Genomic DNA, 57,671 nt, shown 5'->3' with positions numbered 1-57,671 from the left:
GGGGAACCTCAACATGGGAGCTAAATCTTTTAATGTCAAAACAAGCGGAAAATACAAAGATGCAGAGGATGTTGCCAATACTGTTATATATAACACAGCGGGCCAGATCACCTATCTTAAAGACGTTGCTGAAATCAGCAGGAAAAACGAGGTCGAAAAGCATTACGTAAGACTTAACGGAGTTCGCGCAGTATTGGTAAACGCTGCAATGAAGGAAAATTTAAATATAGCAAGTGTAGAGAAAAAATACCTTCCGGTTATTGAGCAATTTGAAAAGACACTTCCTGCAAACATCAAACTGATAAAAAACTTTGATCAGGGAAAGATGGTATCAAACCGTCTGAATAAATTAGGTGAAGATTTTGCTATTGCAATTTTACTCGTGCTTATTACACTTCTTCCTCTGGGAACGCGCGCTTCGATAATTGTAATGATTACCATTCCAATCAGTCTGGCACTAGGTCTGGTAATACTGAATGCTTTTGGATATTCACTCAACCAATTAAGTATCGTCGGACTTGTAGTAGCATTGGGACTGCTGGTGGATGATAGTATTGTTGTTGTGGAGAATATTGAAAGATGGCTTCGCGAAGGATACTCTAAAAACGACGCTGTCTTGAAAGGTACCGCGCAGATTGGTGAGGCCGTACTGGGTTGTACCGCTACATTGATCATTGCTTTCCTTCCTCTTGCATTTCTGCCTGATAAGGCCGGTGAATTTGTTAGAAGCCTTCCTGTTGCCATCATGTCAAGCGTATTTGCCTCAATGATAGTTGCCCTTACACTTGTTCCTTTTTTAGCAAGCCGCATACTTTTAAAACCTAAAAATGATCACGGGAATATGTTTTTAAGAAACCTTCAGAAGTTTATTAACTTTTATGGAGGAATAATGACACATGCCCTTCATAAACCTCTTTTAACGCTGTTTATTGCCCTTGCCTTAAGCGGATCGGCGATAGCTCTGTTTCCGGCAGTAGGATTTAAACTTTTCCCGGCATCTGAAAAAGCAATGTTTCTGGTTAACCTGAATATGCCACTGCAGACCAATCTGACAGAGAGCGACAAAATAACCAAACAGGTTGAGGCTGTATTGAAAAAATATCCGGAAATTAAGTACTTTACCAGCAACGTTGGCAAGGGAAATCCACAAGTATATTATAATATCCGCCAGCAAAAAGAACAATCCGATTTTGCACAAATACTTGTGCAGATGGACAATGAGGCCAGACCTTCAGAGAAAATAGAACTTATCGAGAAACTGCGTAAAAGACTCGCTGACTTTCCTTATGCCAAAGTAGAGGTAAAAGATTTTGAACAGGGTCCTCCTATCGAGGCGCCTATCTCAATTCGAATATTTGGTGAGAATATGGATTCAATTCGTGCAATTTCATTTAAAGTTGAAAAAATCCTTCGCGCCGACAAGGGGACAGTTTATGTAAACAATGAACTTAATGTCTATAATACAGATGTAAGAGTGAATATCAACAGAGATAAAGCCAGAACTCTTGGTATCCAGACTGGCGATATTGATAAAACCGTAAGGCTTGCTGTAGCAGGTCTTGAAGTAGCGCAATATATTGATGAAAAAGGAGACAGCCGTAAGGTAGTTGTAAGCGCCCCTTTGCAAAAATTTGCGACACTTGATGCTTTTCATAACATGTTTGTCAATACTTCAAGCGGAAAGCCTGTAGCATTAAACCAGATTGCAGAAGTAAAATTCGAAACCTCTCCAACGGCGATCAATCACTTTAATAAAAGCAGATACGCCAAAGTCAATGCATATACAAAAGAGGGAATATTGGCCAATAATGTACTTAAGGAAGTAGTGCCAAAAATAGACGCTATTAAAATGCCCGAAGGATATTATTATAAATTATCGGGAGAAAAAGAGTCAGAAGGAGATTCTTTAGGAGGTAATTTCATCACCGTTATTATCATGAGCATCTTCTTGTTTGTTGCAGCACTGATCCTGCAGTTTAAGAATTTCAAAGGGATCATTATTGTGCTTTCGGTAATTCCCCTTGGTATTGTCGGAGGGATTGTACTGCTGTTTTTAAGTGGAAATCATATGGGTCTTGTAACGATCATCGGATTTATTGGACTCTCGGGAATTGAGGTCAAAAACTCACTTCTGCTGGTTGATTTCACAAACCAGCTCCGTCGTGAAGGTATGCCTCTTGAAGAAGCAATCGTACATGCAGGGGAAACTAGATTTCTGCCCGTTGTACTTACCTCGCTCACTGCAATTTTCGGACTTATTCCTATTGCGCTGAATCCTAATCCAAACATATCACCGCTGGCAATCGTCCTTATTGGAGGGCTGATTTCCTCAACATTATTATCAAGAATTCTCACACCGGTAATGTATAAACTGATCCCTCCAAGAATAGAGGTAAACCAGGATGTACAGCAGCCGAATTAATAACACAATAAATTAAAGAATACAATTATGAAAAATCAAGTTTTAGTTACCGGTGCTACCGGAAACATAGGCGGTCACACCGTACAGTATCTTTTAAAAAACAATATTCCTGTCAGAGCACTGGTTCATAAAATAGATGAGCGTTCTGAGGCTTTAGCCGCGCAGGGAGTAGAAATAATCGAAGGGGATTTATCAAGCCTTGAATCAGTTTCTACTGCATTAAAGGGGATTAAAAGCGCTTTTTTTGTTTATCCGATCAAAGCACCTGGAATTATAGAGGCAACAGCCTTCTTTGCTCAGGCAGCGTTAGAGAATGGAGTGGAACACGTTATAAACCTTTCTCAATTCGGCGCGCACCGCAACGTAAGAAGCCATGGTGCACAGAATCACTGGATCGCAGAACGTGTATTTGACCGTTCGGGAATTCCTGTTACACACCTGCGTCCCACATTATTCGCTGAATGGTTCATGTATCAGGCATTTATGATCAAAACACAAAGTAAGTTCTTCCTTCCATTTGGCGAAGCAAGGTTTGCTCCAATTGCAACGGAAGATATCGGACGTGTTGTAGCAACGTTGTTAGTGAGTCCTACTGCGCATCAAGGTAAAAGCTACGATCTTTTTGGTCCGAAAATCTTAAACATGACAGAAATCGCAGAAATCTTCACTGAATCATTGGGCAGAACAGTTACTTATGTTCCAATTGACACTGAAACATTTGTAGATATCGTTAAAAAATTCATGGATGCAGATGAATATTTCATTCAGCATGTATCTTCATTAGGTCTGGATCTTAAAGAAGGGCGTACTGCCGGAATGAATGACCTTGTTGAAACATTGACAGGACAGAAACCTATGGAAATAGCTGAATTTGTATCAAAAAACAAAGCTGCTTTTATTTAAAACAAAGCATGAGAAAGATGGAAAAGAAAAACAGTATAAACCGCTGCCTGCAATATTTACTGCGAGTACTTTTCCATTTTTATAAACCAGCCTGAAATTCTCTGATCCAGCAATGCATCAGATTATTCAACTCACATTTTCTTATCTAAACAAACCACTCATGAATCAGTATCTTGAAAAATTACAGCAAAGCCGCGATGCATTGCACGAAATGACCGATGGTCTCAGCGTTGAACAGTACAATTATATACCCGAGGGTTATCAAAACAATATTATTTGGAACATGGGTCATATTATCACTGTCAGCGAAAGAATTCTTTCGAAAAATTCAGATTTCATCGCCCCGGTACACAATTTTGACACTGAACTTTTTGGCAAAAACAAAAAGCCCGAGAAACCTTTAAGTAGAGAGGATATTGATTTAGTGAGAAACGCACTTCTTCAAACCGTCAGTGCTTTTCAGGAAAGTAAAGGTATTGAAGAGTCTAAAACCATGGAGATATCTGCTGGAAATCAAAAAATCACGGTGGGAGTACTACAGTTTGTTTTATTCCACGAGAATGTCCATTACAAGACAATTGAAAAAATGCTTCAGCTGGTAAAAATGAATAAATAATTTAAGGCAGCCCGCAGGGCAAAATCAGCGCAAGCGCTGCAGATTAATTATGCTGTTGCAACATATTTTAATGTTTAGGACAGCAAGAACATAAAATTTTAATACACAATAATCATGGAAAAAAAAGTTTTAATAACAGGAGCCACAGGAGTTACCGGCAGACATGCCATCGACAAATTAACTGAGCTGAACATACCAGTAAGAGCATTGGTTCATCGTGTAGATGACCGCTCAAAAGCATTGGAGGAAAAAGGGGTTGAAGTAGTTGTGGGGAATCTTTCCGATTTCAATCTAATCAGCGAAATTTTAAAAGATATCAGGGCCGCATATTACCTCTTCCCTATTCAAATACCAGGTATAATTGAATCTACGGCTTATTTTGCTCAGGCAGCTCTTGAAGAAGGAGTTGAGGCAATTGTAAATATGTCGCAGGTGCCTGCCAGACGTACCTCTATTAGCCACGGATCGCAGAACCATTGGGTTGCAGAAAGGGTCTTTGACAGATCGGGAGTTCCCGTAACACATCTTAAACCGACATTTTTTGCAGAGTGGCTGTTGTACTCCATCCGCTCGATCAAGACACAAAATGCTATTTCATATCCCTTTGCTGATGTTGCATATGCACCTATTACCGGTGAGGACCAAGGCCGCGTAATTGCATCAATACTAGCAAATCCCGCACCTCATGCCGGAAAAACATATCCACTTTACGGGCTTGAAGAAATGACACAATATCAAATTGCCGATATGGTTTCAGAGGTTCTTGGAAGAAAGATTACCTATGTCCCTGTTGATATTCCTGCATTTGAACCAACTCTTAGAAATGTTATGGGAGGAAACGATTACTTCACCCAGCATATATTGGCGGTAGCGCAGGACTGCCAGGACGGATATTTCTCTGGAACAAACAATAACGTAGAAGAAATCACTGGGCAGAAACCTATGAGTATGATGGATTTTATCGTTAAAAATAAGGCAGCATTGCTTTAATATCATCGCTTACAGTCTAAATAGTAATTAATGACATCAAGGCTGAAAACGAGCCTTGATGTCAATATATCTAACCCTCGTAGTCAGCAAATTCAACATTACACATACGATATTTTATCCTGATTCCAAATGAAAAATACACCTCTACTCTCTTATATTACTATAAAAAACAAAACTTTCAGCTTTGTTTATGGACATCTCTTTTTGATTTTATTTTTATTTACTTGTATAATTTCCTCAGCACAGCAAAAAATATCAAAAGACAACATGGACTATCATCTTTCATGGGATGGGAGTTCTTCAACATTAAAGGTAGATCTTAATTATTACGTTACCGCAGAGAAAGACAGTACTGTTTTTATATATGGTGATTTGGTTGGCGGCCAGAATGCTATTTTCAAGGTCTTGAGTAATATTTATGCACCAAAAGATGATCAGATTTCTATTGTAGAGGCGGATCGAAAAATAATTGTTCATCATCAGAAGTCTGGTTGGAAAAAACTGCATTATGAAATTGACGGCACTCTGGTTATCGATGCAAAAAGGGCACTGCCAAATGAGCTATTCCGCCCTGTTATATCCAAAGGCTCTTTTTATATAATCGGCTATAATTTATTTTTGGATGCAGCAAACAGATCTTATAAAAATGTTTCCATTGTATGGGACTCATTTCCTGTCGATATGCCCTATTTTATTTCAGTATCCCCTGAAGCTAAACCAAATAATGCACAGGTAATTGAATTTGGGAAAAGAAAAGATGTACTGATGGTAATGGAAAGCGATTTAATTATCAAAAAATACAATGTATATGGAAGTCCTTACTACGCCATTACCTCAAAAAGGGATACTCTACTAGATATGCAAAAGCAAATCAGACCTTACTTTGACAATTTTTTCCCTACAACAAGAAATTTCTGGAAGGATTATTCAAAAGAATATTATTATTTATGCATACTTCCTCTTTTTAACGATGTCGCTTCGACACGTACCGGTATGAATCTTGGAAACGGTTTTACAATGAAATACAGCGGATCTTTTGATCTGTTGAAAAAAGAAGTTATTGCCCATGAAACTTCCCATAGCTGGATAGGCCACGGTCTGAAATTTAAATCCTCAGCCATGGAAAATTTATGGTTCTCAGAAGGGTTTAACGATTACATTTCCATTTTTAACCTTGCAGGATCCACGATGATTGATAAAAACGAATTCTTGACCTATTTGAATCAAAACAATTTAAGGCCACATTACACCAGCCCTGTCAATACAGCACCGTCGGACTCCATTGCGAAATATTTCTGGAAAGATGGAAAATATGAGAAATTGTCTTACCAGAGAGGATTTATTTATGCCTTCTACCTGGACAATCAAATTCGTCTGAGTTCAAAAGGGAAATATAACATCAGGGCCTTTCTCCTTGATCTGTTCAATGAAAATAAAGGAAGCAAAAGACAGCTTCTGACCATTGATGATTTTGCATCGGCAGCAAGCCGTTATTTGCCCAAAGAGCAGGTAGAGACAGAAGTGAAATCTTATATGCTCGATGGAAAGCTGATCGACTTTTCAAAAGTGAGGTTAGTTAATGAGTTTACAATTAAAATAATAGATGGAATTCCCGTTTTGGAAATGTCTGAAGATTCAAACCTTCAAACTCTTTTCAAATGGCAGGATTAAATCTATAAAAAATCGTTAACAACAGCAGACTGTGATACCGATTGGTATATATTTGTAATATATATCATTACAATTATGAGTAAAGCAGAAAAAACAAAAGAATTTATTATAGAAAAGACTGCTCCTATTTTTAATATGAAGGGATACAGCGGGACCTCTATGAGTGATATGACCGATGCCACAGGACTTACCAAAGGTGCAATTTATGGGAATTTTGAAAACAAAGATGATGTAGCAATTGCAGCATTCAGGTATAATGTAAAAAAACTGCAGGATACATTTAATAATGAAATTGAAAAACAAGTTACTTTCAAAGCTAAGTTGCTTGTGTATCCGCGCCTGTATTCAAATTATTATGATCTGAAGGTAACACAGGGCGGCTGTCCAATTTTAAACACTGCATCAGAGGCGGATGATACCCATCCCGTCCTTAAAAAAATGGCAGAAAGGGTGCTTCTTATTTGGAAAGACAAGTTAGTGCAGCTTATAAAGCAGGGCATTCTTGCAGGAGAATTCAAAGCAGATTCGATTGATCCCGAAAGAACAGCCCTAACAATCATTGCAATAATTGAAGGTGCGATAATGATAGCCAAAGCAACGGGAGAAGTAAAAAACTTAAATATTGTAATGCTCTCGCTTAATAAAATTATTGAAGATCTGGAGTAAACTATATTCCAGCATCCTAAAAGTTTCCTTAGTCTTTAATTTATTAAGTTCTCTTTCATTCAGGCCCAAGACAGCTGCTAGTCTGCCCTTACAAATTAAAAGCTAATAAAAATTTATGAAGACAAAAGGTGAACAAACAAAACGATTTATAATAGAAAGTGCAGCGCCGATATTCAACAAAAAAGGTATTGCAGGAACTTCTATGAATGATATAATGCACGCTACTAAACTTGCTAAGGGAAGTCTTTACAATCATTTTGAAAGTAAGGAAGTTTTAGTCAATGCAGCAGTGGATCATAACATTGACGCCCTTAAAGAAATGATTTACAAATCCCTTGCACGATATAAATCAAATTACGAGAAGCTTACAGCATATGTGGATACATTTAGAGCCCCTGTCAATACTCATTTTGACGGAGGTTGTCCAATGATGAATTTCGGAAGCGAATCCGATGATACAAATCCTGTGGTAAAGCATAAAGTCAATCAGTGCGTCAACTATATTCAAAAAATAATTTCTGAACTGATCCAAAAAGGGATCAGGGAAAAAGAATTTCAGCCCGCATGGAATCATCAGGAGTTTGCGACCATTGCCTTTGCAATGATAGAAGGCGGTATAATGACCTGCAAATTAGCAGGCAATAATGATAAAATGCAGGTCATAAATACTTACTTAAAAAAAATCATAAACGAAAACACATTATGATCTTGGTCCTGTAAAACAAATTCTATTTTGGAAAATAGTTTCCTTTCAAAATAAGCTTTACCGATCCCGATGCTACCGCTAATACCAAAACATTGGTAAGACAAAATACCGCTAAAGCAAGTCCTGTTATTGCAGCGTCATCAGCTTTTAAAGCAAAAATTGACAACCCTTGAGACAAGGTGGCTATTCCAAAAGTATAAGCCCAGTAACCAGGTGCAAAAGCTTGTTCGCGAAGCCATTTTTGTGCAAAAACAATGGAGACGAAAATAAATAATGCATATCCCATAAGACCGTATGCAATAGGAACACTTAATGCACTTCCGGCCAGAACCTGATAAGCTACAAATAAAATTACTGGCGGAGCCATATAAATTCCCATGAAATTTCTGGTCTTGGCTCCAAGCCCCCCGACTGTCAACTGCTGGGTAATTACCGAATCCATAATCAGCCATGAAATAGTGCCGATGCCTAAAAGCATGAAACCGTAATACTGATATCCTAGTATCCCTGCTGCAAGCGCATTAACCATTATACTTGCAGTAAAAGTTAAAAATAAGGACGGAGTTGTCTGTTCGCTTTGACGTTCCTGTGTCCATAATTTTGAAAGCCGGTACGCACCGTACAAAAGGTTCAAGACTGAACCTGTCCAAAATAGGGAAAGAGCAATTGTTTCACTGTAGAAATGAAATGCCAAAGCCATCAGGATTATTGATTCAGGAATGAGGGCTATAAAAGAGGACTGGACAGGATCGTTTAACTCCGCAACAGCTGCATCCCTGTGCTGAAACCATTTATTGACATAAAGAACCAGCCACCATATAAATGAAATAAATGCCGCTGCTTCTAAGATCTCGCCAATATAAGACGGCAAATCCCAAAGAGAACCTGCGTTTCTCCATGCATTTCCTGTTTCCGCAAGACCTAATGTCATCGCAAAAAATGACGCAGGTGCTATAGGCAGTGTAAAACTTCGCGTTTTAAAATCGTTCTCGATTACTTTCTCAGCAATTTTATTCATAATTAAAATTTTTAATTTAACTTTGAGCAAAATTATACTGATTTAAAACATAAATATCAGTAATATTTTTCACTAATTTAGTAATATCATGTCATGGCAAAAAATAATTTATATCTGCCCTACGAAGTGATCTTTAAAGAAGTTGAAGAATCCCTTATAACAGAAGTAGGAAATAATTTCTTTGAACTTTTATATATTGTTGAAGGAAGCGGAGTGCAGACAATAAACGAAAACCGTTTAGCATATGAGCCCGGCCATCTTTTCCTGATTACTCCAGACGATATCCATAGTCTGGAAATTGCCAGTCCAACAAAAATTTTTCTTCTGCGTTTTACGGACATTTATATTAAAAATGCTGCCCTCACTTCGAATAATGTTTATAAACTAGAATATATATTACAGCATGCAAACCATCAGCCTGGATGTATTTTAAAAAGGAAAACTGATAAAAATCTTGTACATCCTATAATTGAAGCCATTCGTCACGAATATCATAATCCAACTCTCTACAATACAGAACTTATCCAGCTTCTCATTAATACTTTGATCGTTATAATCGCAAGAAATATCTCCGAGTATCTTCCTGATAACATAAACAAACAATCAGATGCCAAAACCCATATATTAGTCCAGTACATTCAGTCCCACATTTATGAGCCGGAAAAACTAAGTGTGGCAGTAATGAGTGAAAAATTTGGGATTTCCGAATCTTATCTGGGAAGATATTTTAAAAAACAGACTAATGAAACCCTGCAGGACTACATTGCGAAATACAGGATAAAACTGGTAGAGAACAGACTGCTTTACAGCGATCTGCGGGTTGGAGAAATTGCAGATGAACTCGGCTTTAATGACGAAAGCCATTTAAATAAAATTTTCAAAAAACATAAAGGCACAACTCCCTCCTTGTTTAGGAAGACGCCTATATTAAATTAGTGACCTTACTCAAGATAAGCGCTGTTCTAATTATGCAAAGATTTGTTTTTTTATCCTATGTATAACGATAAATTTCTTCTGTCTTAAAGTCATACTCGGCGGGCGAAAGGCATTAAAAGTGCTAAAAGAATATCCGCTGCAGATTTTCTCCTGCTGCCGCACTTCCTATTTTTAATAGTACCTATTAATCACCTTGCAAAAATTAAAAGAAGCACTTAAGTACCTGCAAGCATTTTAATTTCTTAACAAATGTGAATGCTTTTTGAATGATCCTGCCCGAACTTTGTGCTGTCATTTAATTTTAGTGTGATATAAAAATACAATCTTTATAAAATATAAAGCAGCCTTCACGCTTCATTTGAATCTTTAAAACCCAAAATATAAAGTGGCCTTTAGTTCGACCAATCATATTTTGTTGGTATGCCGGGCAGTTTACAGGCGTACATCACCTTGTTCTTTTCAAAATTACAAAACAAGGAGAACTTCAGGCAAAAGAAAAACTCGGCGCCCTTTATGATGACTAAAAGACAATATTAAATGAGATGACACCATAAAATTAGAAAACTTAAAAAACACAATACAATGCAATCAAAGATAAATATAGCAGTATTAGATGACTACCAAAATGTTTCACAACAGTTTGCTGATTGGTCAACAATAAAAATTCACGCAAACGTGACTGTTTTTAATGACACCATAACTGACTTTAAAAAACTTACCGAGCGTCTGCAGCCCTTCGAGGTAATTTGCGTTATGAGAGAAAGAACTCCATTACATAAAGACCTTTTAAAATCGCTTCCCAATCTTAAATTGATTGTTTCCACAGGAGGGCGTAATGCATCCATTGATACACAAACTGCCGAGTCTCTTGGAATTGAAATCAGAAATACCGGTTATTTGTGGAGCGGGGCTCCCGAAATGACATGGGCACTATTAATGGCGGCTGCAAGGCAGATTCCTCAGGAAAGCAATAATTTCTCTTCAGGAAAATGGCAGACTACCATCGGGACAGATCTTGCAGGAAAAACAATAGGGATAATAGGATTAGGTAATATCGGATTAAAAATTGCATCTTATGCCAAAGCATTCGACATGAATGTGATTGCTTGGAGTGAAAACCTTACTCAGGAAAAAGCAGCCGCCGGAGGGGCAAAACTTGTCACCAAAGAAGAATTATTCAGACAGTCCGATTTTATTTCAATCCATCTTGTATTGAGTGATCGATCAATCGGGACTATTAAAAGAGAAGATCTTTATCAGATGAAACCTACCGCTTACCTGATCAATACATCAAGAGGGCCCTTAATTGATCAGGATGCGCTTGTTGAAATCCTGCAAGAGAAAAAAATTGCTGGCGCAGCCATAGATGTATATAACCAGGAACCGCTGCCTGCTAATCATCCGCTTCGAAAATTAGACAATTTATTGGGAACTTCCCATGTCGGTTATGTGACAGAAAACACCTATAAGATATTTTACGAAGATACTGTGAGCGCTATTACAGATTGGATGATGCAAGATAATATTTAAGATGAAAACCATTCCCTGTTATGTTTTTATAAGCCATGACAGGGACTTTTAAATCTTCTGAAATGTACTGTTGAGTCATTTTCCAGAGAGTCAAACCTAATTGGAATGATTCTAATTTTTTTTTGCCCTGAATCAATTATTTAGATTCTCTGTAGCTGCATGTTTAAGCCCCCATTGTTTATTAACAAATGTGAATGTTTGTCTTTTTCATTTGTCGGAACTTTGTATCATAGTAATAGGGAAATACCATCTTCAGCCATTAAAAAGAATGCTCAACTTAATGGCTTTCATAATCTCCGTTATTAACAGCACATTAGATTTATGGTTTAAACAATAAGAAACTCAGATGAAAAGACTAGAAAATAAAACAGCTCTCATTACGGGGGGCAACAGCGGAATAGGGCTCGCTACAGCTAAACTTTTTTCAAAGCATGGCGCTAAAGTTATTATCACAGGACGTAATAAAGAGACACTTGATAAAGCGGTGTTAGAAATAAAAAATGATGCTGCTGCGCTGGTAAGTGATGTCTCTGATATAAATAATTTGACCGCATTATATGAATCGGTAAATAAGCAACATGGCAAAATTGATGTATTGGTAATCAATGCAGGGATTTCATTTAATGTTCCTATAGAAGATTTTACAGAAGAACAGTTTGATAAGATCTCAGACATAAATTATAAAGGTGTTTTTTTTACGCTTCAAAAAGCAATTCCTTTTCTTAAGGATGGCGCATCAGTAATCGTTACTGCTTCAACCTTAGCAGAAAAAGGGGTGCAAAATTCGATTGCCTACACTTCCTCTAAAGCGGCAGCAAGAGCATTAGTTAGAGGATTTGCCTCTGCATTGGCTCCGCGCAGTATTAGAGTAAATGCATTATCACCCGGACTTGTTGTTACGCCGTTATACAGCAGATCTGGAAATTCAGAAGAACAGATCAAAACAAGACTTGATGCAATTTCCAATAACACTCCACTCAAAAGAGCTGGAACTGTTGAAGAAATCGCTAATGGTTTTTTATTTTTAGCCTCAGACGAATCCAGTTATATGACTGGCGCGGAATTACTGATCGACGGCGGCTTTAGAAGTCTGTAACATAAAAATTTAATCAAATGAATGTCAAGGATTACTGGCTGTAATTGATGTTCAGTCAACTATACTGCTCATTTAATTTAATTGAATTTCAAAAAATGAAAGCCTTTAACCATACTTTATAAAGGCTTTCATTTTAATATTTCTGCAATCTCCAATTTGGTACTTACTCTCATTGTTTGAAGTTGCAATTAAGCGGATTTAACTTTTAGTTTTGCCTGCATTGCTTCTAAATTCATCTTTTTCCGATGAAGTAGAAACTGTCTTGGCCTTTCCTTTCACCATTGTTTCAGCTATGAAAACGATCTGCCCTTTTTTATTGGCAAAATAATCTGATTGAAATGATCTAAAATGGCCTTTTCTAAAATGCGGCATTTTTGATAACTGTGAATTTTCACTATCCTTAATCTTATCGGATACCTTGAAGGTAAAGTTCTTCACCGACATATCTTCGCTTCTTTCAAATAGATTTTTTGGCACTCCGTCAGTAACACAATCAGGAAAACAATTCATGTAGGCAATTGTATTAATTGCAAGCCGAAACATTTTAGAAGTAGTTAATGAAATTAGATCGTCTTTCTTGATGGTGTCTGCGTAGAATTTATCGGACATGCGGCCTCCATTTTCACCCAGTGAAAAATACAGCTCCACACTGCCATCAGCTTCAATACTAAGTGAAAAAGCATATCCGTCCGCTTCATACGGCAGATGCAGGGCAAATCGGTAAATTACATGTTTGCTCTGTTCATTCGAATACAAATGGAAAACATCGTTGCTTTGGCCATTTTCATATAAGAATTTTTTAATGCCTTCTAAATCGGATAATGGAGTATTCTCAAGAAACTCACGCAATTGTTTATCCAAAAAGAATATATGCTTAATTTCTCCTCTCGAGTCCTCTCTCCACATTTCTAGACCTGATATTATCAGGCCTCTCATCTCTGGAGTTTCGAAGGCCTTGGTGGGAGCAGCTAATATATTCTGACGCAGTATAGCAAATATCTGTTCATCGGAAAAATATGGCGTAAATTTTTTCTGAACCCCATAAAGGTCCTGCCAAAAATATTTTAATGGTTTGCTGTAATATACTTTCCTGGCCATGTCAGTGTCAGATGTTAAAAAAACTTATTATTAATATTGAAAGAATATCAACATCTTGCTTCTTGGCAATCAAACAAGCTCGTTCATATAATATAAATACTAAAATTTTCAGCTTATCTTTTAGTGGCAATTAGGATCACAAAATGTCATTATGGTAGTTTGACCATTTGGGAGCGTTACAACTTTTGTCATTTGACATTCTGGTGGACAATTCAAAAGATTGTTCGCTGAAAAATTTATTTGCGATGTAATCAAATTTAACTTTCCATCTTCGGGAAGAAGATTATATTTACTTAGCAAATCGCTCAACTCTTGATGAAATGCCACAACTTTCTTTTTTGTAGTAATTTTTGCCATTTTTTTATTTTTAATATGCTGTTATCGTTTGTGAAGCTGGAATTGTAGTTCCTGATGAGTTACTCTGTACGGTTGCCTTAAATGTAACCGTGCCAGTGTATGGGTTTGTCAAAGGAATCGAAAAATAGTTTGTACAAATTCCTGAAGTATCTGTCAGGGTATTAAAATTTCTAAAGCTGCCTACAGGATTTAAATTATTATCTAAAGCTGTCAAAACAATAGTTTGTCCTGGGGTTGGACTGCCATTTCCGGGCAGCCTATCTATTTTTACTGTCACGGTTACTTCCCCTTCCTTACTAATTTGATAATTCAATTTATCTACAGAAAGTTTTATTTGTTCTGCATAAGCATTTGTAAAAGAAACAGCAGCAGTTTTACTATAATTTTTAATTGTAGCTGTAACGTAAGCAGTCCCTGTATCATTTGAACTAATTAAATTTACTGAAGCTATTTTGTGCAAAGTGCCATTGTCAATAATATTTTGAGCTGTTACAGTAACTGTGTTCTTATTGACTATTTCAAAAAGTCCCTTAGTGGTGGTTAATGTAATTGAGTTATTTGCATCCGTAGCTGTTGATGGAATTTCTATTGTAATTAATTGCTTACTTGTTCCATCAGCGGCAATGGACGTATTATTACCTGTCATACTGATAATAATGTCATCTGCTGTTATTATGTCTTCTTTATAACATCCGAAAAATAGTATCAAACAAGTTAAGCTAAGTATGGTTTTTAATATTTTCATTTGCTGAATATTTTAGCGATGTCTCCAAGTGCATCTTTTATTAAAAGATTTATTGATATGCCGGCATATGGTGCAATACCTATTGATTTCGTAGCAACAAGAGGATTTGGGTTAATATTATTATATAAGAGCCCTCCAAAATTTAAATTAAGAACATGACTAACTTTATAACCTAAACCAATCATTACATTATTGTTTGAAAATAAATTAGCTCTATAATTGTCCTTTGCAATTGAATTAATTGTAATGCCAAGATTGGCCGTAAAGCGCTGATAAAATTTTATCCTATTGTATTTTACCAATGTTTTAAATGGTATATCTGTGTCCATTGGCCGTAAAGAAATATTTATTCCAAAATATGGTGTCACCGTATTAAAACCTTTTTGCCAGCCTGCATATATAATTCCACCATCAGCAACTATCCTTAATGCTGAACTGGTTTTCAACAAAAACTGCTGGGTGTTGAGTTTTGATAATTCTTTAACTTCCGTAAATAAATCTACTGTTACAGATTCTCCGCCTATTGTCATAGTAACTGACTTATTTGTTTCCATGTAACTGAATAATTTATTATTTCTTTCCGAAATATTATCCTTGTTATCAATGAAGATTTGGTCTATCGCTGATTTGTGAGCAATATAATATTCCTTTAAAGAATTACCAGTTGCAATTGCTTTATCATTGTTGTTGTTTTTCTTAAATTTTTGAGCTAGTGCTATCCCTTCATTTTCTTTACCCTCATAAAAAAGCTTAAATGCTTCTATATAAGATAAGCCGAATTTTATTGCTGAATTTGCATAAAATATTTTATAGTCACTATTCGGATCTAATGGAGGGATTACAACATCAATAGCATTAGGATAAACTTTTAAAAAAGTATCTGATGCATCATACGCAGCTGGATCTACAGAATTAATCATATAGGAAGTCAGAGGAATAGTTTTTCCATTTTCATTTACCAAATAAAATCCTTTGACATCTATATCTCTAAAATCTTCTTCTGCCTTAGGATCAAAATAGACTCTTAAAATAAAAACTCTGTCAAAAGGAATATTTCCGATTGGTAATCTTGTAATTGGATCTAACTTAATAACATTTCTAATTGGCCCAAAACCAATTTCCAAATCTTGAATATTTCCACGAGAAATAGGAATTGTGTCCTGTGCATTCATGGATATAAATGCAAAGAGAAAAAAAAGCAAGGGAAGGTAAAATTTCATATATTTAAGTTTATATATTTTAATACTTTATGAATTCACCGATAATTTTCTTTTTCTTAAAAAAATTGTGTTAGATATCTGATCAGCTAATACAATTAAAACCTACTTCCATTCTAAGATCGGCGTCTGTGATGCACCAGTCACAGACATTACACTTAATCCATACTGTCAAATGTTAACTCTTTCCAAGCACAAAAATCTTTCTAATTATTATATCAGAAACAGTTATTCTTCAATCTATTACTTTTGAAGGTCTACACGAAAATTTCTTCCGTTTTATATTTCAAAAGTAATTAAACAAAACCTCTATACAACAAGTATTTATACCTGATTTTCACTACTTTACATAAAAAAAATAAGTAAAATTCAAAGTGTGATTATCAAAAAAAGCAAAGAAATAAACTCAAAAAAATGATAACTTAATATCGTTTTTTATTAACTTCGCTTCTTAAATGAGTTATAGCACTCATATTAAATAAGTTATACATCAGATATCATTAAAAATAATGAGTTGAGATCTGTGGCAACATCGTGGCACTACCACTAAAAAAATTAGAAAAATGCAGCAAATATGCGGGTTACGAGCTTAAGGTTCGAATCCTGCTCTCCCCACAAAAAAAAGTCCTAATGAAAATTAGGACTTTTTTTATGGCTAAAATTTAATGTTTAAGATTCTTTTTTTGAACAATATTGAAACTGTTTTAAAATCTGCAGACCAAGAGCATGAACTCTAACAGTATTATTTTTGTTTTCCATATTTTCCAATGGGTTTATAAATGCTGGGTTCACGCTCAACATCCATATCTAATAGCAGCTGGTCCCATGCCTGTACATAAGGCTTTTTAAAATGCACATTAAGAAAATGCTCAACATTGTCGTTCCAGATTTCATAAACCAAAAATTCTTCCGGTTTTTGAATATTCTGATGTACTGTAGCATTGACTAAATTTTCTTCTTCGTTAATTATATCAAAGAGATTAAGAAGTTCCTGCTTAAATTTCTCATGATTTCCTGTCTTTGCAGTGAATTTGACCGTTAATGTAAATTGTTCCATTTTCTTTGTGTTTATTTTTCCAAGCAGACAACAGTTGAGCTGTAATTGCGAGGTTGTTAATTTTAAATTCGCACTGCAAAGTTAGAATACTATTGTTTACTTTTGTAACCAAGTATATAAAAGTAATGGTAACCTTTAGTAAACCAAGTAACTTATGTCAGAAGTAAAAGAATTGCAAAATGAATGTAATAAGCACGTGAGAGCCGTTAATGATGCCATGTATGTATTAAGCGGAAAATGGAAAATAACGATATTGACATCTCTCTGCTTTAACGATTCGAGAAGATTTACCGACCTTTTGAATGATGTGCAGGGAATTTCAAATAAAATGTTGAGCAAAGAGCTTAAGGAATTGGAAATAAATAAACTTGTGATCAGAACTGTTCTCAATACGCAACCTATTTCTGTAAAGTACCACTTGACAGACCATGGTAAAAAATTGACATCAGTTATACGGAATCTCTCAGATTGGGGAATCTTACATCGTAAAGAGATTATAGAACGATCATAATTCTTATTGTTTCAATTGATTTTATTGCTATAATTTTATAAAATGTTGAATAGCTTTAGATCTTTGACCGTTTATATATGTTATAGAGAAGTTCTTAAGTGCTCTTTTTGGGAGTTTGAAAGCTATCAGATACGCTACTTCAACAATATTGGTGCTCGCCTACTTGTTCATTAATAATATAAAAAAATTAGAGCTCAAAGTTTTGTGGCAAAATCGTGGCAGATGATGTTTGGAACTGCCTCCAATTTTGCCACTAAAAGCTATGGCGTTTTTTTAGAAATATTTATGCAAGGTTTGAGTTCGATAATTTACTCCAATCTGTATTGGAGATTACCCATTCATCTCAAAATATCTTTTTTAAAAAGCATGTACTATTTTGTTGCAAGCAATTCCATTATCTTATCATAAATGTCCGTATTTTGATACACTCCCATGAACTTATCATCTCCAGGTCCATAAGCAAAAACAGGAACAGGAATAGACGTATGATCATTTGTACTGAAACTTCCATGTACATATCCTTTCTCTATGCTTCCATCAATAAGAGATAACCCTCCGGTTTCGTGATCGGCAGTTACAATTAAAAGTGTTTCTGGATTTTTGTCTACAAATTCCATTGCCTGTCCAATCAACTTATCAAAATCCAGCATTTCGCGAACCACATATTCTACGTTATTCTGATGTCCGCCATAATCAATCTGCGCTCCTTCGGCCATGATGAAAAACGGATTTTTTGTTTTCGAAAAAGTGTTGGTCGCTTTCGCTAAAGACTTGGTCAAGAAATCTCCTCTTCCATTTTTTATTGAAACCACTGCTGCATCTTCCAAAACAACAAATCGGCTATTTTTGATGGTATCTAAACTGGAGAATTTATCTGAAAATGTATACCCTTTTTCGATCAATGCTTTAGACAAATCTTTACCATCTTTTCTAGAGATAAATTCTTTTTGCCCGCCTCCAATTAAAATATCAGAAGGGTTTGCCAGGAAATCATTTGCAATAGGTTCACTTAAACTTCTTTCTGGCTGATGGGCATAAAATGCTGCTGGAGTTGCATCTGTAATATTTCCAGCAGAAATAATAGCCGTTTTATAATTTTTAGCGGCCAATTGTTTTGTAATCAATTCCAAAGGCTTTCCATCCTCATCTACGCTGATAAAACGATTTTTGGTTTTGTGTCCAGTTGCCATTGCAGTCGCTCCTGCAGCCGAATCAGTAATGTAACTGTCCGAAGCTTTTGTAATAGAAAATCCTTGAGTTGGAATATTAAAAAGACTCAACTGACCTTTATTAGCTGTATATCCAGAATAAATCTGCGTTAATCCCATTCCGTCTCCAATTAAGAGAATTACGTTTTTTGGACGTTTGTTTTTGAATACATTTTTTGGAACGTAAGATTGATGAAATTCTGTATTCTGGTAAAATGTCGTTTTGATATTGTTGATAAACTGTGTCAACTCAGTTACTTTATCTGTTCCGATAAAATCGACTTTCAAGTTCATCAAAGTCATATACGTATTCACATTATCTTGTGTAGCCCAGAATCTTATTTTTTTATTTTGATCATGAACTTTCTTAATGATCGCTTGTATTTTTTCAGCATCTGGCTGCGTCAAAACGCCTTTTCCGTTCCAAACTGTAATTTCTTTTAAATCTTCGCTGATCATTTCAACTTTTGCCAATTGATCTGCGGTATAATTTTCATTCAGCCTTCCATCAAAATAAATAAAATCAGAATAATCTTTCCAAAGCGACGGCAAAGGTCTATTTCCAGAAATTACCACTTTTATATTTTTGTTCGAAATAATATCTGGATAAGTCTTTAACTGCTGCGCGATAACTTTTAAAGTCGAATCAGCATCTGATTTTATATCAATCATTAAAATTAATGGCTTATTACTTGGATACGCTTTTCCTTCCAAAGTTTTTAATTTAGAAGAAAGCGGTTCCAAATACATACTTTTTAATGTATTCTGAGAACTGATTTCTTTAGAAGTGTGCGCGACAAATAATTCGTTATTCACTAAAAAAACATCGGCTTCGATAACGCCAGTTTCATTTGAATAAGCGCCATAAAAAGGCAATTTACTTTCGTAATCGTTGTGTGAATGAATGTTGGAAGAAGTGTATTCCTGTGCTTGCGTGAAAAGGAAAAACTGAAGGCAAAAAAGGGTGATTATTTTTTTCATCGAAAATAAATTAAATAGCAAAAAGCTGTAGGTAATTTCTTGATATGTTTTAAAACAAAAAAAGGTTTTACTATTTTTTTACAACTGCAGTCTCCTGACAAAGACTGCAGCGTAAAAAACTAAAAAAACACAATGAAACTATTGATTACCAACCTTGGTTTTGAGTCAAGGCACCTTTGCTCACTGCAATTTCGTCTGGCGGTATTGGCCAAACATGGTGTATTGCAGGATTAAAATTACGAGCAGGATAAATTACGCTTCCATCATAATGGTGTAATGGTTTTGCATAAGTATCTTTTGCATCTCCCCAACGCACTAAATCGAAATGACGATCGGTCCATTCTCCTGCTAATTCGCATCTTCTTTCTCTTTTTAAATCGGTTAATGTTGCTCCAGAAAGATCGGTAAGACCTGCGCGGCGACGAATCATATTGATTTCTGTATCTGCATTTTGACCTTTCATTAATTTCGCTTCCGCTAACATCAAAATCACATCTGCATAACGCAAAAGCGGAACGTTTAAAGCTGTTGAAGGTTTATCTCCGTTTGCATTTACATAACGAATATCAACTCCACCAGATGTTGTTTTTGGATAACTGAATGGCTCCATATATTTCTTAAACTGATAACCTGTTCTGTTACTTGAACTTACAACATATTTTCCTTCATTAAAAGTTACTGTTTCTCCAAAATAAACAAATTTGTCTCCTTTTTGTAAAATTGTAGCGCTTCTTCTCTTATCGTTCGCAGCGTAAGTATCAAACAATTCTTTTGTTGGATAGAAATTTCCCCAGCCGTTGTAAACTCCCCAGCCTTTATCTTCTAAACAAACCCCAGGGAAAATAGATCCTAGCGACGTATTTTGTGCACTTGATGTTACCGCCCAAATGTATTCTGTCGACCAGTTATTACTGATTTTAAACACATCTTCAAAATTGTCCAACAGTTTGTGTTTACCGCTTGCCACAATCATGTTAGCATATTTTATAGCATTATCCCAATCTTTAGCATACAAATAAGTACGAACCAAATAAGCCCACGCAGCAGTTTTGTGCGCGCGTCCGTAATTGTCTGGTGTAAGCTGATCAAAGTATGGCAATAAATCGGCAGCTTTAATTAAATCGGCAGCGATATAAGCATAATTTTCGGCAACATTTTTAGCACGAGGAACATATACGTTTGATGGGTTTTCTCTATCCTGAATCGGAATTCCAGCACGATCATCTCCATAACGATAAGCCAATTCTAAATGCATTACAGCATGATTAAAATAAGCTTCACCCAACATTCCTTTTTTTGTACTTTCTTCTAAAGGCATATTTGGAATATTGCGAATTACATCATTACAACGTTTCATGATTTCGTAGTGAATTCTCCAGATATCTTTTGTATCAGATTCAGCTCCATCTACAATAAAATTCTTAATACGTTCTGCATTTTGTCTCGGTTTTGTTCCGATATCATCGCTGGCATTATTGAGCCAGAAGAAACCACGGCCATACATATTATCATCAGAATACAAAGCGTAAATTGCGTTTACTCCAGCTTTTGCATCTGCTGGTGTTTTCCAGAAATTTCCGCTTGAAGGAGCTCCCTGCGGAATCACATCAAGTTCACTTTCGCAAGACGAAACACCAGCTAAAAGCACCAAACTCATTAATAAAAGACTTATTTTTTTCATTTCAATTGTTTTTTATTTTTTAAAAAGTTGCGTTAACACCTGTCATGTAAATACGAGAAAGAGGATAACGTCCTAAATCCATACCGAAATTTTTAAGACCAACTTCAGGATCCATTCCAGAATAATTTGTAATTGTAAATAGGTTTTGTCCAGAAATAAAGAATCTCAATTTCGCTTTTCCATTCAACCAGCTTTCTCTTACTGTATAACCAATCGAAACGTTTTTCAATCTTAAGAAAGAAGCATCTTCAATATACAAATCAGAAATACGTCCGAAATTATTGTTATTGTCTGTTGACGAAAGAACTGGAACGTTTGTATTCGTATTTGTTGGCGACCAAGCATCTTTTGATTCAGCAAGTAAATTATAACCTGGAAAAGAAGCATTTAAACCTGTATATTTTACTGCATTGAAAACACTATTTCCTGCTGATCCGCTGAAAAAGATATTCATATCGAATTCTTTATATTTGAAATTAGCATTTAAACTATACGTTGTTTTCGGGAAAGGGCTTCCTAATACAACTCTGTCACTATTATTGATTACACCGTCACCGTTTTCATCTTTAAATTTAATATCTCCAGCAACTGCATTTGGCTGATACGCAACACCATTTGAGTTTACATACGCTTTTGCTTCAGCATTACTCTGAAATAATCCGTCTGTTGCATATCCGTAGAAAGCACCAACTGGACTTCCAACCTGATAAATATTAGCTAAAGGCAAACTACGAACTCTGCTTAAACCTAGCGGTTCTAGAGAACTTAAATCGTCTTTAATAGAAACAATTTTATTACCTAAGAATCCAGCGTTTGCTGTAACATCAAATTTAAAATCTCCACGTGTTTTTTGGTACGTTAAACTCACCTCAATACCTTTATTTTCAACATCTCCAGAATTCACAATTCTTCCTTGTGGAGTTCCAGAAACACCAGGCAATTGATCACGAACCAACATGTCTTTGTTCTTTTTTACATAAGCATCAACAGATCCGATTAAACTGTTATGCAACATTGTAAAATCTAAACCAATGTTTGTTTGCTCAGAGCTTTCCCATTTTAAGTTAGGATTTGATAATTCACTTTCAGCATATCCGTAATTGATTGTCGGAGTTGCTCCAATTAAAGCTTGAGTCTGTACCAAAGGCACACTAAACTGATATGGTCCAAGGTTTCCTAAGTTTCCAATTTGTCCCCAGCTTGCGCGAAGTTTTAAAGTGCTGATAATTGGCTCAAGACCTTTCATAAAACTTTCTTCAGAAATTAACCAGCCTGCAGAAACAGAAGGATATACTTTCCAACGATTTTCTTCTAATAATTTTGAAGTTCCATCGCGACGTACGATTCCTGATAATAAATACTTTTGATTGAAATCGTAGTTAATTCTTCCGACATAAGAAGAAATTATCTCATCTGATCTTCCTGCTCCTGTTTGCTGAATTAATTTGGCATTCAATAAATAACGTTGTGATGGATCTTCGTTGTCAAAACCAGTTCCTTCAATCGTATAAAAATCTCTTTTAGTTTCTTGGAAAGTATATCCAGCTAAAGCTTTCAAATTGTGTTTTCCAAATGATTTTTCGTAAGAAATAGTCTGCTCGCTCAATAAATCGGTAATTGTCATATTTTTCAATGTCAATCTATTGAAATCGAATATTTTTCCAGGTTCCGTAACTTTTACAGTAAAATCTGTTGCGTTATCTTGAATTCTAGTATACCCCCAGTTTGATTTAATTTTCAGTCCTTGAACAACTTCCCACTCTGCATAAGGATTGATCAAAATGGTAGAAATTGGATTTTTATTATCTAATCTTTTCAAATACGCTACCGGATTGATTACGTCTCCGTAAGAACCAATATATTTCTCAGGAACGCCACCAAATTGTCCAGAACCATCTTCTCTATAAATCGTTGCATTTGGCGGATACAAAATTGCTGCTTGAATTGCTCCTGTATATGAACTTGAAGTATTAGCCGTTTGACCATCTGTTAAAGAGTATGATAAATTTTCTCCAATCGTAAAATTATCAGCCAGTTTAAAAGATGAATTTGCTCTAACAGTGTAACGTTCTCCGTAAGTATTAAGCAAGATTCCTTCATTTTTTCTATAACCTCCCGAAAGAAAGAAATTTGATTTTTCTGTTTTTCCGTTTATAGAAAGAGATAAATCCTGAATTTCTCCTGTATGGAAAATTTCGTCCATCCAGTTTGTTTTTGTCGTTCTTGCTGTCGGTTCAAATGCAGGATCAAATGCAGGGATTCTTGGCAAACCTGCATTATCTCTTGCTAAATTCATAGCATCAGCATATTCTGCAGCGTTTAGAACCTCTAGTTTTTTTGCCACATTTTGAAAACCGCCTTGATAATTTACATTTACATTAATTCTATCAGAAACTCCTTTTTTAGACGTAATTAAAATTACACCTCCAGAAGCTCTCGCACCGTAAATGGCTGCAGAAGCCGCATCTTTCAAAACGCTGATCGAAGCAATATCATTTGGATTTAAAGTATTTAAAGATCCGCTGTAAATAATTCCATCTAAAACAATTAAAGGCGTTTCAGCATTTAAAGATCCGATACCACGAATATTGATTGTTGGCGAAGCAGTGGGATCACCACCATCGTTAATAACCGTAACTCCGGCAACAGTTCCTTGTAATAATTCGGCAGCATTGTTGTATGTTCTGCTCGCTGTTTCTTTCATCGAAACCGAACCTACAGCTCCTAAAACTTCATTTTTTTTCACACTTCCGTAACCCATCACAATTACTTCTTGAAGCTGTTTTACATCGGCAGCTAATTTCACCGTAATGTTTTGTGAACTGGTTACTTTTACTTCTTGATTTACATATCCAACATAAGAAAAAACAAGCGTCGCTTCTGAAGCATTGATTTCCATTTTGAATGTTCCGTCAAAATCAGTTGTAGCTGTCGCGTTAGAACCTTTATCTTTAATTCCAACACCTGGCAACGGCATATTATCGTCTCCGCCATAAACAGTTCCAGAAATAATAAGTTTGTTCTGTCCCACTTCTTTTTGATTTTTCTTAATGACAATATTATTGTTCACAATTTCATATCGAAGTGCAGCGCCACAGATTTTATCTAACGCCTGTTCCAGCGTTACATTATTTAGTTTTAAACTTAGTTTCTGATTTGCATTGACTTGGCTGCTTTCGTACATAAAATGCACATCAACCTGATTTTCAATTTTTTGAAATATATTTTTTATACTTTCGTTTTCAACTTTCAAAGTTACTCTTTGATTAATGTCAACATTCTTAGCGTTTGCTGTCAGCGTTGCAAAAAACAAAGCCATAAAAAGGAATAATTTCATTCCTATCGTCCTTATGCTCTGGCATTTTACGGCAGACCGCATTTGTTTTTCATTCATAATTTTTAGATTAAGTTTAATTGTTTTGTTTATTGGGTTTTCTACGTAGTTTATTTTCTAATTATTCTATTTTATAAATTCCTGAATCCATTTTATAATTGGCATTGATGATATTGCACACCAGTCCAATTACCTGATCAGCAGGCATTTCTTTAAAATATCCACTTATTTTTAAAGCGTTTAAATTTTTGTTTTTGATTTCAATTGCAACATTATAATTGCGATTTATTGTGGCAACAACTTCAGGAAGAGGTGTTTCTTCAAAAACCATAATGTTTTTTCGCCATAACGAAATTGTGTTTACCGGAATATCCTTAAAAGCTTGAAGTTTATTATCCTGAGATTTAAAAACCACTTTTTGCCCTGGCGTTACATATACATTTTCTTCTGTAACAGTCGATTTCACGTTTACTCTTCCCGTCATCACCGAAACTTCTTGAGTTCTTTGGTCTGGATATGCCTGAACATTAAAACTGGTTCCGAGCACTTTTGTATCCATTTTATTGGTGTGAATAATAAAAGGATGCTTTTTGTCTTTGGCTACATCAAAAAAAGCTTCTCCGCTTAAATAAACTTCTCTGTTATTACCTTTAAATTCTTTTGGATATTTAAGGACACTTCCTGCATTTAGCCATATTTGTGTTCCGTCGCTTAATTTTATTTTAGAATGTTCTCCTAATTTTACTGTTAATTGTGTATTTTCAACAGAATTGGATGCTTGATAAAAAAACACCGATAATCCAATTAAGAAAATTAAAGATGCGGCAACAGCCCAGTTTTTATATTGAAAGGAAATAACTTTACCCGTATTTTTGATTTGTCTTAATTCTTTTTTTAACTGTGAACGATCGGATTGAATCACCTCCATATTATCAAAAAAATCATCTGTACGGTCGTACCATTTATTCCACATTTCTTGCCCTTTCGGAGAATACTTTCCGTCTAAGAAGTTTTTTATTTCGTTGTTTTCGTTATTTGAATTTTGAGGCATTATAATTTCTTTATGTCTTTAATAGTATGTCTTGGAAATTGAATTTTTAGGTAGGCGCGTCAGGTTACGCTTCTGTTAAGAAAAAAATGGATTCTTAATCTGAATTTTACTTTTAGTTGAATTCACCTAAATAGGTACGCATGAATTTTAGCGCATACGTAATATGGTATTTTACCGTTTCGATGGAAACATTCAGTTCCTCGGCTATTTCTTTATTGGTGTAATGTTTCACACGACTTAGAATAAAGACTTCTTTTGATTTTTTAGGAAGCAACATGGCCGCTTCATCAACAGCTTTTTGCAATTCATCATAATAAATAGCATCTTCTGTTGCGTTTTGACTTGTGTAAGCCACCACGTTTTTATCTAAAACTTCCTGAATATACTGACTCGTAACTTCGTGAGATTTTATATAATCTAAAGTCAAGTAACGAACTGAAGTATAGATATAAGCCGCAAAACTTTTCTGGATTACAATGGTCTTGCGTCGTTCCCAAATAGAGGTAAAAACTTCCTGCACAATTTCTTCTGAGATTGCGATTGATTTCATTCTCAAATAAACAAATCGAACAAGTACATCGCGGTATCTAAAATAAAGTTCATCAAAAGCTTTATCCTTGCCCGATTTTAATAATTCGACAAGTTCCTCGTCTGTAAGCTTCTTATACATGATACATTATTTTGGTATGAATAATCAAAAGAAAAGCGCCGGCAGAAACACTTTTTCTGATTTGGTTCTGATAATGTTCGTGTTCTTTAAAAAATGACATATACAAAGTATTGAGTTCTTCTTATATGTCTCCAAAATTAAAACTTGGGGTAGGTCGATTAGGTTACGTTTACATTAATAAAACCATCGCAAAGCGAAACATATTATTAACATTTGAAGTCAAAAGTTAGCTGTAAGTATACTTGCCCTTTTGGAATTTCAGATTCCTCCAATTTTGCCGCAAAAAGCTAAATCAGTTTTTTAAAAAAAGAGGTGAAGGATTTATTTTTTTGATGATTCAATTCAAAAATAATTTTAAAAAAAAGACTGCCTATTCAGGGCAGTCTTAAATATGAATTTCATTTTTCTCTATCTGAAATTATTATTGTTTTTATATTTATAAGTGTAATCAGAAGATTTTTTGCCCCCTGGTAAATTATACTTCATAGCTATTTCGTAGTTACCATATCGCATAAATAGATAATTACTGTTTAAAAATTGTTTTGCTATAGCATCATTGTTTACATCGCCATTGACATAGTCATTTATAATCTGATTATTTAAATCAACCCAATCCTGTTTATACAATAAAGGCATATTGTATTTAAAAGGAAAATTACTTGTTGTCCAAGATTGATTTACATCGTTCTCAAGACTTGACATATAATAAGCACTAAGCGGAATTGCTTTTGCTGGAATTACACCCAATTCTGCTGTATCTCTGTTCGTTATTGCATAAACACCATTTAAAGGATAATCTCTGTAAAGCGAAGGAAAGATGTCAGTTGTATAATACTCATCATTAAGCTTCGATTGTGCTGCAATAAGCGGTACATTATCACTGTAAGTCGCACCTTGCAATTCTGTCAAATCAAAAGCTTCCTGACTCGTTATCGTATTGGTAAGATAGATTACATCTGAATATAATACTCCAAAATTGTAGCTTTTTGTGGTTATTGCATTCATCTTAGAAGCAAATGTTTTGTATTTGCTGGTCGTAAATGAATAAGAAAGTCTATCAATATCTCCTTCTGATTTAGATAAAGCATCCGCCTGATTTTCTCTTACTTCAATAGTATTTCCGCCGTCACTAATTGTATTTGTTTTTTCTGCTGAAACAACATTGGTTTGCTGTCCATCTTTAAGACTGCTGACAATTGAAAAATTATATTTCTTCGCCTGATTAATATTTGGCAAATCATAATTTACTTCATTTGAAGTGTTATTATAAATAAAAACTGCCGCGATTTCATTTGAAGATCCATCTTCATTAAATTTCACTTTTGTTTCCCATTTTCCATCTTCAAACAAATAATCCTGACCACGTTTGAGCTGAATATATCCTTTAGAAAATTCTTCCTCCAGGAAATATTTTTGTTCTACTACAGGATAAGAATATTTTATGTTGGTAAGAGGAATATGATTGGGGGCACCTCCAGTGGTAAAAACTCTTTCTTCAAGTTCTTTTGCTACTTTTCCATCAACCTTTATGGGCTGAAAAATACCATTTACCATTTTTTGAAAACTTACCTCAACTTCTGCTTTAAGCGTTTTATTTGGAGGCAAAATATCCGTTGACACAAAATTAGCTTTATCTTTCATAGAATTCCATTCCAACACTCCAGGAATCTCTACAGTGCCGTCTAAAACTTTAAATTTCTCCAATATCACTTTGTACGTAACATCTCCTTTGTCTTCTGGAATTACAAAAGCTTCATTTACCTTCATTGAAAACGCCGCTTGCGGTACAGCAAAAACATCTACATCTGTAGACTCTTTTTTAGGAGTGACATCCGTAATAAGTTTTAATCCTCCTAATGGCGAGGCATTTTCAAATTGACATACTTCTCCAATTTCCAATTTAAATCGGAACTTACCTTTAATTAAGCCTCCTAAAATATTCATATTTCCAGCCATATATCCTCGCATCCAAACAGGATTCGGCAATTTTGCCTGCAGCAACACAGCAGCTCCGCCAGAAATAAGCGGTACTTTAAATTTTAAGAACGAAAGTTCGACTGCAATTCCAAGTTCTCCTTGAAGATACGCATAAGATTGTCCGTTCGCATACCAGCCGTTCAAACCGACTGTTTTTCCTGTATTCGAGCATCTGGCTTCCTGATAATCTTTCAACATAATATCGAATCCCATTCCGGCTTGAAAACGAGCATAGAAAAGCAAGAAACTTAAATCTCCAGTATCAAAATTCAAACTTGCTCCAAAAGCCATTCCTCCTCCATTTGCCAATGCATTTTCGTCACGCATATAATCTAATTCTTTAGCATCAACTCCTAAAATATTAGCTACTTCTGGCGGTGGCGGCGGACTTCCAGGAAGTAAAGTTCCTGCCATAAAATAACTTGTCGTTTTCAGGAAAACACCTGCTACGCCAATTTTAATACCACAACGATCCTCTGGAGTTCCAATATACATATACCAATCTTTGGGATCTTTATGAAAAACGGCCCAGCCTGCTCTTCCTCCTTCTCCAATACCCGACAAAAAGTTGCCCGGAGTATTTATAAAAACATCAAGTGAGCCATGCAAAGAGTTATTTTGGAAATCAAATTCGATAGCCGAAGCTACTTTGATACCCACTTCTGCAGACAGATCGCCCGGCACCCCTTTTTTTGCTTTGGCAATATATTCACTTTCAAATGAGCCTTTTGGTTCAGGACTATCCGCTTCCATAAAGACTGCTTTTGAGACCGCATTCGAAACTACCTTATTCATTAAGCCACTGATACTTTTTGGCCCCGGAATCTTAGCAACAACATTTGCTTTTCCAAAAATGGCTAATTTATTAATACCTCCTTTAGAGTTAAAGGCAATTTCAAGACCAGCTTCACCATCGCAGATTGTTTCTGATCCGATATGAAAATAAATTAAAGCTTTAACTCCCAAATTTATTTTTTCATCTGGTGTATAACTCAATCCCGAAGGCGAAAAATCGGCAACTGCAACATCTGCATTTCTGTGCATTTTATAGTAAGCTCCTCCTCCAAAACCATTAATCATAAACGGAGCCGGTGTTGGCGGCCATTTTACAGAAGCATCAAAATACCAATATCTAAAAGTATTTTTTCCAAAAATAGCTTTGGCCTGCACATTTACAACTCCTGCAACATCAACTTCTAATTCTGCATTAAAGCCATTACCGTAGACGGGATCTTTTTCCATCATAATAAGGCTTCCCTTTATCGCCAGTCCGCTGAATTTACAGTCAACACTGATCGCCGATAAATCTAAACCATTGTATTTACTTTTTTGCCTATAGCCCTCTTCATACATTTTGCCCAAAATACCTATTCGGGCTGTGGCTCCTGCTCCAGAGGTTCCATCCATCAAATTGATTCCCAAATCAAAATCGATTCTGGAGTAATTCTCATTAATTGAAACGTTTATATTGCCAATAGAAACAGGGAAATTAGCAAAGCCAACTGTTCCTTTATACCCCATATTACGTACTGCAATAACTGGCGAAACGGTCTGTAATTGTAAATTTTCAAAGGAAATTCCTTTAAAATCAACCATACGTTTGCCTTTCACTTCCGTTTCATCAGTCGCATCTTTATTGGTACCAAAAGAAATGTTTCCGTTTAAATTAGCCTTGGGCAAAAATTTTCCATTTACCAATTTTAATTCGACGGAACTGTTTGGCAGTAATAAGGCCCGAGCTTTCCAGAGATCAAAAGAAATAGAATCTTTGGTGACAACCGTTAATCGCTGTTCTTCCATGGATATAAATCCACTGTAAGCTAAACCGGCTCTTTTGGTCTGAGGTGGTGCTTTTGGCGTTTTTTCAGTATTTCCATCCAGCTCATCAAAAGTAGTTGCTGCTTCTGTGACGGCAGCGGGAGTATTGTCACTTTCTTTTTCCTTAGGCAGTCCTTTAGTTATTGGAAGTAATATTTGGCCGTTTAAATTTGCTTTTACAAAAAGATTAGCTGCTATTGTTACATCAATATGATCTAGAGAATAGGCCCATGATTTTTCTTCACTCGTTATACCTCGATCCAGCGGAAAAACATTATTTGCGAAAAAAGTTCCCGAAACGCCAAATTTGTCAATGATCAGATTTTGAGCCCCTACAGTGATTCTCTCTTTTTTAGAGGCACTGTCTGTGGTTTGAAATTCTTTTGGCAGTCCCACCTTAAAGGATTGAATAAACACTCCTTTCCAAGATTGCTGGCTTGGCATTAAAAGATTATTCTTTACATAATAATCAGGAAAAACAACTTTCGGATCATTTTTTAAATCACTTAAATCTAATACTGCATTACTTACTAAAAACTGAAAATTGCCCTCATAATCTTTTCCGTTTCTTTTATCCGCCTGTACAAAAGGCTGCAAGGTTACGTTGACCAAAATATCATTCCAGCCTGTTGCGGTAAAATTAAAATCCCCTCGTACTCTATTGGGAATCTGAGCTACTTTTCCGTTATAATATTTTTTTTCTACGGTTGTTTTTGTTTCATCAACCGTTTTTGTTTTTGGATCAATAGGAAGTATAAGATCTCTAGAAAACTCCACTGCACCAGTGATTTTCATCTCTTTAAAACCATCGCAGTCGATCGTCACATACGTTAAATCGTCTACATTTCCGGTAGCCATATCAAAACCGCCCATTAGCGAAACCTGCCATTTGTTCTCACTAAAAGGAATATCGACATTGCCTAATAATACTAATTTGGCTTCGCCCATTATACCTCCCTGATGCGATAATTTCACATTATCTGCACCAAAAAACAATTGCATTGGCTGTCCATTTTTGTTCTTTTGCGGAATATCAACTCTGCAAAAAACGGTCAAAGTAGTATATTCTGGCGAAAAAACAGCTTTTGTAATTCCTATAGAATATTGAATATTGCTGACCGTATTTCGAATTCCGATTGGTAATTCTACCAAATCCTGATTCGAGAACTTATCCACCCAGCGTTCTGAAGCTTCAATCTTTTCGATAGAGCTTGCAGCAGCGGCTACTTCTTTGGAAGCGGTCACATCCTGGCCATACGAAAAAACAACCGAAAGGATTATAAACAGTACCGATAACTGTATTTTGTAAAACTTTTTCATAAGCAAATAATCATGTTTTTTTGTAAAACAAAGCATTGTAACTTTTTATATTGAGCAATAAAAATTGAGATCGATCTGTGAATTCTTAATCTAATCGCAAAGACCTCATTTTTATCCTTAATTAATCTTTAAATGTTTAAATTCAACTTCATCATCTTTTACATTTTTAAGTGCTAAATCGTGATAAAACGGAATTAGTTTGATTTTTAATTCCTCTATTACTTCAGCATCTGTTTTTTTATCTTTCATCATTTTGAAGAAAGGCATCAACTCTTCTTTATTAAAGACGGAAAGATTTTCGTTTAAATGGATTTCAGCAGGAGAAGTATTCGCAAGAGTTGTGATTTCTTTAAGCATCCATCTATGAACCAGTAATGGTTGGAGCTTTTTATCTTTTCGTTCTACTAATTTTAAATACGAATTATAACTCGTTTTGTTGGTTATATCTTTTGCATCTACTCCGTGCAACGGATGTTTATTGACTCTGCCCAGTGCCAAAACATACGCATTTTCAAAGCCTTCATCTTTACGAATCATTTCTGCTTCTAAACTTTTTACGGTTTCAAGCATGTACTGATTGTATTTGTCTAAAATGTCATTGTTTGAATCGTAAGCTTTTAAATAATTTAAAGCCTTTTCTTTGAAACTTTCATCATCAGGTGTCAAAGTCGCCAGAGTTAACAAATGTTCCAGTTCATCTGCATCTTCTTTTGGAATTGGACGAAGCGCAAGCTGAAGATCCTGCAATTGTTTCATGATTTGATTTCTTGTTCCTTCATAAGTTTTATCCTTATGACTTATTTTTAGAATAGGATCTGAAACAATTTTATCTTCTTTTTTAGCCTCTTTTTTGGCTGGCAATTTTATTTTATCTATTGTGTAAGAGTAATTTAATGTTGCATTTAAATCGTTGTATTTCTTGCTTGCAGTGCTGCTTCTAAACATTGAAATAATACTCATATTAAAATTATGCTTTTGGAGCAAGACATAACTGTTATTAAATTTAACTCCAAATACAGAACTCGAATTCATATCACCTTGGGAGTTATTATACAATACTCCTAAATTAGTATTTAGCTTATCTTTTAACAGCTTTTTAGAAGCCCCAACGGAGGCTCCCATTGAGGAATTACTGTTTCTCCCTACCTCATTGCTGGTATAATTCAAAGAGCTGTTCAAGGCCACTTTTATCCCAATAAAATTTACCGAATGTGCCAAATTATAATTTTGAACTGTACTTGCCTGACCTTTTCGTATAATGCCTCCCTGCTCATTGGCCTGGCCCGCGATACTATAGTTAAAATTTAAATTTTGATTTCTCTTTTTCCCAAAAGCATAGGACATATTGATATTGGCATTTTGTGATAATTGCCTGTAATCTAAAGTATCAGCTGCTACTACATTAGGATTATTTATAAGTTCAAACTGATCTAGTTTTTTATTGGTATAAGTTGAAAAATTAGAATAACTGCCCGTAAAATTTATTTGATCTGTAATGCGATAATTCAGATTAATCGAACCCACAACGCGCTTGGTATCTTGTTTTTTTGCTTTAGCTAAATCATCTCTCTGATATCCCAAACTTGCAGCAACCGTAATTTTATCCTGATAAAAAGGACGTGAAAAACGCAACGCAATATTTTCTAAATCATTATTAAAATATAAAGCCCCCAACGTATTATAATTAGGATCAATTCGCTCATATGTCAGTCCTATTATGCTCTTTTGAATATTGTAATCAAAATTTACATTTAAGGCATTTAAGAAAGTTGTACTTTCTTTGGCTGCAAATAATTTATCTCTAAAACTGCCGCCTGAAATGTTTTTTGCCCGAGTATCATTAGTTAAAGCAGATAAAGCATACTCTACATTCAAATTTAAATTTTTAATTACAGACGTACTGAAAAGCAAACTGTTTACAAAATTTTCTTTTGGCGTAACTCCTTTATCTATACCAGAGAAATTTAGCGAATTCACATCATCTTTGGCATAAAAACTAATCCATCCGATTTTATATTTTTCTTTTTCAAAACCTAATTTTGTTCCATATCCAAAACGCTGATAAACAGGGACACCACCTAAGCCGTCTTCTGCTTGGACAGCTTTAAAAATCTGCCCTCCCATTAAACTAATCTTAAAAGGACTTCTAGGCGTAAGCTCCAACCCGACTCCCTTAAATGGCAAACCACTTAAGGTATAGGGTGAAAAACTCATACTCACATTGCCTATATAGGCCTTTACCCATTTGTATTTGGGCATGATACTTAATCTATTAAAATCAAAAGGAGCTGTATATCCTAAATTTTTTCCCTGATTCGTAATGCTGTAAAACAATGGAACGCTAAAATTGAAGGCACTTATATTCAAGTTTCCTGAGAACAGATAAGTAAAAGGCTCTCGTGAGTTTGGCATCGTAGAATTATAGTACATCATATTTGCATTAATGTTACCTGTAACTTTAAAATTTGGTTTATAAAAATTCTCTAAGTCTACATCCTGAGCATATGCTTCCCTGCACATAAAACAGACAAAAACAATACACAACCAAAACAAGACTTTTTTATTCTTTATCTTCATGCTTTGATTATTGTTTTTGCACTTTGATGTCGCATAAAATATAAGAACTCGCTCCGTTTTTAACCATGTCTTTTATTTTAATTGCGCCTTTTCTTCCGTCCTGAGTTTTAAATAAAATGATTCTTGGATAAGTAAAACCAAATTCCTGTGCCCCAGCTGCGCTGTAACTTATATCTAGAGATTTTATTGGGCTGTCGTTTGTCATGGCATCAAATTGTGCTTCGGTGAAATTTAGACCACAGTTGCACAAGCTCTGAGAATTTATAAAAATGGTGCTCTGTGCATTCTTCAATGCTAAAAAACCATAATTGTTTGCCTGATCTGGAGATATAAATTTATTAGATGTTAGATTGCTGTTTAAACCTTGAAAAATAATATCGATTAAACTGCTGTTTTCATTTGTAATTTCATTGGCTTTATAAACCTGTCTTGTAACTGTCGAAAACATTGCGCCAATATTGTTATTGTTATGTGCCGCATTTATCCCTAATTTAATATTGGCCAAAGTGCGTAGATTAGTATCCGGCGCTACTGTAATAATGGTTTTAGAAACTTGACTGGTTTTATCATTAGAAGCTTCCAAAGTAACTTCATGAGTTCCTGCGCTTGTAAAAACAACCGTCGGATTTTCTTCTGTCGAAACCGCTGGATTACCTCCTTGAAAAGTCCATTTATAAGCTGTCGCGCTAGTCGATTTATTAGTAAAATTAATAGTTACAGGAGCCTCATAATCATCATTTTCAAACTTTGGCTCGTATGAAAACAAACTTGTTAAAAGAGGAGCAACTGTTACGGTCTGAACTTTCTTTTCTGATTCAAAACCATTCGAAACTGTCAGCGTAATAGTATGTTCTCCCGGGCTGGTAAAAATTACATTTGGCGGTGTTTTTCCAGTAAATGATACCGGTATTCCATCTTGAAATTCCCACTTGAATGCAAGTCCTTCTCCAAGTGTCGTATTTTTTAAAATTACCTCAACAGGAGAAAAATTGCTTTTAACAATTTCATGTGTAAATTCAATAGCAATTCCTTCTTTTATAATGACTGTTTTCGTAAATTCTTTACTTTCTCCATCTACATTTGAGGCTTTTAATGTAATGGTGTAAGTTCCCTGTTTATTATAGACGACTTCACCTGGATTTTTTAAAGCTGAAGTGCTTGGACTCCCGCCTTCAAATGTCCATTCATACATATCAGCGCCTGTAATTTTACTGTCTATCTTGACAGTAACCGGCACCGATTCATCTCCGTTTACATAAGAAGTCGTAAAATCACCTTCTACAACTATAGAAGTTTCTTGATAACAGGAAGTAAGAATAATAAATAAGAGAAAGAGTAAAGTTTTTTTCATTCTGTTTGTATTAAAACACTACAGCTCTTTAAGAACTGCAGTGTTTTTTCTTTAAAGCATTTTATTTACTTGCTGCTTCGAATTTGGCTTGAAAATTTGAAATTTTAATTAATGCTGAATATCTGTCCAACAGATACATATCATTATTTTTAATTTTCAATACTCTTGCATATTGTAAATCCAGCGTTTCATGTTTCTTACTGTCTCCAATTTTCGTTTCTCCTTCTTTCACAGCAGACAAAGTATTATTTTGAAGATCTAATTTGAAAAGCCCTTTATTATAAACAAGGACATAAAGATCGTTTTTCGAATCAAATGCCATATCCGAATACACATTTGTTGTACTTGAAATTAAAGTGGTTACATTCCACTCATTATTGATATACTCGACTTTACGAATTGTTGAATTCAGATAATTTGCTGTCGCTGGATCATATTTATTGTCAATTACATACAAAACATTATTAAGAGAAATTATTCTCGAAACACCTATGAAACCGGCACTTAAACCTTTACCATCTTTTATTTCTTCTTTTCCTGAACCTGCAACAAAAACATCTGTACCCAATTCTGGCACAATACGTTTTATACTTTTTGAATTGTAATCAAAAACAAAATAGGTCTTATCATTATTATTGCAAATTGCCGGCATTTTGCTTTTACTTGCAGTTGGAGAACTGGCAAGTTTCATGGTATAATAAGAATTGAGCTCTAAAAAATTATTCTCAAAACGATATATTTTATCCGTATCAGCAACATTAAAAGGAGATGTCAGCAACACTTCATCTGAACTTGTTATCGTCAGTATGCTGTTAAAAAAATTTGAAAAACTCAGCGATTTAAGTTTTGTGACTTTTCCGGTTAAATCCACTTTTTGCAAGTGAATGTTATAATCCACATTCTCTTCTTGTCCAATAATATAAACCGAATTATCACTGCTTACCACAAAGTCATTATTTGGTTTATCTATTTTGTAATCCATTTTTATTTCACCTTTAATTTCTTCAGGCTCATTGGAAGGTTTATCTCCTGAATCTGAACTGCAGCTATTTAAAACTGACAAAAACACTACTGCTAATAAAATTTTCTTTTTCATTCTTTTTCATTTTTACACCTTATTGGTGTCATTAATTAATTATTGATTTGGGGTCTCTTTTGAACACATGAAGCTTTTTTAAACCTTAATTTAGCTTAAAAGACAAGATCTGATTAACACAATTAGTAAGGTTAAAAATATTTTTTTCATGTGTAATTTTTTATTTTTTGATTTATTATATATTTTTTATTTTGCTCCTTTTGCAGAAATCCTTGTTCTTATTAAATATTATCTTCTAGAAACTCATTTGAATAATCAATTTTAATATCCTTATTAATCATCAGTTTTCTTAAATATTCTAACATGATTTTATTTTCCTGATTTCAATAAATTAATTGCTTCACGTTTTTGCTCTTCACTAATTAGTTCACTTATTTTATTTTTAAAAATAAAGTCTACAAAACGTTCAGGTAATTCAATAGATGCTTTATCAACATAATAATTAAGATAATTAGGCCAAATCCAATAACCATCTGTTAAATATGATATTCCTCCAATAATATTAGAATCGTCTTTTATTAAAGAATAGACAATCTGCATTGTTACAGCAACCGGAATTCCATTACTTAAATAATTAAAAATCTCTTTTTTATTATCATACTCTACTTCTATCTTAAAATCTCCATACTTTTTTTTACTTAGTTCTGGACTATACTCGCTAATGATGCCTACTAATTCCATATTTTTTATTTTAAGTACTTAATTAAAAATGTGCTTAATGATGGTTTTATAAGTTTCTTAAAGTGTTTTACAAAATATCAATCAGTTCTTACTGTAATTTCTCAAGCCAGTCTCTAAATTCCTTACCATTATTTACTATTAATAATTTGCATTTTAATTTACTCTCTATATTATTTTCTAATACATACATATAGATATTCAACAGAAATATAATTTTATTATCAAAACCTGTGGTACATAGCTTATACGATTTTCCTTGAAAATTAAAATTGACAAAAATCTCTTCTTCAGTAAACCTTCCAACGTAACTTGGTAGGTCTAAAGCTATATCTGATCTTTCATTCAATAATTCTATTATTTTCTTTCTAGTATCTTCTAAATTAAATTCTATATTAAAAAATTGATGGGTACTAATATCATTTGTATGAATTAATTCCATTAAGAGCATAAATCTATCTGAATTAGTTTTTGCTACTTCAATAATTACGTTTTGATCTGATAAAATATAGGCTTTTCTCATTTTGATGGATTAAAATAAATAATTACTTCATCTGCTTCATTTTTTATTATCAGCTGCTGTGCGAAGTCTCCCGACTTCGCTCCCATTTCAATATTTATTAACTTTATCATAATAAACTACCTATGTTTTTTATATCAATGATCGTATATTTTGTGTTCACAGGCGAGACGCTCATTTCAGTGGTTGTCACACGAAAAGATTCGTTCGGAGCGGGGTAAAAATTAAAATTTCAACTTTAATGAGATTATTCCATAAATCATTATTTTTATAAACTACTGTCTTTCTTAATATAAAAAAGGGGATCAACATCAAATACAAATCCATCTATCGCTTTTCTTTCTTCCCATATTTCTTCTAACTCACTTTCTTCAACCTCATAAACAGGATCATAGCCATGATGTTCTTGATTTTTAAAATGAATTTGGGCTTCTGACAAAGGTCTGATCCTACAAAATCCCGTATGTGGCAAAATCTCAACAAAAAACTTAAACCCTTTGTATTTACAAAACGTTCTAACTTCAAAAGCACTTTCCATATCACTAAAAGTGACATTTTTGTACACTTTGTCTTTTAATTCTATATCATCGTACTTTCTAAAACCTTTACTTAATAATTTCTCATTATATTCAGTTTGTAAAACATAGAAATTATCGGTTTCCCAAAACCTACAATCAATCCCCATATACCTCGCATATAAATCATTTCTTATCATTGCCGTTGCCTTTATATTTATGCTTTGTTTTTTCGTCATCTAGAGAAAACTCATATAGTGTTTTTAATGTTTTTAAATAACCTCTGAATTATGTTATCTACTTTATTTACATCAAACATTCCTCCCCATACGTTATAAATTTCAGGAAGCATTTCAATAAAATTTGGTTCTAATTTTAATGTCTCTTTAAGCCAATTTTCAGAATAAATAGCATATGGATTTTGTCTGCTTTCTTCTTGCATACGCATACTTCTAAATAAACCACCAGCCCAGTATTTTACTTGTTCTTCCTTAGATAATAAATTATATTCCTTACTAGATTTTTCTATTTCTCTTTTCTCTTCATTTTTTAAATTTGTGTAAAACTCATAGATTGTTAAAATTTTTTCTTTAAAAAATCCATCCCTTGTAGATGAAAATATTAATTTGTCATCTTTAAATATCTCGCCAGTAATAGATTCATAACCAGATTCCTCGTTCAAATCTCTTTGTTCTATCGTTTTAAAGCAATCATGGTATTCTATTTTTTGACCATAATCAATATAATTGCTTCTTTCACTAATTTGAATAATTTTATTATTGACTGTATCTATAGTTGTAACATATATTTTACTGTCATTTTTTGTATCAAGAGAAATCTCTTCTACTATTTTTAAACTAGTATTAAAATCTATATAATTTTCTATAATCCTTCTACCATCATCAGGAATAATATCCAAATTTTCGCTATTAATTAAAATTGCCATATTATAATTGTTCAAATTAATAGTATATGTATTGTCTATGTTTTTATTCGTCTTATTGGCAAAAAAACTGTTTTTCCCAGATTATTATAAATATGATTTAACTTTTACAAAACTTTCAAAATCCAAATTTCAATGAACGTATTTCAATTTTATATGGATTATATCTCTTTCTCTTCACGAGCGAGACAGTCTCGTCAACAAAGGGATTATATTTAATTGGTCGATATTTTATTCTAAAATTACTTTAAAATCCAACTCCGTAAATTCAAAACCTTCAAATTTCATATTTTCAATTGCCTCTTTAAGATTTTCTGAAACTATTATATTTGAACTAATTGGATTCAAAGGAATAAAATCAAAAAATTGATTTAAAACCACTTCTTTTAAATGTAAATCTTCTTCATATTTATCATAAATCTCTTCATTTTTTTGAGAATACTCTTCGTATGAATTAAATACATATTCTTTGTCTTTTATAGAAAATAATGTTTTAGAGAAATTGATGTACTTCATCTTATTTAGTTTTCTATAACTAGCAATAAATTGGAATATCCAGTACTTATATTTATCTCCTTTATATAAAAGTTTAGTTTCATAAAAATGAAATTCTGGAGCAATTTTAAAATTCTCCAACGTTTTTTTTAAATCATTAGAAACATACCAATTACCATTATGAGGAAAATCGCCTCTTCCGTAAAAAACATCAAATAAAGCCCATTCCCAATATTTTTGCTCATCAAAACTTTCTAATACAAAATAATCAAATACTGGTGCGCTGTTTAATATTTCTCCTTTTCTAATTTTACCAAAAAGCTCATCTTTATCAGGAACATTTTGTCCGTTTGCACTACTTGCAACTCTTTCTCCATAGTGAGTTTTTATATAAATATTATAGTACTTCATAATTTTAAAAATCTATTAATTGATTTACATCTTTATTACCTAGTAGGACCTCTTTCTCTAGCTTATCTTTCGTGTTTTTTATTAAATTTTGAACTTTTTTAAAAGCATCTTCCTCATCTTTGGCGCTTTCTAAAATTTTATTAAGTTTTTTTGCTAGTGCTTCATCATATTGAGGATGGCTTGCATGACCAGGCATGTCAAACTTCAAACTTTTCTTTTGTAAAGGTATTCCATTATCAATACTGTTAAAATTGAATTCCAAGCCTTTTTTATTCGCCCAAAGCAATAACTCTTGCAACTCTTTATTCGCTTCTAATATATTGACTGGTATTACATGGTGAACTTCGAAATTTAAAGGCTCATCTAAATCATATTTTTTAAAGGTATTTTTGTACCAACTTTCAAAATCTCCCTCTTTTACAATATTTTCGAAATATTTTTTTGCGTAAGCAATACCTTCTTCTGTATTTAATACTTTTCGAATTTTTTTTCTGTTTTTAATAACATCTGCTAATACTTCATCGATATTATTAAATATCTTTTTTACATTCTTGACTTTTTTTATATTTTCAACTAGTTTCTCCGATATTTCAGGTAACTCAGAAATTATTTTGCTTCCTGTAACAACAGTAATGACTGCATTTTCAACTCCTCGTGTCCCTAAATGACTTTTCTTTCCAATATCGACAGTTTTATCAAGAGTTTCCTGCCATTGCTCTGCACTATTACCTGTTGATATATTTAATACTACTTCTCCTAAAATAGGTAAAAAAGTTTTAGGGTCATCACCAACTTGATTTTTAATCTCTATAAAATCAGTATATGCTTTTGTACGAGCTTGCTTATCTACTGCTAAGTCATAAACTAAGACTCCCATAGTAGTCAAGTCTGTAACCTTTGTTGCAACTACCTCTACTGAAGCTGTAACCATTCCTGGCGCATGAATTGTAGTTATGTCCCTAGCACTATCTAAATACGCATTTTCTTCTACTTCACCAGAAGTAATTAAAGTAGTCATTAGACCAACACCATCATGAACTATTTTTACATATTTACTGTTTTGATTAATGTTCATGCTATCACCATCAGCAAAATCTTCATTTTTTGAGTTTAAATTAACTCCCGCTTTTGCTGGCGTATCATCAATTTTTGTGACCTTGTGCTCAGTATTATTTAGAAATGCATTGGCTTTCGTTTCAATGTTTTTTGCAAGTTTTACTAAATCTGCTTTTTTATTCTCAAAAATTGGAAGATTACTTCTAATTCCAACTGCCTGATATTGAAAAACTCCATCTTTATTCTGGGTTATTCGAAGTTTTACATCAACAGCGGTATCAGTCCAATTTCCATTTCTAATATCATCATCACTTAATGGTGTTTTAACTTCCTCTGCATTGTCTCCATTTAATTTATAAACCTTTCCTCCACTTACCAATTCAATTCCTTGGTTATCTCTTGAGTTTCTCGCAATTTCTTTTAAATTACCCGCAATTGTTTTAGGCACATATTCAGAGTAATAACAAGCCTCTAATTCTTTACTGATATTTAAGCGTGTTTGATCATCAACAGTTTTTTTACCTGAGCAAATTTCATCACTAAAGGGATAAACAACATCGCAAGAAACTAAATCGGTATTATTACTAATTACAGCTAATAAATCTTTCTTATTACTGAAAACTGATTTTGTAGCTTCAATCAAATTGGCAAAATCAGATCTATATTTTGCAATATTTTCTGAATTACTTAATAAGTCATCAGTTATAATATCGATTTTTTTTCCTTCTTTTAATGATGCCAATAAACATATATAGGTCTGATTGTTATAAGAAACCTTTCTAAATTCTCCCTTTGAACCATCGAAACCTCCAACTGCTTCCAACTTTTCTCCCGCACATGCTGTACACTTGATAAATGAATCTGTAGCAAGGTTTTTTAAAATCATTATTAAGCTTTCTAAGCCATCTAATGCCAACTCCCCACTCGCCTGACTCTGAAACGCATACAATTTAAACGCAGGATCATTAATTTGTTTCCAATCTTGATGATTTAACAAACTTCCTGAACTGTAATCCATCAATAAATCAGTGCTTTCGCTCGGAGTTTTGTAAACTTCAAAAGGATGTTCCAGCTTGAAGATACCGTGACCCAATTCGTGCGCAGCAATTTTAACTGGAATTTTTTCTAATCCTGATTTGAAGACATAACCAAATTGCCCATTCAAGCGCATATAACCCTGCTGTCCAGTACTCGAGGTCTTATTTGTTACAAAAAGCACATAAGTTGGAGCTTCAGACTTATAAATGGTCAGATACTCATTATTAATACTTTGCTGTTCTGAGCTGTAAGTAGAAGTCAGTGTATTTTTTTCAGTCTGAATGGTTTTTCCTGATACAATTTTGCTAATATTAAGAGCAGACTTTCTGTCAAAATTAATTTTGATTGCTACTTTATTATAAATTGCTTGAGTGTTAGCACTAATTTCATCCAGTGTGGAAGCCGAAACATCAGTATCTAAAGGAACTAAAGCCACATTCACCTCTCTTGGCGTAAGATGTACCAGCACAAAAGCGCCAATTACCTTCCACTTATCGCCTTGTTTGATGGTTGCCAAGATCTCTTCCTGCCCATAAGCCATGCTGCCTTTAACAGTTAATACAAAGGTATTATCACTCAAGTCAGCCTTAATCGCTGCTCCATTTTCTGTCTTGAAAACAATGTCTTTGATCTTTATCTCTTCATCTGTGAGCGTAACTACTGCTATTACTGTATCGGTATCTCCATTAGCTACTGCCTTGTAAGGCAAAGCAACGCCATCTACTTTTTTGTAGAGCTTTTCTATATTGGCGGCTGCGTTGGGTGGCAGTACATCAAAAGCATATTTACCTCCGCTAGAAAAGGCAATCGTAACTCCTTTAGCAGTGAATGAGGTTACTTTTCCGTTATTATCTACTCCATCTGTATTTGCAGGTGTAGGTTTTCCGGCTGCGGCTGCAAGTTCACCTGCATTGGTTCCGTTTCCATTTTTGTCTACATGATACACGGTACCAGCTGCATCTGTAATTACGGTATTTTTCCCTCCTGGTATGGTAATTTGCTCTCCATTTTTACCATTTACCAAAATATCCCCATTTGGATTGATTACAATATCGCTGATTTCAAATGGAACAGTTTCTTTTACGTTTCCGTCAGGACCTGAACCTGTAAAATCTTCTACATCGACAACATTCTTCCAATCTGGATTATAGCTGGTCTCTACAACACCGCTGATCAATTGGTAATCGGTATTGATCAAAATGTTTTTAAACTCAACTGCAATTTTGGTATCGGCCAAATAAGGCACTATAATGTAACCACGACCTGAATAAGGGCTGTGTTCTTTTTCTAATTCTAAAACCGTTACCGGAAAATCTCCCGCCTTAAAAGTTTCACTTTGAATTAAGTTATTAAGCGGTTTTTGATTTTCAATATTAATTTTAGGTATGATGCCGCAGTTGTAAGCCGGAACGCCATTGGCCTGTGTAGGCGTTGTAAAAGTGCTGATTCCAGAATAGGTAAACGATTGGACGCCTTCGGAAACGGGATCACAGCTTGATCCAACTCTAAATTGGTAAGTAACCCCAGGCTCTAAATCTGTGATTAAACTTTGTGTATTTAAACTATTTGAGGAGAACCACCTTGCATTTGCAACGTCCTTCTTTTTATATTGCAGTTGATAACGTGTATGTTCCGGAATTCCTTCCCAGGTAACTTTTACACTTTTAGGTCCTTGTGCTTCGCTTAATAAAAAAGTTGGAGCTGCACAGGAGGCTGTATACTTAAACGAATATATTTCACTGTATCCATCATTTTTAAATACTGCATTTTCCGAAAGTCCAGTAGTTGAAATCGCACGCACACGCCATGCATAACGCATTCCGGGTGTAAGTATAGGCATGCTTACATTATAAAGCAACGCAGTGCCAAACAACGTTTCTTCATGTAAAATGGGAGCCATCTGGAAGCCAATCTGCGGATCTAAGGTTGGATCTAAAAGCTGTTTTAATTCGAATTTATACGATATATTCGAGGCATTAATCTGGCGCGGTGTCCAGGTAAAAAGTATATTAGGAAAATCAGTTGAGGCAATCTGTTCGTTTCGTTGTGGCGTATTTAATAACGGAGGATCATTTAAAATCAAGTATAAACTCGCACAGCTTTTTTGAGATATTTTTTGATTGGTTACAAAATCATACATCTCAAAACAAAAATTGTACATGCCTTCCGGAAGTGCATTGGCATATTGTGCGGGAGAAATTCCCTGCAGGTTTTCGAGCCTAAAAAGTGCTGCAATATCAGTATTAGTCAACGTCTGTAATTCTCCTCCATTTATAAAAATGGGGCGCTGTCCCTGAATAAAATCGGTACTTTGTATATTGATTCCGTTACCTTGTATGTACAGTTTTAATCGCACCTGCCTCTGCGAAATTGTAATATCATTGGGGTTGATCAGCAACTGCATTTTAGTATCCATGCTGGTTGCGTACTCACTTATTTTTACGCTGTACGGACTATTAAAAATTGGCGATAACTGAACTGGATATAATTGTGCATATCCAGTTGCGCCAAAAAACAGCAACAGAACAAATAAGTATATTTTATTAAGTAGGTTCTTCATTTTTTAATAGATGATAATTTTTTTAACAAGCGTTTGCTGAGCTGTTTCAAGGACTAAAACGTACATACCGGCAGCTAATGAAGTACCAAAATCAACTTCGTACTTTTTCTTTCCTGATTCTTTTTTCTGAATCATTGTATTTTGCCCTGTTGTCGAAAACAATCTTAAATTAATTGGACTGTTATTTTCCAAAGTGACAATCGCTTTAAAGTTTCCATCGTTTGGATTTGGGGTTACTATAAAACCAGTTATAAATTTTGAGGCATTTTCAGTATTAGGAATACCGCTTCGCTCTTCGACTGTAATGTTTTTATTGTAAATCGCGTAACAATCACCTTGAGTTTGCTTTAAACCAATAGCATAAACTCCCGTTTTTTCGAATTTTAGTGTAATGTATTTATCTTGCTTTTCTACTATTTTTACTCCATTAGGAATGATCCATTCTGTATTTTCTCCGTAAGGATTACTTGTATTTACTAAAATAACTTCTTCGTCTAAATAAGCTTGAGAGCTCAATAAAAATTCGGAACTAATTATAGCCTGGCTTGTTTTAATTACGATTTCATCTTCTATGATACATCCTAATCCTGAGATGGCTTTTACATGATAGGTTCCTGCCTTTGACAAACTTACTTTAGCTTCGCTTGCAGTAAATCCGTTTGTAGAGGTCCATAAATATTGTGCTTTTTCATCTGCAATTGCTGCGTTTAGCTCTAAAGCCTGATCGTTGCATAATGTTCTGTCTGGTCCTAAATCGATCGTTATTTTATTTGGGTTTACAAGAACAAACTTCTTTTTGTACACGCAGCAATCTGGGCAAGTTATGGTTACTTCATAATTTCCTGCTTTGAGTCCCGCGATATCTTTTGTTGAATCTCCTGTATTCCACTTATAAGTATAAGGTAAATTTCCTCCTGAAACAGTAAGCTGAATTGCACCATCATTTCCATCAAAACAAGTTGGATTTTTGAGTTTTTCGGCAGCCATAACTCCGTTTGGATCACCCACAAAAATGCTTCCTTGCACCACACAGCCTTTTGCATCGGTAACTTTTACAAAATAATTATTTGAAGTTAAATTTTCTATTCGTGCAGTTGTGGCTTCGTTTGTCCATTCATAAGTATAAGGTGAAGTACCTCCTGATACTTGCGCTTCAGCCCAACCATCATCTCCTGTGGTACACCCTACATCCAGCTTAGTAAAAGCTAGCTTTAATTGGGCTGGTTGTGGCATATTTTGCGTAATATCAATTTCTTTAACCAAAGTATTATTGACATATGTGCCCAATTTTATACCATTGGCATCTTCAATATTTAAAGCGTAAATTCCATCAGACAAATTTTCAGCTGTTTCATCATGATCGTTCCATGAAGCCCATGAACCGTCTTTTTGTTTTTTCTTCCAAGTATAATAGTACAATAATCCCTTATTTTTAGTGGCTTCTAATGGAATTCCACCTTTAACTCTCGCAACAAGAATACCATCTTGAGACTCATCACGCTGTTTGTCTAGCGGAGAGACATCTGCCTCATTTCCAAATTCATTATTTACATTGCAAGATATCGTTCGAACAACCTCTAAAGTAACTTCAAGCGGATCTGGATCATCTAAAGCTGTAACCGAATTTATCATCGTACAGCCTGTTTTATTAACTGCATCTACATAATTAGCGTCACGAATGGTCAAGCTATAGGTATCTTCAGGAACTCCATTTAGAGTAATGGTATAAACGCCATTATTAAATTGAGCTGTGATAGACGTTTGTTTAATTCCTTTACTGTTTTTCCATTCAAACCAATAGGTTTTGTCTGAAAAAATAGTACCTCCTGTAATTTCAGCTACAATTTTTCCATTGGTAGCCTTATAAAAACTCGGATTAAGCACTTCCGTATATTTAATAGAAAGCGGCGCTTCCGGTTCTGAAATCGTAATGCTTTGCTGGGTAGTACATCCTCTAAAATCGGTTACATAAACGGTGTATTTGCCCTTTTTCAAAATAGTATTTTCAGCAATCTCTACCCCATTCGACCATATGTAAGTGTATGGACCTGTCCCTCCTGCACCTTTTGCAGTTGCCCAGCCATCATTTCCTCCATTACAAAAAACATCTCCTTTTGTTATCGTTACAACTAATTTTAAAGGTTGCTTCATCGGTTGTATAGAATCTTTTGCTGTCCAGCTACCATTTACATAAGTGCCTAATATAATTTTATGGCGATCTTCTACATTTAAAGCATAATTCCCATCTGAAAGGTTTGTTGCAATCGAATCTTTGATCGTTTCGAGATCTTTCCAAGTACCATTTGGCTCTTGTTTTTTCCAATGGTAAAAATAAGGCAAGCCTTTATTGTCATTGTAAAATAAAGTTGTACCGCCAGTTACGTGTGCGATCAGCATTCCATCCTGCGACTCATCGCGCTGCCCGTCACTCGGACTTGTATCTTTTGCGCTGCCAAACTCATTACCCGAATTACATGAAATTTCTTTCCTTTCAAAAGTTACTTTTAAAGGTTTTGGCTCGTCAAGTTCTTTTTGAGAATCAATAATAGAACAATATTTAATCTGACCTGCTATGTCACGATAATTTTCGTCTGTAACTGTCAAAGAATAAACAGAAGCAGGAAGCCCCTCAAGCGTTAGAATAACTTTATGATCTGCATCACCTTTTTTGCCAACAATTTCTATACTCGGAACTAGTTGTGTCTTATCTTTATTTATCCATTTAAAATTGTATGAATCATTTGTGTAAGGTGTTCCTCCAGTGATCTCAGCTACAATTTTTCCATTTGCTCCCCCAGCAAAAGTGGGTGGTGTAACTTCTAGATATTTTAATGCTAATGGTGCTGTTGGCCCGTCTATTATAATACTGTCTCTTACAAAACATCCTTTCTTGTTATCTACGGCCTCAACATAATATTTGCCCTTTATTAAATCTTTTATTTCGGCATTCTTGATTTTTATATTATCTGGCAAATACCAAGTGTAAGTATAAGTAGATTTGCCATCTTTAATACTCGCTTTTGCCCAGCCATTTGTACCTTCAAAACACGATACATTTCCAGAGGTAAACACTATTTTCATCTCATCTGGCTCATCAATTGGAAGTTCAACTGCTATTGGTGTTTGTTCTGTTAATGTGTAAGTACCATGCATAATTCCGTTGGCATCTGTAACATTGACAGAATAAAGTCCTTTGGAACGATCCGAAACAATTGAATCTTTTTCTTCATCTAAATCATCCCAGTTGCCAGTAGCTTCATTTAGTTTCTTCCAAGAAAAATAATAAGGCAATCCTTTATTTGTTTTTGTATCTAATATTTTTCCGCCTTCCGCCAAAGCAACCAAACTTCCATTAGATGCTGATGCCTTATTTGAACTGCTTTTTTCTCCAAGATTAGCAGAGTTACAAGAAATAGCCTGTCTTATTTTTAGTCTTAATTTAATTAGATCGGGCGCTGTTAAAACTTGAGAAGATTCAACAATAGAACATCCTGTTTTATTAGATGCAGCGGCATAATTCTTGTCCATTACTGTTAATTTGTAATTTCCAGCAGGTACATCCTCTAATGTTAAATTATAAACTTTATTAGCAGCATCATATTTCCCAGTTGTTGCTAGTTTATTTCCCAAATTATCTGTCCATTCAAAATTATATGATTTATCATCATTTGGAGTTCCACCTGTTATTGAAGCAACTATCCTTCCATCTGATGCTCCAAAAAAAGTAGGGTCTTTTTTGTCTGTATATTTTAATGCTAATGGTACTAAAGGTTCTGTTATTGTTTCTGACAAAACTTTAGCTTTATTATTTAGCATTGCAATACAATCTTTCTTGTCTTTTACAATTATACTGTAAGTAATTGATGGTTTTGTAATAGGAAATAATCCTTTTAAAATTTCTTTTGTACTTTTTGAGTCTGTAAAAGGAATCCAGGTAGTTCCATTATTTAATGAATATTGGTACCCTTCTTCACTTCCTCCTGATGCATTAATTGTCAGTGTACCATCTGCGCTTCCATAACAATTAACATTAGTACTGCTTAAACTAAAATCTACAGGTGCAGGTGAATCTATATTGAAAATATAAGGATTTGCCTCAGTATGCGGAGATCCTGTATTTGATCCGTTAATAAATCCAGTAAATGCAATTCCATATTTTCCTTTTGCAAAATCACAAGGAAACTTATAACTATTTGTTCCATCAAGAGAAATTTCGTCGTCTTGCTGTGATGAACAAACTACTGACTGCCACTTTTGCACAGCTTCATCAAACTGTCTAATACTAAAAGTAATTTTTTCACCATCAAATAATGGTCTGCTGAATTTCAGAGTCAGCTTACCATCCTGAGTATCAAAGCATTTAGTTTTTTCTTCTGCCTTTGTGACTATTTCAGGAGCAGATTGCCTAATGATGTAAGTAACAATTGGAGAAAAAACATCACATGCTTTTTGTCTAAAATAAATTTGTCTTCCATGATATTTTCCAGCATCTTCGCCTAATATTTCTTTGGCATTAGTTGTAATACTTGATTTACCATAAAATTTGTCCATATCAGCCCAGCTATCTGGATCTAAAAAATCAAATGAATATTGCCAATTATACTCAGACTCAGCAAATCCTGTATGAGAATCTATCGTTATTTTTTTTTCAGTTGGTAATTCATTGCCTGATCCTTTATCTAAAATAACAAGAATTGGGCGAACTTTAACATTAAAAAACGAGCTTGCTAATCCGTCCCCAGAATTTTCTACATTCTTAAATTGTTTAAATTCAAAATTATAATCAAAGCAACGAAACTTATTTGTACTATAAATTCTCCCGCTATTATGAGGCCTGTTCCCGTTACAAGATTGTCTGTCATATCTTGAGGCAGAAAAAAACATTGACACCGGAATTTTATCTGCCTTAAATGTATTTTTTTTATCAGCATATTGCGTTGTTGCTCGATCATCTGTATAAGTAATGTCCAGAACCTTTCGATTATCAGCCGGAGTACTAAATTCAAGAGTAACAGACGCTGCTCCGCAATTATGATGTTCATCTCCATAAGCCCAGCCATTAAAAACAATTTCATACGAGCCTATTGGCGGGGATTGAGCAAATCCTAATCCGGAAATCAATACAATTATCAATAAGTAAATCTTCTTCATAGGCATTAATACACAACGGTTAAAACTTCTTCTTTTGCCGGATTGTTGCTTTCCAGATTCGGAATCAGATGGTACTCGTATTCCATGTTTATTTTTAAACTCTTATCTTCTAATGTAAAAACATCACCATTTAATTCTCTCCATAATGTTGGTGGTGTCCCTTTTACATTTTTATAAATGCTCATTCCCAAAACCTTATCTTTATTTTTGATATAATCCCAGCTTAAGATGATTTTCTTATTTTCTCTATCTGCAATCCCCTGCAGGAAACTAATTGTCTTTACAGGTGTAAAATCTAAAACCGTTACAGTTACGGTAGAATGCTCTAAAGAAGACCACAGATTACTTTTATCACGAGCCACAATAGCATACTGGTACACTTTCTTGTTCTGTACCCTGTCATCTGTAAATTCCTGGATGGTATCGTTAATTGACTTAATTTCCAGCCATTTTTCCTGACCTTTTTCGCGTCTTCTTAAGCTGTAACCCGTAACATCTTCACTATAGCTTCGAATCCATTTCAAGGTAACTTTTCCGTCCTTGCTGTCATAATCTTTGAAAATGGGTGCCGCAGGCGGAATCTTGTCTGGTTTATCTAAAACTAAAACATCTGACGGATCTGAAACATTGAATCGCATGTCTTCTGCAGCGATCTTGTAGTATACTTTGCTATTGGTCATTTTCAGACTAACGCTGTCTTTATAATCATTTCCTACATACGATTGATGGTAAATATCAACAAACTCTTCGTCTGCATTATTTGCTTTTAAAATTCGGTATCCTCTTAAATCTTTTTCTTGATTAGGTTTCCATTTTAATCGCACAATTCCCAAACTGTCAATGACACCTTCTAGACCTATAGGTTTAGATGGAGGTATAGAATCGATAGGTTGCACAAGCATACTTTGAGACGTCAAGCGCTGATTATTTTTTCCTATTACTGCTATTGTAAAATAGTTGGACGGATATAAACCTTCTTTATAATTTAATTTTCGTTCAGATGGAGGAATGATTTTAGAAATCACTTTGTAAGGACCTCTATCATTATCTGCAAGATTAATTTCAAATCCTTGAATCAAGTCTTCTGATTCTTTTGGATAATCCCATTCTAAATTGACTTCATTAGAGTTGATAATAACATAGTCCATTAATCGCGCAGGAATCGAAATAGAGGAAACACCTTTTGCAGTAATAGGTTTGCTTACTTCACTTTTTTCTCCAAATGAAGAAATCCCAAATAATCTATAATGATATATTTTGTCATTTACACTCAGTGTATCAACATAGTACATTGTTTTAGATGGACGGTCTGCTTTATCATTTAAGTTGACAAGCGGAATTTTTGAAACAGGTGTAAAATTGATTCCATCATCTGATTTTTCTACCATAAAAGAACTATATATTCTTTTAAAAGTTTCATAATCCCAGGAAAGAAGAACTTTTTTATCATCGGGAATTGCCATGAAATCAGTTGGTGCAGGCAAAACGCTATAATCTTTCAAGCCAATCATATAAGATGATTTTTTAACCTTAGGGGTTTCAAAAACAGCTACTTGATAAGCATAAACCTCGTTTGTTTTTACAGTTGTATCAACAAATCCCCAGCCCGCTTTTACGGCTGCTGTAAAACTCATATCAGCCGCATATAAGGCAAAAGTATAGCGCTGATCCAGTTCATCAGCCATATTTATTATTCTGGAAAGTTCTCCTTCTTTTGCCCCCGTAACATCAAAACTTTTTCCGTAAATAGACTGCGCTATAACAGCTGCATAATTGTCTTTTTGAATCAGGTCCATCCAGGAATCCAGCACTTCAGGACGCAAGGGCTTTGGGGTTAATAAGACTTTTTCGAGCTTAGGCACAACTTTTCCATCGCGCAGCACCGTTACTCTATTAATTACAAATCCTTTTGTATTGGCTTTCTGCCATTCTATAGCAGAATTGACAGCCCAACGAAGGACTATTTTGTCTTTTTGTGCTCTCGCATTGACCATTACAGTTGCGTCTTTGGTCTGAGAATAGGCAATACAGGTCAATAAAACAAATAAGGCTAACAATTTAAATTTAGACATGGGGATGTAATCAATTTTTTGTTAAAAAAAACCAAAAGTAATACTTGTTATTTAACTTACAAATAAGTTTTTTCAGCATTACTATAAAATTCAATAAATTAATTATTAAGAAAATTATGAAGCAAAAATACTTGGTCTAATTTTTAAATCCTTACGGTTTTCCACATCTTATAGATAATTTAACCTCAAACTCATCTGAACGACAATGAATTTTACGAATAAAATCGTATAAGTTCTTTCTAGAATACATCAGCATCAAAAAAACAAGTCAAACTATTAAATTTACAACTTAGATTTTTATGAGTAAAAATTTGTATTTACAAAGAACCCCATCTTGATAAGGATGGGGTCTTCATGCAAAGTGCATAATATAAACTATACCATTAAAATTTAGGTACCACTTCTTTTTGGGGCAAAATTAGGGTTATTCCATCTAAAGTGCTTAGTATCTTTTAAAGATTTATCCTCCTTTTTATCATTACTATCTTCAAAATTAATTAACACATCAGTCTTAGTTTCTAATGCGAATACAATACCTTGAGTTGAAATTATATTAATTTCTTTCTCACTAAATCCGTTAGCAGATACCTTAATGGTTACAGGCTCAGGCGTTGGTAATGGCATACTTTTTTTAGTATCCGGAAGCTTAACAACTATCTTCATTTTTGACTTCGCAGCAGTATTTTGTGCTGCATATGTACCTGGTTCCAATAATGAAACAGCATAGATATCTCCAGGGCCTAAAGCTTTTGAATAAAAAACACTTTTTGATTTTTCTTGTACTTTTTGATGTAATTTAAAATTAAAATCGGCAAGTTCCATTGAAGTATAAAGCACAATATAACCTTCCGTTTTTAAACGATATTCAGGAATACCATTATCTTTTGATCTGCTAGCCGCATGATGCTCTGTAAAATCGATGTTCAACTGTGTATCAGACGCATCATTTGTACAGGTAATGAGTATCCTTCTAAACAACTGTCCCGCAATATATAATTCACCTGAATAAGTGCCTTCCTCTTGGACTGGATGTATAATAGAACCTAATATATTAGGAGTATGACTTTTAAATTCCTTTAATTTAAATATGGCTGTATTAAATGCATTTGTTTTCATAATAAGTATTTTTTAGGCTATTATAGCGTTTATATCTGCGGAAAGCACCATTTCCTCATCGTTAATATTAACCTGAAGTTTTTCAATCGGGATTTTAACAGGGATAAGATTTACTCCGTTTTGTAATGAATAAGGCAAAATAGGATACGGATCTTCTAACTCATATAAAGGGTATTTGCTGGCAAAATAATTAGCCACTTCCGTAGCGATCCAATTAAATAACCCTAGGCTCGTTTGCAATAAATTAGATAACCATTCTATAATATCGTCGCCTATATCAAGCAACTGGCGTATAAACCAAACAAATCCGCCTAGAATTGCTTCTATAATACTCCTTGCCCAACCGGGAAGCCAACCGAAAAGTCCATTTAAAATATTTTGAATGGCATGATCTAAAATATTACCAACTGTGTCTGCAATATCAATTAAGTCAAAATCAAGCCAAACGGCATTAATGAACAATTTCCATTTATTAGGTTTGTCATGGTCTTCAGCATCGAGATAATTCCAAGCTGGCAGTCTACCGGGATCAATGTTGTAAGTTATTTTAGGCTCAAAACCACCAGATATTTCACTGCGGATTAATCCATCTAGGTTTATAGGTATTGAAATGTCCGGATTACCAGCAAAAAAAGTTATTACTGGCAGTCGCACTGCGCATCCCCAAGGTGTTGGAAGAATACACCAGCCACCAATTCTAATTGTAGGTATATCAATCCCCAATGTCAGATTTAACGGATCATATTCAATATCTATTTCGTCAAGACGAATTGTACCATTATTTTGCAAATCTATTTTACCATCAACAATTTTTGCTCCTGCATTTATTTGAGCAGAAAATGGGCCTGCATTGTAAGTATTACTAAAAACAGGATGAAAATTATTGGCTGCTGCAATAAATAATTTATTGACAGCTTTTTCTGAAACGGCTATTTTAATATGTGACATAAGTATTAAGTTTAAAATAAGTTAAAAAATAATGCTATCTCATCATTTTCAATTGTGGGATTGAAAGGCACCGCAGCACTTATAGGTGTAGGAGCTATGCTAATTATATTTGCTATATTGAATGCCAGCACCTCCATGGCAATTTTAGCTTTTGGAAGAATGCCAAGTGTCAATAATGTTTTTAAATAACATTCTAAGCTATTTTCAAGACCGTCGGGTTTTATATCCACAATTTCTAATCCTGACAGATTAATTTTTAAATATTCTTTACCTGAAATTATTTTGCGATCAATAGATCCTACAGCAAATAATTCCAAGCAAAAACAATTTAATTTATCAGTAGGCAATGCAACGATGGGTGGTTTCGGTTGATTTTCTTTTCTGTTATTTTTCACATCATAATGATCCTGTTTATCTCCATAATCAGCAATAAATTGCTTGTCAGGACATCCAATACCACCGCAAACTTTCAATCGCAAAGCTATCTTTTGTTTCTCTAATGGATTTAATTCGGGAGGAAGTCCGAACAAATTTCCAGGGTGAAAATCAATTTGGAATTCACTAAACTGAAACATAAAATTTAAACCCACAGGCGGATCTGTATTAAAAATAGGTAATGGGGACTCAACAGTTATAAGAGGGTTACCACGTAATAATACAACAGGGTTAGCAACTATTTTATGGCACAACTTTTCTAAACCTCTTGGAGTAGTAAAGTATTCAGTTCCATAGTTAAATAGTGAAGGTCGTTGTTCCATGAAGTGCTTGGCAATTTGATTAAAGCCATTTTCATGAACACTAAAAAACAAATCGGAATTTTTAGTTAAAGGCATGGTTCAAATATTATATAGATGAAAATATTTTAAATAAACAATTATAGATTTCTTAAATAAGAATTTTAAAAAGAAAAGCATATAAAATCTTTAGTGAGATGATATCTTAACTATATTAAATCTTAAGTTACACGGCAGTTTCAACTACAAACTTTATCTGTAAACATATCATCTGACGAAAAAAAAAGATGATTGTTGAATTCTTAATTGAGGTAATTCCGCCTAAATCTTCCAATTCCTCTGAGCAAAATCTTTTTCATAGTTATATTTTAAAGTTTCTATAACTCTCAATTAAGCTAGCTTGATAAAGCAACTTCTATTGCTGCTAATGATCGATCAATAAGTTTATCTAAAGACTTTCCTAATGGCGTTCCGTCTTCGGACAATATTGCAAGTCTTTCCGCAAAACCAAGATGAAAATCAATGAACCAATTTGGATGTGGTATTGGTTCGCGATAAGAAACCCATGGTGGCAATTTAATTTCTCTGGGAGCAGTTGGACACCATTCATCAAGATCAGCTAGTATTTGATCAATACCGTGACCAAATTTGTTAGCAAGCCAGACAGCATGTATAATATCTGCTGCAATTACAGCTCCTAGCTCATGTGGAGGAAGTGGTTGAGGATTAAGTGCGGCATTAGCAAGACGCCCTTGTGGTCCACGAGGAATCACATCGTAAATAGCCGGATTACGTTTACCGATAATGGCAAGCAAACGTGCGTTCAGTGCGAGATTTGATTTCATAATTCATAGTTTTAATTGTATAATAATGTATTCATTTAGGGAAAGTTGCAGTAGATTTTTTCTCTTTTATAAAGCAAAAAAAATTAGACATCCACAAAATGCTAAGACAAAAAAAGTACATGAATGCCTATCTATTGTTATTATAGAGGCTTTTGCAGAATAGAAATAAATGCTTGGCAGATATTCAAAAATGAAGAAATAAAAAGTATAAGATAATCCTCGAAAAAAAAAACTAAGGCTTTTTGCGACTAACTGTATTTCATTGTAATATGAAAAAGTTAAATATCGTTTGATAGAATGTTTTGGATTGGCTTTGAAATTAAAAAGGAGTAGGAATCGAATTTCTAATTAAAATAAAAATGCTTTTCAATAGTATAGGCATTTTAAATATTAATTATAATAGTATCGGCAATGATTAAGTTCAATAAGACTTCATATATATTCTGAATAATATAATATGAATTTTCTTTGACACAACAAATGTAAATTGTTTTAAGGATAAAAAAACAAGTATAACTACCTGTTTTTCAGAATAATAAAATAAACATATAACAGTTTTAATGTTCAACTTAAAAGGCAATAAAATAGTAGAACTTCTAGTGGGCGTTAAAAAAACGAGATATAACCCAAGAAGTAATGACAAACCGTCTTGCCATGAAGCAACCTGCTTACAGTCGAAAAGAATGAGGTGTAATTGAGATAACGAAGGAAGAGAATGGAGTAAATAATCTTCAATGCATCATAGAATCTGAAAATATAATATTGCGCCATAGTAAACGAAATTCATTTTTAAAAATTATTGCTATATTTATATATGAGAAAAATTTGCTTCTATATCAGCTTATTGCTTTTATCCTTTACCTCAATTTTTGGGCAGAACCTAAAAGTAGTGGACAGTATCCCTGTGGATACTGTTAAGAATATAAGGTTCAATTACAAGCAGCTTATCATTCCAGGCGTATTGATAGGATACGGATTTTGGGGAATTGAAAGCGGACAGATCAAAAGTTTTAATTTTCAGATTCGTGATGAAATAACCGAAAATATTGATCGCAAAGTTAGCATTGATGATTTTACCAGATATGTTCCGGCAGTATCAGTCTACGCATTAAATGCATTTGGAGTAAAAGGCAAGAACAATATGAGAGACCGATCTGTAATTTTAGCCACTTCTACCATTTTTACCGTCGTAACTGTGTTTGGACTGAAATCTATAACCAATGTAGAACGTCCTGATGGTACCTCCAATGATTCTTTTCCATCGGGACATACTGCTATTGCTTTTGCAGGAGCCGAATTTCTTTATCAGGAATACAAGGATAAATCAATATGGTACGGGGTTGCAGGTTATGCAATTGCCACTGGAACAGGAATTTTTAGAATGTACAATAACAGACACTGGCTTACCGATGTGGCCGCTGGGGCCGGTATAGGTATACTGAGTACTAAAGCTGCTTATTGGCTGAATCCTTATATTACCCGAAAATTATTTGGTAAAAATGCTGAAAAAAAATCTACTTCATTTTTAACACCTTCTTATAACGGAAAAGAATTCCTGATTTGTTATGCAAAAACATTTTAATAAAAAAGTGATGCAATAATTTCATAGTTTGATTATTACATTAATTTATTTTACAGCTCTTAAATAATTGGTACTCTAAAGTAGCCGATTATATTATAAATTCATACGAAGCGCTTTAATAGTATTTATGGCGTTTCCCTTCGGGCCGGGCGCTGCGCTGTATCTTTTGCGGAAGGCTTTTCAGTTTAAAAAAGATGTCCACGTTCCCGCAAAAGGATGCCGCTTCGATCCCTGACGCGGTTCAGGGCAAGATAACGTTTTGGTTTTCAAAAGAATCAGAACCAGCCAAAACTTCTGTAAAACAAAAAACCCCGTTTCATCAGAAACAGGGTTTTCAAAAGAAAGGCGACGACATACTCTCCCACATAACTGCAGTACCATCTGCGCAGGCGGGCTTAACTACT

40 protein-coding genes (1 of these 40 running past the window's edge) are annotated in these 57,671 nt (G+C 34.4%); 13 read left to right on the top strand and 27 right to left on the bottom strand.

Annotated elements, in window-relative coordinates; translation table 11 throughout:
* The 7 genes from GKZ88_RS09640 to GKZ88_RS09610 all read left to right on the top strand — a co-directional run.
* Nucleotides 1–2,422: the 3' portion of an efflux RND transporter permease subunit gene (locus GKZ88_RS09640; protein ID WP_155102168.1), read on the top strand. The gene continues 647 nt to the left of window position 1, outside the view; 2,422 of the gene's 3,069 nt are visible here — the last part of the coding sequence; its start codon lies off the left edge, out of view; it ends in the stop codon at nucleotides 2,420–2,422.
* A gap of 27 nt (nucleotides 2,423–2,449) precedes the next feature.
* The gene (locus GKZ88_RS09635; protein WP_155102167.1) at nucleotides 2,450–3,325 is read left to right on the top strand and encodes an NmrA family NAD(P)-binding protein; all 876 of its coding nucleotides are present in this window, start codon (nucleotides 2,450–2,452) and stop codon (nucleotides 3,323–3,325) included.
* Nucleotides 3,326–3,485: 160 nt separating this feature from the next.
* Nucleotides 3,486–3,941, top strand: a complete 456-nt coding sequence (locus tag GKZ88_RS09630; protein ID WP_196216467.1) for a DinB family protein — start codon at nucleotides 3,486–3,488, stop codon at nucleotides 3,939–3,941.
* A gap of 114 nt (nucleotides 3,942–4,055) precedes the next feature.
* Nucleotides 4,056–4,931 carry an NmrA family NAD(P)-binding protein gene (locus GKZ88_RS09625; protein ID WP_155102165.1) on the top strand — a complete coding sequence of 292 codons (876 nt, stop codon included), beginning with the start codon at nucleotides 4,056–4,058 and terminating at the stop codon, nucleotides 4,929–4,931.
* Between the two features lie 129 nt (nucleotides 4,932–5,060).
* Nucleotides 5,061–6,602 carry a M1 family aminopeptidase gene (locus tag GKZ88_RS09620; protein ID WP_155102164.1) on the top strand — a complete coding sequence of 514 codons (1,542 nt, stop codon included), beginning with the start codon at nucleotides 5,061–5,063 and terminating at the stop codon, nucleotides 6,600–6,602.
* 75 nt (nucleotides 6,603–6,677) lie between these two features.
* The gene (locus GKZ88_RS09615; RefSeq protein WP_155102163.1) at nucleotides 6,678–7,268 is read left to right on the top strand and encodes a TetR/AcrR family transcriptional regulator; all 591 of its coding nucleotides are present in this window, start codon (nucleotides 6,678–6,680) and stop codon (nucleotides 7,266–7,268) included.
* Nucleotides 7,269–7,383: 115 nt separating this feature from the next.
* Nucleotides 7,384–7,974 (top strand): TetR/AcrR family transcriptional regulator, encoded by a 591-nt coding sequence (locus tag GKZ88_RS09610; protein WP_155102162.1) that lies wholly within the window; start codon nucleotides 7,384–7,386, stop codon nucleotides 7,972–7,974.
* A 22-nt stretch (nucleotides 7,975–7,996) separates the two neighbouring features.
* Here the strand turns inward: GKZ88_RS09610 and GKZ88_RS09605 are convergent, their stop codons facing one another.
* Entirely contained in the window at nucleotides 7,997–8,992 is a 996-nt protein-coding gene (locus tag GKZ88_RS09605) for a hypothetical protein (RefSeq protein ID WP_155102161.1), read from the bottom strand.
* Between the two features lie 93 nt (nucleotides 8,993–9,085).
* Between GKZ88_RS09605 and GKZ88_RS09600 the strand changes: the two genes are divergently transcribed.
* The 3 genes from GKZ88_RS09600 (at nucleotide 9,086) to GKZ88_RS09590 (ending at nucleotide 12,554) form a co-directional block, all read left to right on the top strand.
* Nucleotides 9,086–9,928: an AraC family transcriptional regulator gene (locus GKZ88_RS09600; protein ID WP_155102160.1), complete on the top strand. Its 843-nt coding sequence runs from the start codon at nucleotides 9,086–9,088 to the stop codon at nucleotides 9,926–9,928.
* A gap of 582 nt (nucleotides 9,929–10,510) precedes the next feature.
* On the top strand, nucleotides 10,511–11,458 hold the full coding sequence (locus GKZ88_RS09595; protein WP_155102159.1) for a D-2-hydroxyacid dehydrogenase family protein: 948 nt from the start codon (nucleotides 10,511–10,513) through the stop codon (nucleotides 11,456–11,458).
* Nucleotides 11,459–11,804: 346 nt separating this feature from the next.
* Complete coding sequence (locus tag GKZ88_RS09590) at nucleotides 11,805–12,554, top strand: SDR family oxidoreductase (protein WP_155102158.1); 750 nt, start codon at nucleotides 11,805–11,807, stop codon at nucleotides 12,552–12,554.
* Nucleotides 12,555–12,752: 198 nt separating this feature from the next.
* On the opposite strand, the gene GKZ88_RS09585 is transcribed toward GKZ88_RS09590, so the two are convergent.
* The 5 genes from GKZ88_RS09585 to GKZ88_RS09565 form a co-directional block, all read right to left on the bottom strand.
* Complete coding sequence (locus GKZ88_RS09585; RefSeq protein WP_155102157.1) at nucleotides 12,753–13,652, bottom strand: hypothetical protein; 900 nt, start codon at nucleotides 13,650–13,652, stop codon at nucleotides 12,753–12,755.
* Nucleotides 13,653–13,772: 120 nt separating this feature from the next.
* Nucleotides 13,773–14,009 carry a hypothetical protein gene (locus tag GKZ88_RS09580; protein WP_155102156.1) on the bottom strand — a complete coding sequence of 79 codons (237 nt, stop codon included), beginning with the start codon at nucleotides 14,007–14,009 and terminating at the stop codon, nucleotides 13,773–13,775.
* Between the two features lie 10 nt (nucleotides 14,010–14,019).
* Nucleotides 14,020–14,754, bottom strand: a complete 735-nt coding sequence (locus GKZ88_RS09575) for a hypothetical protein (RefSeq protein WP_155102155.1) — start codon at nucleotides 14,752–14,754, stop codon at nucleotides 14,020–14,022.
* Nucleotides 14,751–15,974, bottom strand: coding sequence for a hypothetical protein (locus GKZ88_RS09570; RefSeq protein ID WP_155102154.1), 1,224 nt, complete (start codon nucleotides 15,972–15,974; stop codon nucleotides 14,751–14,753). Before GKZ88_RS09570 ends, GKZ88_RS09575 begins: the two co-directional genes overlap by 4 nt.
* Nucleotides 15,975–16,713: 739 nt before the next feature.
* Nucleotides 16,714–17,028, bottom strand: a complete 315-nt coding sequence (locus GKZ88_RS09565) for an antibiotic biosynthesis monooxygenase family protein (RefSeq protein WP_155102153.1) — start codon at nucleotides 17,026–17,028, stop codon at nucleotides 16,714–16,716.
* Between the two features lie 154 nt (nucleotides 17,029–17,182).
* Here GKZ88_RS09565 and GKZ88_RS09560 point away from each other — a divergent pair, with 154 nt between their 5' ends.
* Nucleotides 17,183–17,539 carry a helix-turn-helix domain-containing protein gene (locus tag GKZ88_RS09560; RefSeq protein WP_155102152.1) on the top strand — a complete coding sequence of 119 codons (357 nt, stop codon included), beginning with the start codon at nucleotides 17,183–17,185 and terminating at the stop codon, nucleotides 17,537–17,539.
* Nucleotides 17,540–17,910: 371 nt separating this feature from the next.
* On the opposite strand, the gene GKZ88_RS09555 is transcribed toward GKZ88_RS09560, so the two are convergent.
* The 21 genes from GKZ88_RS09555 to GKZ88_RS09455 form a co-directional block, all read right to left on the bottom strand.
* Nucleotides 17,911–19,728, bottom strand: coding sequence for an alkaline phosphatase (locus tag GKZ88_RS09555; protein ID WP_155102151.1), 1,818 nt, complete (start codon nucleotides 19,726–19,728; stop codon nucleotides 17,911–17,913).
* A 145-nt stretch (nucleotides 19,729–19,873) separates the two neighbouring features.
* Nucleotides 19,874–21,409, bottom strand: a complete 1,536-nt coding sequence (locus GKZ88_RS09550) for a RagB/SusD family nutrient uptake outer membrane protein (protein ID WP_155102150.1) — start codon at nucleotides 21,407–21,409, stop codon at nucleotides 19,874–19,876.
* 19 nt (nucleotides 21,410–21,428) lie between these two features.
* Nucleotides 21,429–24,746: a SusC/RagA family TonB-linked outer membrane protein gene (locus GKZ88_RS09545; protein ID WP_230392494.1), complete on the bottom strand. Its 3,318-nt coding sequence runs from the start codon at nucleotides 24,744–24,746 to the stop codon at nucleotides 21,429–21,431.
* A gap of 118 nt (nucleotides 24,747–24,864) precedes the next feature.
* Entirely contained in the window at nucleotides 24,865–25,794 is a 930-nt protein-coding gene (locus GKZ88_RS09540; protein WP_155102148.1) for a FecR domain-containing protein, read from the bottom strand.
* A gap of 112 nt (nucleotides 25,795–25,906) precedes the next feature.
* A complete protein-coding gene (locus GKZ88_RS09535; protein ID WP_155102147.1) occupies nucleotides 25,907–26,464 on the bottom strand; it encodes an RNA polymerase sigma-70 factor in 558 nt (185 codons plus the stop codon).
* A gap of 408 nt (nucleotides 26,465–26,872) precedes the next feature.
* Nucleotides 26,873–31,579, bottom strand: coding sequence for a hypothetical protein (locus GKZ88_RS09530; RefSeq protein ID WP_155102146.1), 4,707 nt, complete (start codon nucleotides 31,577–31,579; stop codon nucleotides 26,873–26,875).
* 117 nt (nucleotides 31,580–31,696) lie between these two features.
* Nucleotides 31,697–34,156 (bottom strand): hypothetical protein, encoded by a 2,460-nt coding sequence (locus tag GKZ88_RS09525; protein WP_196216466.1) that lies wholly within the window; start codon nucleotides 34,154–34,156, stop codon nucleotides 31,697–31,699.
* 7 nt (nucleotides 34,157–34,163) lie between these two features.
* The gene (locus GKZ88_RS09520; RefSeq protein WP_155102145.1) at nucleotides 34,164–35,507 is read right to left on the bottom strand and encodes a PKD domain-containing protein; all 1,344 of its coding nucleotides are present in this window, start codon (nucleotides 35,505–35,507) and stop codon (nucleotides 34,164–34,166) included.
* 61 nt (nucleotides 35,508–35,568) lie between these two features.
* Entirely contained in the window at nucleotides 35,569–36,603 is a 1,035-nt protein-coding gene (locus tag GKZ88_RS09515; protein ID WP_155102144.1) for a hypothetical protein, read from the bottom strand.
* A 309-nt stretch (nucleotides 36,604–36,912) separates the two neighbouring features.
* The gene (locus GKZ88_RS09510) at nucleotides 36,913–37,284 is read right to left on the bottom strand and encodes a hypothetical protein (RefSeq protein WP_155102143.1); all 372 of its coding nucleotides are present in this window, start codon (nucleotides 37,282–37,284) and stop codon (nucleotides 36,913–36,915) included.
* An 88-nt stretch (nucleotides 37,285–37,372) separates the two neighbouring features.
* Nucleotides 37,373–37,804: a hypothetical protein gene (locus GKZ88_RS09505; RefSeq protein WP_155102142.1), complete on the bottom strand. Its 432-nt coding sequence runs from the start codon at nucleotides 37,802–37,804 to the stop codon at nucleotides 37,373–37,375.
* A 265-nt stretch (nucleotides 37,805–38,069) separates the two neighbouring features.
* The gene (locus GKZ88_RS09500) at nucleotides 38,070–38,555 is read right to left on the bottom strand and encodes a guanylate kinase (protein WP_155102141.1); all 486 of its coding nucleotides are present in this window, start codon (nucleotides 38,553–38,555) and stop codon (nucleotides 38,070–38,072) included.
* Nucleotides 38,556–38,566: 11 nt separating this feature from the next.
* Nucleotides 38,567–39,262: a hypothetical protein gene (locus GKZ88_RS09495; protein ID WP_155102140.1), complete on the bottom strand. Its 696-nt coding sequence runs from the start codon at nucleotides 39,260–39,262 to the stop codon at nucleotides 38,567–38,569.
* A 228-nt stretch (nucleotides 39,263–39,490) separates the two neighbouring features.
* Complete coding sequence (locus GKZ88_RS09490; RefSeq protein ID WP_155102139.1) at nucleotides 39,491–40,165, bottom strand: DUF1629 domain-containing protein; 675 nt, start codon at nucleotides 40,163–40,165, stop codon at nucleotides 39,491–39,493.
* Between the two features lie 4 nt (nucleotides 40,166–40,169).
* Nucleotides 40,170–44,819 (bottom strand): AHH domain-containing protein, encoded by a 4,650-nt coding sequence (locus GKZ88_RS09485; RefSeq protein WP_155102138.1) that lies wholly within the window; start codon nucleotides 44,817–44,819, stop codon nucleotides 40,170–40,172.
* Between the two features lie 3 nt (nucleotides 44,820–44,822).
* Nucleotides 44,823–49,970, bottom strand: coding sequence for a T9SS type A sorting domain-containing protein (locus tag GKZ88_RS09480; protein WP_196216465.1), 5,148 nt, complete (start codon nucleotides 49,968–49,970; stop codon nucleotides 44,823–44,825).
* Nucleotides 49,971–49,975: 5 nt separating this feature from the next.
* Complete coding sequence (locus GKZ88_RS09475) at nucleotides 49,976–52,042, bottom strand: fibronectin type III domain-containing protein (protein ID WP_155102136.1); 2,067 nt, start codon at nucleotides 52,040–52,042, stop codon at nucleotides 49,976–49,978.
* A gap of 390 nt (nucleotides 52,043–52,432) precedes the next feature.
* A complete protein-coding gene (locus tag GKZ88_RS09470) occupies nucleotides 52,433–53,158 on the bottom strand; it encodes a hypothetical protein (RefSeq protein ID WP_155102135.1) in 726 nt (241 codons plus the stop codon).
* 12 nt (nucleotides 53,159–53,170) lie between these two features.
* Nucleotides 53,171–54,106, bottom strand: a complete 936-nt coding sequence (locus GKZ88_RS09465; protein ID WP_155102134.1) for a hypothetical protein — start codon at nucleotides 54,104–54,106, stop codon at nucleotides 53,171–53,173.
* Nucleotides 54,107–54,117: 11 nt separating this feature from the next.
* Nucleotides 54,118–54,939, bottom strand: a complete 822-nt coding sequence (locus GKZ88_RS09460; protein WP_155102133.1) for a hypothetical protein — start codon at nucleotides 54,937–54,939, stop codon at nucleotides 54,118–54,120.
* A 296-nt stretch (nucleotides 54,940–55,235) separates the two neighbouring features.
* Nucleotides 55,236–55,685: a hypothetical protein gene (locus GKZ88_RS09455; RefSeq protein WP_155102132.1), complete on the bottom strand. Its 450-nt coding sequence runs from the start codon at nucleotides 55,683–55,685 to the stop codon at nucleotides 55,236–55,238.
* 814 nt (nucleotides 55,686–56,499) lie between these two features.
* Here GKZ88_RS09455 and GKZ88_RS09450 point away from each other — a divergent pair.
* Both GKZ88_RS09450 and GKZ88_RS22465 read left to right on the top strand, forming a co-directional pair.
* Complete coding sequence (locus GKZ88_RS09450; protein WP_155102131.1) at nucleotides 56,500–57,267, top strand: phosphatase PAP2 family protein; 768 nt, start codon at nucleotides 56,500–56,502, stop codon at nucleotides 57,265–57,267.
* A 194-nt stretch (nucleotides 57,268–57,461) separates the two neighbouring features.
* The coding region (locus GKZ88_RS22465; protein WP_230392493.1) for a hypothetical protein at nucleotides 57,462–57,671 on the top strand (210 nt) is incomplete at its 3' end.

The sequence above is a fragment of the Flavobacterium sp. LC2016-01 genome, from assembly GCF_009711135.1.
Classification (GTDB): Bacteria; Bacteroidota; Bacteroidia; order Flavobacteriales; family Flavobacteriaceae; genus Flavobacterium.
The sequence above is the reverse complement of the archived record's forward strand: the minus strand, read 5'-3'. Positions and strand labels throughout refer to the sequence as shown.

Excerpts from the sequence above, each read along its gene's own strand:
- GKZ88_RS09635 (WP_155102167.1), top strand. The coding sequence starts at position 2,450 with ATGAAAAATCAAGTTTTAGTTACCGGTGCTACCGGAAACATAGGCGGT.
- GKZ88_RS09630 (WP_196216467.1), top strand. The coding sequence starts at position 3,486 with ATGAATCAGTATCTTGAAAAATTACAGCAAAGCCGCGATGCATTGCAC.
- GKZ88_RS09625 (WP_155102165.1), top strand. The coding sequence starts at position 4,056 with ATGGAAAAAAAAGTTTTAATAACAGGAGCCACAGGAGTTACCGGCAGA.
- GKZ88_RS09620 (WP_155102164.1), top strand. The coding sequence starts at position 5,061 with ATGAAAAATACACCTCTACTCTCTTATATTACTATAAAAAACAAAACT.
- GKZ88_RS09615 (WP_155102163.1), top strand. The coding sequence starts at position 6,678 with ATGAGTAAAGCAGAAAAAACAAAAGAATTTATTATAGAAAAGACTGCT.
- GKZ88_RS09610 (WP_155102162.1), top strand. The coding sequence starts at position 7,384 with ATGAAGACAAAAGGTGAACAAACAAAACGATTTATAATAGAAAGTGCA.
- GKZ88_RS09605 (WP_155102161.1), bottom strand. The coding sequence starts at position 8,992 with ATGAATAAAATTGCTGAGAAAGTAATCGAGAACGATTTTAAAACGCGA.
- GKZ88_RS09600 (WP_155102160.1), top strand. The coding sequence starts at position 9,086 with ATGGCAAAAAATAATTTATATCTGCCCTACGAAGTGATCTTTAAAGAA.
- GKZ88_RS09595 (WP_155102159.1), top strand. The coding sequence starts at position 10,511 with ATGCAATCAAAGATAAATATAGCAGTATTAGATGACTACCAAAATGTT.
- GKZ88_RS09590 (WP_155102158.1), top strand. The coding sequence starts at position 11,805 with ATGAAAAGACTAGAAAATAAAACAGCTCTCATTACGGGGGGCAACAGC.
- GKZ88_RS09585 (WP_155102157.1), bottom strand. The coding sequence starts at position 13,652 with ATGGCCAGGAAAGTATATTACAGCAAACCATTAAAATATTTTTGGCAG.
- GKZ88_RS09580 (WP_155102156.1), bottom strand. The coding sequence starts at position 14,009 with ATGGCAAAAATTACTACAAAAAAGAAAGTTGTGGCATTTCATCAAGAG.
- GKZ88_RS09575 (WP_155102155.1), bottom strand. The coding sequence starts at position 14,754 with ATGAAAATATTAAAAACCATACTTAGCTTAACTTGTTTGATACTATTT.
- GKZ88_RS09570 (WP_155102154.1), bottom strand. The coding sequence starts at position 15,974 with ATGAAATTTTACCTTCCCTTGCTTTTTTTTCTCTTTGCATTTATATCC.
- GKZ88_RS09565 (WP_155102153.1), bottom strand. The coding sequence starts at position 17,028 with ATGGAACAATTTACATTAACGGTCAAATTCACTGCAAAGACAGGAAAT.
- GKZ88_RS09560 (WP_155102152.1), top strand. The coding sequence starts at position 17,183 with ATGTCAGAAGTAAAAGAATTGCAAAATGAATGTAATAAGCACGTGAGA.
- GKZ88_RS09555 (WP_155102151.1), bottom strand. The coding sequence starts at position 19,728 with ATGAAAAAAATAATCACCCTTTTTTGCCTTCAGTTTTTCCTTTTCACG.
- GKZ88_RS09550 (WP_155102150.1), bottom strand. The coding sequence starts at position 21,409 with ATGAAAAAAATAAGTCTTTTATTAATGAGTTTGGTGCTTTTAGCTGGT.
- GKZ88_RS09545 (WP_230392494.1), bottom strand. The coding sequence starts at position 24,746 with ATGAAATTATTCCTTTTTATGGCTTTGTTTTTTGCAACGCTGACAGCA.
- GKZ88_RS09540 (WP_155102148.1), bottom strand. The coding sequence starts at position 25,794 with ATGCCTCAAAATTCAAATAACGAAAACAACGAAATAAAAAACTTCTTA.
- GKZ88_RS09535 (WP_155102147.1), bottom strand. The coding sequence starts at position 26,464 with ATGTATAAGAAGCTTACAGACGAGGAACTTGTCGAATTATTAAAATCG.
- GKZ88_RS09530 (WP_155102146.1), bottom strand. The coding sequence starts at position 31,579 with ATGAAAAAGTTTTACAAAATACAGTTATCGGTACTGTTTATAATCCTT.
- GKZ88_RS09525 (WP_196216466.1), bottom strand. The coding sequence starts at position 34,156 with ATGAAGATAAAGAATAAAAAAGTCTTGTTTTGGTTGTGTATTGTTTTT.
- GKZ88_RS09520 (WP_155102145.1), bottom strand. The coding sequence starts at position 35,507 with ATGAAAAAAACTTTACTCTTTCTCTTATTTATTATTCTTACTTCCTGT.
- GKZ88_RS09515 (WP_155102144.1), bottom strand. The coding sequence starts at position 36,603 with ATGAAAAAGAAAATTTTATTAGCAGTAGTGTTTTTGTCAGTTTTAAAT.
- GKZ88_RS09510 (WP_155102143.1), bottom strand. The coding sequence starts at position 37,284 with ATGGAATTAGTAGGCATCATTAGCGAGTATAGTCCAGAACTAAGTAAA.
- GKZ88_RS09505 (WP_155102142.1), bottom strand. The coding sequence starts at position 37,804 with ATGAGAAAAGCCTATATTTTATCAGATCAAAACGTAATTATTGAAGTA.
- GKZ88_RS09500 (WP_155102141.1), bottom strand. The coding sequence starts at position 38,555 with ATGACGAAAAAACAAAGCATAAATATAAAGGCAACGGCAATGATAAGA.
- GKZ88_RS09495 (WP_155102140.1), bottom strand. The coding sequence starts at position 39,262 with ATGGCAATTTTAATTAATAGCGAAAATTTGGATATTATTCCTGATGAT.
- GKZ88_RS09490 (WP_155102139.1), bottom strand. The coding sequence starts at position 40,165 with ATGAAGTACTATAATATTTATATAAAAACTCACTATGGAGAAAGAGTT.
- GKZ88_RS09485 (WP_155102138.1), bottom strand. The coding sequence starts at position 44,819 with ATGAAGAACCTACTTAATAAAATATACTTATTTGTTCTGTTGCTGTTT.
- GKZ88_RS09480 (WP_196216465.1), bottom strand. The coding sequence starts at position 49,970 with ATGAAGAAGATTTACTTATTGATAATTGTATTGATTTCCGGATTAGGA.
- GKZ88_RS09475 (WP_155102136.1), bottom strand. The coding sequence starts at position 52,042 with ATGTCTAAATTTAAATTGTTAGCCTTATTTGTTTTATTGACCTGTATT.
- GKZ88_RS09470 (WP_155102135.1), bottom strand. The coding sequence starts at position 53,158 with ATGAAAACAAATGCATTTAATACAGCCATATTTAAATTAAAGGAATTT.
- GKZ88_RS09465 (WP_155102134.1), bottom strand. The coding sequence starts at position 54,106 with ATGTCACATATTAAAATAGCCGTTTCAGAAAAAGCTGTCAATAAATTA.
- GKZ88_RS09460 (WP_155102133.1), bottom strand. The coding sequence starts at position 54,939 with ATGCCTTTAACTAAAAATTCCGATTTGTTTTTTAGTGTTCATGAAAAT.
- GKZ88_RS09455 (WP_155102132.1), bottom strand. The coding sequence starts at position 55,685 with ATGAAATCAAATCTCGCACTGAACGCACGTTTGCTTGCCATTATCGGT.
- GKZ88_RS09450 (WP_155102131.1), top strand. The coding sequence starts at position 56,500 with ATGAGAAAAATTTGCTTCTATATCAGCTTATTGCTTTTATCCTTTACC.